Annotated in this window: 54 protein-coding genes (2 of these 54 cut by a window edge); 24 read left to right on the top strand and 30 right to left on the bottom strand. The window is 64.7% G+C overall.

Annotation, left to right across the window (positions count from 1 at the left end):
• The 5 genes from hisA to ACYCVF_RS17200 all read left to right on the top strand — a co-directional run.
• Nucleotides 1–91: the 3' portion of a 1-(5-phosphoribosyl)-5-[(5-phosphoribosylamino)methylideneamino]imidazole-4-carboxamide isomerase gene (gene hisA / locus ACYCVF_RS17220; protein ID WP_459598221.1), read on the top strand. The gene continues 644 nt to the left of window position 1, outside the view; the window shows 91 of its 735 coding nt (coding positions 645–735); its start codon lies beyond the left edge, outside the window; the stop codon is at nt 89–91.
• Between the two features lie 10 nt (nt 92–101).
• A complete protein-coding gene (gene hisF / locus ACYCVF_RS17215) occupies nt 102–875 on the top strand; it encodes an imidazole glycerol phosphate synthase subunit HisF (protein ID WP_459598219.1) in 774 nt (257 codons plus the stop codon).
• A gap of 71 nt (nt 876–946) precedes the next feature.
• Nucleotides 947–1,273, top strand: coding sequence for a phosphoribosyl-ATP diphosphatase (locus tag ACYCVF_RS17210; protein WP_459598217.1), 327 nt, complete (start codon nt 947–949; stop codon nt 1,271–1,273).
• A gap of 36 nt (nt 1,274–1,309) precedes the next feature.
• The gene (gene coaA, locus ACYCVF_RS17205) at nt 1,310–2,266 is read left to right on the top strand and encodes a type I pantothenate kinase (protein ID WP_459598215.1); all 957 of its coding nucleotides are present in this window, start codon (nt 1,310–1,312) and stop codon (nt 2,264–2,266) included.
• 105 nt (nt 2,267–2,371) lie between these two features.
• On the top strand, nt 2,372–2,611 hold the full coding sequence (locus tag ACYCVF_RS17200) for a hypothetical protein (protein WP_459598213.1): 240 nt from the start codon (nt 2,372–2,374) through the stop codon (nt 2,609–2,611).
• Nucleotides 2,612–2,797: 186 nt separating this feature from the next.
• Here the strand turns inward: ACYCVF_RS17200 and ACYCVF_RS17195 are convergent, their stop codons facing one another.
• The 5 genes from ACYCVF_RS17195 to ACYCVF_RS17175 all read right to left on the bottom strand — a co-directional run bounded on the left by ACYCVF_RS17195 (nt 2,798) and on the right by ACYCVF_RS17175 (nt 9,335).
• Nucleotides 2,798–3,856: an AI-2E family transporter gene (locus ACYCVF_RS17195; RefSeq protein WP_459598211.1), complete on the bottom strand. Its 1,059-nt coding sequence runs from the start codon at nt 3,854–3,856 to the stop codon at nt 2,798–2,800.
• A gap of 275 nt (nt 3,857–4,131) precedes the next feature.
• Nucleotides 4,132–4,761, bottom strand: coding sequence for a histidine phosphatase family protein (locus ACYCVF_RS17190; RefSeq protein WP_459598209.1), 630 nt, complete (start codon nt 4,759–4,761; stop codon nt 4,132–4,134).
• A gap of 104 nt (nt 4,762–4,865) precedes the next feature.
• A complete protein-coding gene (locus ACYCVF_RS17185) occupies nt 4,866–7,094 on the bottom strand; it encodes an ATP-binding protein (protein WP_459598207.1) in 2,229 nt (742 codons plus the stop codon).
• A 126-nt stretch (nt 7,095–7,220) separates the two neighbouring features.
• Entirely contained in the window at nt 7,221–7,688 is a 468-nt protein-coding gene (locus ACYCVF_RS17180) for a hypothetical protein (RefSeq protein WP_459598205.1), read from the bottom strand.
• Between the two features lie 108 nt (nt 7,689–7,796).
• Nucleotides 7,797–9,335: a YifB family Mg chelatase-like AAA ATPase gene (locus ACYCVF_RS17175; protein WP_459598203.1), complete on the bottom strand. Its 1,539-nt coding sequence runs from the start codon at nt 9,333–9,335 to the stop codon at nt 7,797–7,799.
• A gap of 228 nt (nt 9,336–9,563) precedes the next feature.
• Here ACYCVF_RS17175 and ACYCVF_RS17170 point away from each other — a divergent pair, with 228 nt between their 5' ends.
• Nucleotides 9,564–9,809 carry a PilZ domain-containing protein gene (locus ACYCVF_RS17170; RefSeq protein WP_018644993.1) on the top strand — a complete coding sequence of 82 codons (246 nt, stop codon included), beginning with the start codon at nt 9,564–9,566 and terminating at the stop codon, nt 9,807–9,809.
• A 132-nt stretch (nt 9,810–9,941) separates the two neighbouring features.
• The gene (locus ACYCVF_RS17165) at nt 9,942–10,724 is read left to right on the top strand and encodes a tetratricopeptide repeat protein (RefSeq protein ID WP_459598200.1); all 783 of its coding nucleotides are present in this window, start codon (nt 9,942–9,944) and stop codon (nt 10,722–10,724) included.
• 82 nt (nt 10,725–10,806) lie between these two features.
• Here the strand turns inward: ACYCVF_RS17165 and ACYCVF_RS17160 are convergent, their stop codons facing one another.
• The 7 genes from ACYCVF_RS17160 to rsmI all read right to left on the bottom strand — a co-directional run bounded on the left by ACYCVF_RS17160 (nt 10,807) and on the right by rsmI (nt 17,880).
• The gene (locus ACYCVF_RS17160) at nt 10,807–12,096 is read right to left on the bottom strand and encodes an AAA family ATPase (RefSeq protein WP_459598198.1); all 1,290 of its coding nucleotides are present in this window, start codon (nt 12,094–12,096) and stop codon (nt 10,807–10,809) included.
• Nucleotides 12,093–12,824, bottom strand: coding sequence for a CpaD family pilus assembly protein (locus ACYCVF_RS17155; RefSeq protein ID WP_061023621.1), 732 nt, complete (start codon nt 12,822–12,824; stop codon nt 12,093–12,095). The genes ACYCVF_RS17160 and ACYCVF_RS17155 overlap by 4 nt, the downstream gene beginning before the upstream one ends.
• A 52-nt stretch (nt 12,825–12,876) precedes the next feature.
• A complete protein-coding gene (locus ACYCVF_RS17150) occupies nt 12,877–14,394 on the bottom strand; it encodes a type II and III secretion system protein family protein (protein ID WP_459598196.1) in 1,518 nt (505 codons plus the stop codon).
• Between the two features lie 10 nt (nt 14,395–14,404).
• Entirely contained in the window at nt 14,405–15,223 is an 819-nt protein-coding gene (gene cpaB, locus ACYCVF_RS17145; protein WP_459598194.1) for a Flp pilus assembly protein CpaB, read from the bottom strand.
• Between the two features lie 363 nt (nt 15,224–15,586).
• Nucleotides 15,587–16,531 carry a glutathione synthase gene (gene gshB / locus ACYCVF_RS17140; protein WP_459598192.1) on the bottom strand — a complete coding sequence of 315 codons (945 nt, stop codon included), beginning with the start codon at nt 16,529–16,531 and terminating at the stop codon, nt 15,587–15,589.
• A 10-nt stretch (nt 16,532–16,541) separates the two neighbouring features.
• Nucleotides 16,542–16,943 (bottom strand): YraN family protein, encoded by a 402-nt coding sequence (locus ACYCVF_RS17135; protein WP_459598190.1) that lies wholly within the window; start codon nt 16,941–16,943, stop codon nt 16,542–16,544.
• Nucleotides 16,930–17,880 (bottom strand): 16S rRNA (cytidine(1402)-2'-O)-methyltransferase, encoded by a 951-nt coding sequence (gene rsmI, locus ACYCVF_RS17130; RefSeq protein WP_459598188.1) that lies wholly within the window; start codon nt 17,878–17,880, stop codon nt 16,930–16,932. Before rsmI ends, ACYCVF_RS17135 begins: the two co-directional genes overlap by 14 nt.
• A 339-nt stretch (nt 17,881–18,219) precedes the next feature.
• Here rsmI and ACYCVF_RS17125 point away from each other — a divergent pair, with 339 nt between their 5' ends.
• The 5 genes from ACYCVF_RS17125 (at nt 18,220) to ACYCVF_RS17105 (ending at nt 23,380) form a co-directional block, all read left to right on the top strand.
• Nucleotides 18,220–19,452 carry a penicillin-binding protein activator gene (locus ACYCVF_RS17125; protein WP_459598186.1) on the top strand — a complete coding sequence of 411 codons (1,233 nt, stop codon included), beginning with the start codon at nt 18,220–18,222 and terminating at the stop codon, nt 19,450–19,452.
• Between the two features lie 334 nt (nt 19,453–19,786).
• Nucleotides 19,787–20,260, top strand: a complete 474-nt coding sequence (locus tag ACYCVF_RS17120; protein ID WP_459598184.1) for a GNAT family N-acetyltransferase — start codon at nt 19,787–19,789, stop codon at nt 20,258–20,260.
• Nucleotides 20,257–20,874 carry a DUF2585 domain-containing protein gene (locus ACYCVF_RS17115; protein ID WP_459598182.1) on the top strand — a complete coding sequence of 206 codons (618 nt, stop codon included), beginning with the start codon at nt 20,257–20,259 and terminating at the stop codon, nt 20,872–20,874. The genes ACYCVF_RS17120 and ACYCVF_RS17115 overlap by 4 nt, the downstream gene beginning before the upstream one ends.
• Nucleotides 20,875–20,923: 49 nt before the next feature.
• Nucleotides 20,924–22,228: an ATP-dependent protease ATPase subunit HslU gene (gene hslU, locus ACYCVF_RS17110; protein WP_459598180.1), complete on the top strand. Its 1,305-nt coding sequence runs from the start codon at nt 20,924–20,926 to the stop codon at nt 22,226–22,228.
• A 27-nt stretch (nt 22,229–22,255) separates the two neighbouring features.
• Complete coding sequence (locus ACYCVF_RS17105; RefSeq protein ID WP_459598178.1) at nt 22,256–23,380, top strand: hypothetical protein; 1,125 nt, start codon at nt 22,256–22,258, stop codon at nt 23,378–23,380.
• 174 nt (nt 23,381–23,554) lie between these two features.
• On the opposite strand, the gene ACYCVF_RS17100 is transcribed toward ACYCVF_RS17105, so the two are convergent.
• Genes ACYCVF_RS17100 through ACYCVF_RS17090 form a run of 3 tightly spaced genes read right to left on the bottom strand, consistent with a single transcriptional unit; the run spans nt 23,555 to nt 26,368 of the window.
• Nucleotides 23,555–24,145 carry a Smr/MutS family protein gene (locus tag ACYCVF_RS17100; protein WP_459598176.1) on the bottom strand — a complete coding sequence of 197 codons (591 nt, stop codon included), beginning with the start codon at nt 24,143–24,145 and terminating at the stop codon, nt 23,555–23,557.
• Complete coding sequence (mltA, locus tag ACYCVF_RS17095) at nt 24,142–25,683, bottom strand: murein transglycosylase A (RefSeq protein WP_459598174.1); 1,542 nt, start codon at nt 25,681–25,683, stop codon at nt 24,142–24,144. Before mltA ends, ACYCVF_RS17100 begins: the two co-directional genes overlap by 4 nt.
• On the bottom strand, nt 25,661–26,368 hold the full coding sequence (locus tag ACYCVF_RS17090; RefSeq protein ID WP_459598172.1) for a Tim44/TimA family putative adaptor protein: 708 nt from the start codon (nt 26,366–26,368) through the stop codon (nt 25,661–25,663). Before ACYCVF_RS17090 ends, mltA begins: the two co-directional genes overlap by 23 nt.
• A gap of 412 nt (nt 26,369–26,780) precedes the next feature.
• On the opposite strand from ACYCVF_RS17090, the gene secB reads away from it, so the two are divergent.
• A complete protein-coding gene (secB, locus tag ACYCVF_RS17085) occupies nt 26,781–27,266 on the top strand; it encodes a protein-export chaperone SecB (RefSeq protein WP_459598170.1) in 486 nt (161 codons plus the stop codon).
• Here the strand turns inward: secB and dnaQ are convergent.
• The 4 genes from dnaQ to ACYCVF_RS17065 are packed head-to-tail and all read right to left on the bottom strand — an operon-like array spanning nt 27,257 to nt 30,087.
• Nucleotides 27,257–27,982, bottom strand: coding sequence for a DNA polymerase III subunit epsilon (gene dnaQ, locus ACYCVF_RS17080; protein WP_459598169.1), 726 nt, complete (start codon nt 27,980–27,982; stop codon nt 27,257–27,259). The two genes, secB and dnaQ, sit on opposite strands and share 10 nt — an antisense overlap.
• A 27-nt stretch (nt 27,983–28,009) precedes the next feature.
• Nucleotides 28,010–28,609, bottom strand: coding sequence for a dephospho-CoA kinase (gene coaE, locus ACYCVF_RS17075; protein WP_459606565.1), 600 nt, complete (start codon nt 28,607–28,609; stop codon nt 28,010–28,012).
• 22 nt (nt 28,610–28,631) lie between these two features.
• Entirely contained in the window at nt 28,632–29,240 is a 609-nt protein-coding gene (locus tag ACYCVF_RS17070; protein WP_459598166.1) for a Maf family nucleotide pyrophosphatase, read from the bottom strand.
• A gap of 7 nt (nt 29,241–29,247) precedes the next feature.
• Nucleotides 29,248–30,087 (bottom strand): pyruvate, water dikinase regulatory protein, encoded by an 840-nt coding sequence (locus tag ACYCVF_RS17065; protein ID WP_459598164.1) that lies wholly within the window; start codon nt 30,085–30,087, stop codon nt 29,248–29,250.
• A 514-nt stretch (nt 30,088–30,601) separates the two neighbouring features.
• Between ACYCVF_RS17065 and hemJ the strand changes: the two genes are divergently transcribed.
• The 7 genes from hemJ (at nt 30,602) to ACYCVF_RS17030 (ending at nt 39,273) form a co-directional block, all read left to right on the top strand.
• Nucleotides 30,602–31,024, top strand: coding sequence for a protoporphyrinogen oxidase HemJ (hemJ, locus tag ACYCVF_RS17060; RefSeq protein WP_459598162.1), 423 nt, complete (start codon nt 30,602–30,604; stop codon nt 31,022–31,024).
• 251 nt (nt 31,025–31,275) lie between these two features.
• Nucleotides 31,276–32,541, top strand: a complete 1,266-nt coding sequence (gene rho / locus ACYCVF_RS17055; RefSeq protein ID WP_135165699.1) for a transcription termination factor Rho — start codon at nt 31,276–31,278, stop codon at nt 32,539–32,541.
• 324 nt (nt 32,542–32,865) lie between these two features.
• On the top strand, nt 32,866–34,221 hold the full coding sequence (gene mnmE / locus ACYCVF_RS17050) for a tRNA uridine-5-carboxymethylaminomethyl(34) synthesis GTPase MnmE (RefSeq protein WP_459598159.1): 1,356 nt from the start codon (nt 32,866–32,868) through the stop codon (nt 34,219–34,221).
• A 467-nt stretch (nt 34,222–34,688) separates the two neighbouring features.
• Nucleotides 34,689–36,569, top strand: a complete 1,881-nt coding sequence (gene mnmG / locus ACYCVF_RS17045; RefSeq protein ID WP_459598157.1) for a tRNA uridine-5-carboxymethylaminomethyl(34) synthesis enzyme MnmG — start codon at nt 34,689–34,691, stop codon at nt 36,567–36,569.
• Between the two features lie 138 nt (nt 36,570–36,707).
• Nucleotides 36,708–37,349, top strand: a complete 642-nt coding sequence (gene rsmG / locus ACYCVF_RS17040; protein WP_459599648.1) for a 16S rRNA (guanine(527)-N(7))-methyltransferase RsmG — start codon at nt 36,708–36,710, stop codon at nt 37,347–37,349.
• A 29-nt stretch (nt 37,350–37,378) separates the two neighbouring features.
• A complete protein-coding gene (locus tag ACYCVF_RS17035; protein ID WP_459598155.1) occupies nt 37,379–38,248 on the top strand; it encodes a ParA family protein in 870 nt (289 codons plus the stop codon).
• Nucleotides 38,249–38,385: 137 nt separating this feature from the next.
• Nucleotides 38,386–39,273 carry a ParB/RepB/Spo0J family partition protein gene (locus ACYCVF_RS17030; RefSeq protein ID WP_459598153.1) on the top strand — a complete coding sequence of 296 codons (888 nt, stop codon included), beginning with the start codon at nt 38,386–38,388 and terminating at the stop codon, nt 39,271–39,273.
• Between the two features lie 51 nt (nt 39,274–39,324).
• Here ACYCVF_RS17030 and holA read toward each other — a convergent pair whose 3' ends face one another.
• The 3 genes from holA to leuS form a co-directional block, all read right to left on the bottom strand.
• Nucleotides 39,325–40,353, bottom strand: a complete 1,029-nt coding sequence (gene holA / locus ACYCVF_RS17025; RefSeq protein ID WP_459599646.1) for a DNA polymerase III subunit delta — start codon at nt 40,351–40,353, stop codon at nt 39,325–39,327.
• A gap of 110 nt (nt 40,354–40,463) precedes the next feature.
• Nucleotides 40,464–41,015 (bottom strand): LPS assembly lipoprotein LptE, encoded by a 552-nt coding sequence (gene lptE / locus ACYCVF_RS17020; protein WP_459598151.1) that lies wholly within the window; start codon nt 41,013–41,015, stop codon nt 40,464–40,466.
• A complete protein-coding gene (gene leuS / locus ACYCVF_RS17015) occupies nt 41,002–43,638 on the bottom strand; it encodes a leucine--tRNA ligase (RefSeq protein WP_459598149.1) in 2,637 nt (878 codons plus the stop codon). The genes lptE and leuS overlap by 14 nt, the downstream gene beginning before the upstream one ends.
• A gap of 190 nt (nt 43,639–43,828) precedes the next feature.
• Between leuS and ACYCVF_RS17010 the strand changes: the two genes are divergently transcribed.
• The gene (locus ACYCVF_RS17010) at nt 43,829–44,875 is read left to right on the top strand and encodes a GGDEF domain-containing protein (protein ID WP_459599644.1); all 1,047 of its coding nucleotides are present in this window, start codon (nt 43,829–43,831) and stop codon (nt 44,873–44,875) included.
• A gap of 96 nt (nt 44,876–44,971) precedes the next feature.
• Here the strand turns inward: ACYCVF_RS17010 and ACYCVF_RS17005 are convergent, their stop codons facing one another.
• Nucleotides 44,972–46,675 (bottom strand): diguanylate cyclase domain-containing protein, encoded by a 1,704-nt coding sequence (locus ACYCVF_RS17005; RefSeq protein WP_459598146.1) that lies wholly within the window; start codon nt 46,673–46,675, stop codon nt 44,972–44,974.
• Nucleotides 46,676–46,784: 109 nt separating this feature from the next.
• Here ACYCVF_RS17005 and ACYCVF_RS17000 point away from each other — a divergent pair, with 109 nt between their 5' ends.
• Complete coding sequence (locus tag ACYCVF_RS17000; RefSeq protein WP_459598144.1) at nt 46,785–47,474, top strand: YggS family pyridoxal phosphate-dependent enzyme; 690 nt, start codon at nt 46,785–46,787, stop codon at nt 47,472–47,474.
• Nucleotides 47,475–47,599: 125 nt separating this feature from the next.
• On the opposite strand, the gene ACYCVF_RS16995 is transcribed toward ACYCVF_RS17000, so the two are convergent.
• Entirely contained in the window at nt 47,600–48,385 is a 786-nt protein-coding gene (locus tag ACYCVF_RS16995; protein WP_459598142.1) for a 2-keto-4-pentenoate hydratase, read from the bottom strand.
• A 6-nt stretch (nt 48,386–48,391) separates the two neighbouring features.
• Complete coding sequence (locus tag ACYCVF_RS16990) at nt 48,392–48,961, bottom strand: L,D-transpeptidase family protein (RefSeq protein WP_459599642.1); 570 nt, start codon at nt 48,959–48,961, stop codon at nt 48,392–48,394.
• Nucleotides 48,962–49,164: 203 nt separating this feature from the next.
• On the opposite strand from ACYCVF_RS16990, the gene ACYCVF_RS16985 reads away from it, so the two are divergent.
• Together ACYCVF_RS16985 and ACYCVF_RS16980 are read left to right on the top strand one after the other, a co-directional pair.
• On the top strand, nt 49,165–49,851 hold the full coding sequence (locus ACYCVF_RS16985) for a response regulator transcription factor (RefSeq protein WP_008142830.1): 687 nt from the start codon (nt 49,165–49,167) through the stop codon (nt 49,849–49,851).
• A gap of 60 nt (nt 49,852–49,911) precedes the next feature.
• On the top strand, nt 49,912–50,355 hold the full coding sequence (locus tag ACYCVF_RS16980; protein WP_061023694.1) for a Crp/Fnr family transcriptional regulator: 444 nt from the start codon (nt 49,912–49,914) through the stop codon (nt 50,353–50,355).
• A 57-nt stretch (nt 50,356–50,412) separates the two neighbouring features.
• On the opposite strand, the gene xth is transcribed toward ACYCVF_RS16980, so the two are convergent.
• From xth to ACYCVF_RS16955, 5 genes are all read right to left on the bottom strand, one after another.
• Nucleotides 50,413–51,228, bottom strand: a complete 816-nt coding sequence (gene xth, locus ACYCVF_RS16975; protein ID WP_459598139.1) for an exodeoxyribonuclease III — start codon at nt 51,226–51,228, stop codon at nt 50,413–50,415.
• Between the two features lie 132 nt (nt 51,229–51,360).
• Nucleotides 51,361–52,119 carry an outer membrane lipoprotein carrier protein LolA gene (locus tag ACYCVF_RS16970; protein WP_459599640.1) on the bottom strand — a complete coding sequence of 253 codons (759 nt, stop codon included), beginning with the start codon at nt 52,117–52,119 and terminating at the stop codon, nt 51,361–51,363.
• 153 nt (nt 52,120–52,272) lie between these two features.
• The gene (locus tag ACYCVF_RS16965; RefSeq protein WP_459598137.1) at nt 52,273–54,750 is read right to left on the bottom strand and encodes a DNA translocase FtsK; all 2,478 of its coding nucleotides are present in this window, start codon (nt 54,748–54,750) and stop codon (nt 52,273–52,275) included.
• Between the two features lie 9 nt (nt 54,751–54,759).
• Nucleotides 54,760–55,974, bottom strand: a complete 1,215-nt coding sequence (locus ACYCVF_RS16960; RefSeq protein ID WP_459598135.1) for an aminotransferase class I/II-fold pyridoxal phosphate-dependent enzyme — start codon at nt 55,972–55,974, stop codon at nt 54,760–54,762.
• A gap of 289 nt (nt 55,975–56,263) precedes the next feature.
• On the bottom strand, nt 56,264–56,350 hold the end of the coding sequence (locus tag ACYCVF_RS16955) for an ammonium transporter (RefSeq protein WP_459598133.1). It continues 1,362 nt past the right edge of the window; 87 of the gene's 1,449 nt are visible here — the last part of the coding sequence; its start codon lies beyond the right edge, outside the window — the gene reads right to left on this strand; it ends in the stop codon at nt 56,264–56,266.

Here is a 56,350-nt window from a genome sequence, read left to right as displayed (position 1 = left end):
GCTCGCCGGTGCGATCGCCGGCCGCGCGCTCTACGACGGCCGGCTCGATCCCGCCGCCGCCCTCACCTTGATCCGCAACGCGCGCGCCTAGGAGACATCGGATGTTCAAGGTGCGCGTGATCCCCTGTCTCGACGTCAAGGACGGCCGCGTCGTCAAGGGCGTCAATTTCGTCGATCTGCGCGATGCCGGCGATCCCGTCGAAGCGGCGATCGCCTATGACGCCGCCGGCGCCGACGAACTCACCTTCCTCGACATCACCGCGACCCATGAGAACCGCGGCATCATGCTGGACGTCGTCCGGCGCACGGCGGAAGCCTGCTTCATGCCCGTCACCGTCGGTGGCGGCGTGCGCGAGGTCAACGACATCAAGACGCTGCTGCGCGCCGGCGCCGACAAGGTCTCGATCAACAGCGCTGCGGTATCGCGGCGCGAGTTCGTCAAGGAAGCTGCCGAAAAATTCGGCGAGCAGTGCGTGGTGGTGGCGATCGACGCCAAGCGGGTCAAGCGCCCGGGCGGCGACCGGTGGGAGATCTTCACCCATGGCGGCCGCAACTCGACCGGCATCGATGCGATCGAGTATGCCCAGGAAGTGGTCTCGCTCGGTGCCGGTGAAATCCTGCTCACCTCGATGGATCGCGACGGCACCAGGCAGGGATTCGACATTCCGCTGACCCGTGCGATCGCCGACAGTATTCCCGTTCCCGTGATCGCCTCGGGTGGCGTCGGCAATCTCGACCATCTCGTCGACGGTATCCGCGACGGGCACGCCACGGCCGTGCTGGCCGCCTCGATCTTCCATTTCGGGGAATTCACCATCCGCGAAGCCAAGGAGCACATGGCGCGCCGCGGGCTGCCGATGCGCCTCGATGCCTGACGACTTCGGTTCATAAGAATGCTAGATTGGCGGATGGCCGCCGTGGCCCCGTGTGTTTCCGAGTAAGTCCGATGCCGCGTTTCACGATCCACGACCTGGCCGAGACCATCGATGCCCGCGCGGCCTCCGGCGGCGAAGCGTCCTATACCCGCAAGCTCCTCGACAAGGGCGCCGAGCATTGCGCCAAGAAGTTCGGCGAGGAAGCAGTCGAAACCGTAATCGCTGCAGTCGAAAACGATCGCGCGCATCTGATCGCTGAAAGTGCCGATCTGCTCTATCATTTCCTTGTGCTGCTGAAGGCTCGCGGCATAAAGCTGGAAGAGGTCGAAGCCGTGCTGGACAAGCGGACTTCGATGTCGGGGCTGGAAGAAAAGGCGTCGCGCAAGGGCGGCGGCTAGGCAAGAGCGAACAGATCGCAACGGAAAGGCGGCGTCATGGATATCCGCGCACCCGAGCAGCAGTATAATCCATATCGCGTCTATACGCGCGAGCAGTGGGCGCGCCTCCGCGACGATACGCCGATGACTCTCGAGCCGGGCGAGTTCGACCGGCTGCGCTCATTGCACGACCGCCTCGATCTCCAGGAAGTCGAGGACATCTATCTTCCGCTGTCGCGACTGTTGTCGATCTATGTCGACGCCATGCAGCGCCTGTATTACGCAGAGCGTCAGTTCCTCAACATCCGCGACCGCAAGGTGCCCTACATCATCGGCGTCGCCGGCTCGGTTGCAGTCGGGAAATCCACCACAGCACGTGTGCTTCAGGCGCTGCTGGCGCGCTGGTCGCCTCGGCCGAAGGTCGAGCTGATCACGACCGACGGATTCCTCTATCCCAACGCGGTGCTCGAACGGCACGGCATGATGCAGAAGAAAGGTTTTCCGGAGAGCTACGATCTGCCGCTGCTGCTCAGCTTCCTCTCCGACATCAAGGCGGGCCGTGGGCATGTGCGCGCGCCGGTTTATTCGCACCTGACCTATGACATCGTGCCGAACCAGTGGGCCGAGATCGACCAGCCCGACATCCTGATCGTCGAGGGGGTCAACGTGCTGCAAACCGGCAAGCTGCCGCGTGACGGCAAGGCAGTGCCCGTGGTCTCCGACTTCTTCGATTTCTCGGTCTACATCGATGCCGACGAAGTGGCACTGCGGCAATGGTACATCAAGCGCTTCCTGGCGCTGCGCGACACCGCCTTCACCAATCCAAAATCCTATTTCAACCGCTATGCGCTGCTGTCCGACGAGGAAGCCACCGCCACCGCGATCGCGATCTGGGAACGCACCAACCTCGCCAATCTCGAGGACAACATCCTGCCGACCCGTCCCCGCGCGACGCTCATCCTGAAGAAGGGCGCCGACCACACGGTGGAGAGCGTGGCGCTCAGGCGGCTATGATCGCCGCCGTGAACGCGGCGTTGGCTGGTTCGAGCACGGTATCTTTTGTTGCAGACCTACGATGGCTATTCCGCTATTCCTTTGGGAAACGGCAGGAAAGGCACCATGGTTGATCGTCTCAGAAGCGCTGCGGAGCAACTCGAAGCGCCGACCTGCCCCGACTGCCATATCGAGATGAAGTGGTTCCGCTCCGAACTGCTCGCGGACGAGCCGACCCCGATCATCGCGCATCTCTTCGTGTGCCCGCACTGCAAGCGCGCGGCCCAGGCGGACACCATCTTCCGGGGAGCCCAAGTGCCGCCCGAGAAGCTCTCTGCGCCGCGCTTTGTCGGCTATGCCGCGTAAGAGACCCTTCCGGGCCGGCCAGATTCGAACTCCGGCTGGCGCTCCCGCCCGCTAGAGCGTTTTCGAGCGACGTGGACACCGGTTCGCGTCACGAAAGAGCGTCAGAACAAGAATCTAGAGCCGCGTTCCGATTCCATCGGAACGGAACGGCTCTGGAGACTCACCGTCTGGAGCCGTAAATGATGGTCATTTCCGGGCTTCCTGTCGCGCTTTCGAGCCCATGTAAATCTGCCACGCCGTCAGAAACATCGCGGCGACGAGCGGGCCAATTACGAAGCCGTTCGCGCCAAAGGCCGCAAGGCCGCCCAGGGTGGCGATCAGCACGACATAGCTCGGCATCTGGATCGACTGGCCGACCAGGATCGGGCGAAGAAAATTGTCCGCCAGGCCGATCACGAATGTCCCGAAGGCGAGCAGGATGATGCCCTTCGTCACGGCGCCTGCCATGAGCAAATAGAGTGCGACCGGAACCCAGACCAGCGCGGAGCCGAGCACGGGCAGGAGTGAAAGCAGCGCCATGAGGGCGCCCGCCAGCAGGGGCGCAGTCAAGCCGAGCAGCCAGAAAATCAGGCCGCCAAGCGCCCCCTGAATCAGGGCGACGAGCACGATCCCCTTGATCGTCCCGCGAACGGCGAGAATGAACGCATTCAAGATCTCGGCGGTGTGGCTCGGGCGCAGCGGGAGCGCATCGCGGATGCGTGCGTTGAGCTCGTCACCGTCGCGCAGCAGGAAAAACAGCAGGTAGAGCATCACGAGCAGGCTCGCGACGAACTCCAGCGTCAACTGACCGATGTTGAGCGCATGCCCGGCGATCTGTTGGCCGGCCGGGACGACCAGACCCGACAGGCGCTCCTTCAGGGCCGAAAGATCGATACTGGCCAGGCGATCCGAAATGGAAGCAGCCCAGCCGGGCAGCGCCAATTTCAGCTGCTGCAGGGGATGCGCGAAACTGATCTCCCCGTTCTGAACGCGCTGATAAAGCTCGCCACCCTGGTCAATGAGCGAAGCGATGACGATCGCCACGGGGATCAGCACCATGACGATCACGACGACGACAGTGAACAATGCGGCAAGGTTGTGCCTTCCCGGGAGGGTTTCCAGGGCGCGCCGATAGAGGGGGGCGAAGATGATGGCCAGCAGGATGGCCCACAACAATGCGCCAAAGAACGGCCAAAGCACCCATGCGAACGCAACGGAGATCGCGGCAAGCAAAATGAGGAATGAGCGGTCTTCTGATGTTCTCACGTGTTCGCCAGCTTTCAGTTACTACTCGGAAGGTTGGTATCACAGGACTGCGGCGGGGCGGCAAGTCGGGCCGGGCCAATCGTCCGGCAACGACGCGCTCGCGCTCGGCAATGCTGGTTTGCCGAGACGTCGCCGCAACATGCGTTCCGCGCCCACCTGATGCTGATCTTGCAGTCGGGCCCTTTTGTCAGTCCGCTCGGAACGCGGTTCCCCCGTGTGATGGATTGAGAAAGTCTGCTCTTGCCCGTCGGCAGTCCGGGCCGGGCGCCGGTCCCTCACTTGCCTGCGTTCGCGTTCCAGTCGGCAAGCTTGATCCGCCCTGCAAAGGTCGCGGGACCCGAGCTGCTTGCCTTGTAGACGAAGGCTTCGCCTTCCTGCACGTCGCCGGCTTCCTTGCCGAAGGCATCGGCAATGTTGGTCTTGTGGGTCACCAGGAAGGTGTTGGTGCCGGCCTTCGGCGGCGCATCGACGAGCTGCCGCACGGCCTGCCCGGCCTTTGCATTGGCACCGGTCGGGTTTGCCATGCCCGACGCGCTGGCATTGCTGCTGTCGGTGAGCGCATCGACCGGCTTGACGTCGCGGCCGGAGATCAGCTTGCCAGCCTCGATCGCGCGGTTCAGCCGGCTGGCGAAGACCTCGCCGATCGGGATCGCGAGATCCTTGATCGCCGTTCCGATCTGGCGCGCCATGTCCCTGCCCTTTTCGCTGAGCTGACGCTGGGCGCTCATGTCGTCGAACTTGAAGGGGTAGACGTCCTTCTGGCTGTCGTCGGTGGCGGTGTGCCGGAAGATCAGGACGTAACCGCCCTGCTTCAGGGAGGTGATGAGTTCCGCCGTATCGGCCGCAGCGTGTTGAGAAAATCCGGCGAGAAAAACAACGAGTGCGAGGCGGCAAAGCACGTTCATGCGCAAATCCTCTACTGCAAAATGCCCCCCGGAGGATGGTGACGCGCAACGCGCTGGATTTCAATTGTTGATTGCTGCCGAGCCAGAGTTCCCTCGATCTCTGGTCAGGCTGCCGGGTGCCGTGACGCGGCCAGCCCGGCCAGCGCCTCGTCCAGCTTATCCCGGTCGAGCGGCTTGATCAGGAAGCCGTTCATTCCCGCTTCGAAGCAGGCGTAGCGGTCTTCGACCAGCGTATTGGCGGTGAGCGCCAGGATCGGCGTGGACTGGCGACTCATGGATGCCTCATGTGCGCGGATGCGTTTCGTCGTCTCGATGCCGTCGAGCTGCGGCATCTGGATGTCCATCAGTACGAGGTCATAGGGCGTGCCGCCCGATGACGCCGCGAGCCAGGATTCCAGCGCCGCTTCGCCATGGACGGCGATGACGACGCGGTGGCCGAGCTTCGTCAGCAGCGAGCGCATCAGGAGCGCATTGATCTCGTTATCTTCGGCCACGAGGATCGACAGGCCTTTCGTTGGCGCTCCTCGTGCCGAGGATTCAGCCAGCCGTTCGGGTGCGAGATCGGGTGAAGGCACCTCCGGCGTCAGCGCCAGGCGTGCGGCGAGCGAGGCGGCGCGCAGCGGCTTCATCAGAAATCCGGTGAAGGCCGGCGAAAATGCCTCGTGACGCGAGCTCGACGTCAGCAGCACCAGGCGCTGTAGCGCATGCGACAGCGCCGCCTCGCCCAGATGGTCGGCGACGGCAGCACCGATCGCCCGATCGATGAGGACCGCGTGCCACGAGCGTTCCGGCAGAAGCGCTTCGGCGACCGCCGCATCCGCAACCATGCAGATCTGGCCACCCCAGCGCTCGAGTCGGCGCGCGATCAACGAGGCCTCGATGCCGGCGGCGACGATGAGCATCGACTTGCCGGTGAGATCGGGGCTCGGAAAAGCCGTCTGTCCGGCGCCGGCCTGCGAAGGCGGAAGCGGCACCGCGACCTCGAATGTCGAGCCCCTGCCCGGTTCGCTGGTGAGCGTGACCCGGCCGCCCATGCGCTTGACGATGCGCTCGCTGATGGCAAGGCCGAGCCCGGTGCCGCCATAGGTACGGGCGACGCGCTCGTCGGCCTGCTCGAACTCGCGGAAGATGCGCTGCTGTGCTTCGGCTGCGATCCCGATGCCGGTATCGCGGACCAGGAAACTGATCTCGTTCGGCCAGATGCCGGGCTCGACGATCAGCGCAACGCCGCCGCTCCCGGTGAACTTGATGGCGTTGCCGGCGAGGTTGAGCAGCACCTGGCGCAGCCGCGCGGCGTCGCCGACCACCTCGAGCGGCAGGCGCTCGTCGACATAGGCGGCGATCTCGAGCGTCTTCGCCTGAGCGCGCGGCGCGAGCAGCTCGGTGATCTCCTCGACCAGGGCCGAAAGCGCGAAGGGACGCTGATCGAGGTCGAGCTTGCCGGCCTCGATCTTGGAATAGTCGAGCAATTCCTCGATCAGCGCCATCAAGGCTTCACCGGACGTCTTCACCGCCCTCGCATAGGTCGCCTGCTCGGGCGTCAGCGTGGTATCGAGCAGGAGTCCGCCCATCCCGATGATGCCGTTCAGGGGGGTGCGGATTTCGTGCGAGGCCATCGCGAGGAAACGCGACTTCGCGCGGTTGGCGGCGTCGGCCTGGTCGCGGGCGTCGGCCAGTGCGCGTTCGGTCTCGGTCCGGTCGGTGACGTCGCGTCCCACGCTCTGCAATTCTGCGGGCTGGCCGGCATCGAGCCGGACATAGCCCTCGCGCCAGGCGATCCAGCGCGCGCCGAGCGAGGTTGCGATCTTCTGGTCGTGGACGCGGGTGCCGCTGCTCTCGCGGGCGCTGTCGCCCTGCTCCAGCACGTCGAAATCGAAGCGCGTGCCGACCAGCGCGCCGCGCGCCTGTCCTGCGAGTGCGCAATAGGCCTCGTTGGCAAAGGTGATGCGGCCCTCGTTGTCGCGCAGCACGATCAGGTCGCCCTGCTGCTCGTACAGACTGCGGGCGCGCTCTTCGGCTTCCTTCAGCTCCCAATTGCGGTCGATCAGCGCCTCGTTGTGGGCGGCAAGCGTCCGCAGTCGCTTGTTGACGAAGCGCAGCCGCATGCTCAGCGTCGCAAGGCCGAGACAGGCGAGCGCGAACAGGAAGCTCGCACCGATCGCAAACGCATTCGGATCGTAGCCGGAATTCTCGGAACGGCTGCCGGAGACGAAACCATAGGCGGCGCCGAACGTCGCCGAGAAGATCATGAAGGAGCGGATCGCGAAGGCCAGCCTGGGATGCTGCCGCCTGAAGCGACGCATGCGCACCTTGATCCGGAACGTCCGACCCATCGCCACCGATCCCGACCTCTTGCTGCAAAACCTGTGATCGCCGCGTCCGACGATGTCGCGTCGACCTTGCGAACAGTTTGCGACTTGGAGGTCGCCTCCAAACAGGGTTGACGGGATGTTAACGGCTCAGAGCGAGGCGGCCTGGAGATGACGGTGGCCGCCGCGGGCGCCGACGATCAGCGCCGCCGCCTCGCGCTGCGAGAACGTCTTCGAGCGCACATAGATGCGGTAATCCGCCGGTCCCTCGCTGGAGAGATAGATCACCTGGCCGCCATCGACGGGCTCAGCCGCAATCGAGACAAGACGCCGCGACGGATTGGCCTGGCAGGAGTCCGCCTCGGAGCCGAGGCCGTCGTCCACCACGGTGAAGTCCGCTGTATCTGCGTTGTCGGTGATCTGGACCCGCACCGTGGCCTGCGCGGGATCGTCGGTGAAGGCGACATGCACGCCCGCGGTCCAGAACAGGGATGTGAGTTCGACGGATGTCTCGCCCAGCGCGATGCAGGGCTGTGAGACCGATCCGATCTCGGCGCGGGCAAACACCGCAGCCGCCAACAGGGGAACAGCCGAGGCCAAGATATTCAAACGCAACATGACGCTCTACTCGCCGGGCCCTTGGGAACTCACAACCGAAACTCGCGGGCCTTATGGTTTGCAGAGCGTAAAGGAAACTCGTTACCGCCAGGTTGATGCGCGGAATGATCAGGCCATCTGGCGCACATCCTCCGCGAGCGCGCGGTAGGACAGGGCTTCTGCGAGATGCAGGCGACCGATCTTGCCGGCGTGATCGAGGTCGGCCAGGGTGCGCGCCACCCGCAGCACGCGGTGATAGCCGCGCGCCGACAGCCGCATGGTCTCGGCGGCATCCCGCAGCAGCTTTTGGCCTTGCGCATCCGGCTTTGCGATCTCCTCCAGCACCGAGGCGGGCGCCTCCGCATTGGTGCGAATGTGGGGCAAGCCTGCATCAGCATAGCGCGCGAGCTGGATGTCGCGCGCCGCGGCCACGCGTGCGGCGACCTCGGCCGAGCCCTCGGCGGGCGGCGGCAGGATCAGGTCCGCCGCGGTCACGGCCGGTACCTCAATGCGCAGATCGATGCGGTCCATCAGGGGACCGGAAATGCGCGCCTGGTAGTCGCCGGTGCAGCGATCGATGCGGCCGCGTTTGCAGGCATAGCCGGGCTCGAACGCATTGCCGCAGCGGCAGGGATTCATGGCGGCGACCAGCATGAAGCGGGCAGGATAGGTGACGCGGTGATTGGCGCGCGACACCGCCACCTCGCCGTTTTCCAGGGGCTGACGCAGCGAATCCAGCACGCGCGGATCGAACTCCGGCAGCTCGTCGAGGAACAGCACGCCTTGATGCGCCAGCGAAATCTCGCCGGGCTTGGCGCGCATGCCGCCACCCGTCAGCGCGGCCATGCTGGCGGAATGATGCGGCGAGCGGAACGGCCGCCGCGCCGTCAGCGCGCCGCCTTCGATCTCGCCCGCCACCGACGCGATCATCGAGACCTCGAGCAGCTCGCCCGGCGACAGCGGCGGCAGGATCGAGGGCAGCCGTGCCGCCAGCATCGACTTGCCGGCGCCGGGCGCGCCGATCATCAGGAGGTGATGGCCGCCGGCGGCCGCGATCTCCAGCGCGCGCTTGGCGCTTTCCTGGCCTTTGATGTCGCGCAGGTCGAGCGTGGAGGCGGCGGCCTCATGCACCTTCGGCGAGGGCCGCGACAGCACCTGCGTGCCCTTGAAATGGTTGGCGATCTGGATCAGCGAACTCGCGGCGATGATCTGGATGTCCGGGCTCGCCCACGCCGCCTCGGAGCCGCAAGAGGCCGGGCAGATCAGCCCTTCCTCGCGCGCATTGGCGCCGATCGCGGCGGGAAGAACGCCGGCCACCGGAGCGATTGAGCCGTCTAGGCCGAGCTCGCCGAGAACGGTGAAGCCGGCCAGCGCATCCGGCGGGATCGCGCCGATCGCCGCCATCAGCCCGAGCGCGATCGGCAGGTCGTAATGGCTGCCTTCCTTCGGCAGGTCGGCCGGTGCCAGATTGACGATGATCCGCCGCGCCGGCAGGGCCAGTCCCGAGGCGATCAGCGCCGAGCGCACCCGCTCGCGCGCCTCGGATACTGCCTTGTCCGGCAGGCCGACGATGGCGAAGGCCGGCAGGCCAGGGGCGACCTGCACCTGCACGTCGACCGCGCGGGCCTCGATCCCCTCAAAGGCGACGGTAGAAACCCGCTGAACCATGCTCAAACCAGCCTGCCCCTTTCGCGCAATTAGGGGTAGCAGAGCGCGGTCGCTTGCGCAAGAACAATACGGGAACATTCCCCGGCACCGGCGCAAGTCCTAACCAGTCGTAAACGTGACGCGAAGACTACGTCTCGAATGCCGGCTTCTGTCCTCAGCACATTCCAACGAATGTTCGCTACTCCTGAGGCTGCGGGATGGGCCGTAGTCTAACAGTGAAGTAACAAGATGCTTGCAAATCGCCGGAGAAGCGAACGTCGGGTGTGCAGCCGGCTCGCCAAGATACATTTTGGCGCGGGGTCGCTGCCGCGGGATTGCACGATCACGGATATTTCGGACGGAGGCGTGAAGGTGGTCGCCGAATTCCTGGAAGTGCCGCCGCAATTCACCATCATCTTCGCGCCGGACTATTCCCGCCAATGCCGCCTGCGCTGGCGCATCGGCTGCGAGTTCGGCGCCGAATTCGTCGATTAGAACATGATCCGGAAAGCCTGGAGCGGCTTCCCCGGCGGGATCATGCTCAAACGGTAGAGCGACCCCCGCTGCTTAACGGGACTTTAGCGTTAATCGGTAAGCATCGCTGATCAGTTGCCGAGTGATCAGAGTATGTCCAAGCGTTCGCCCCTCGCCTTGCCGGCGAGATTCCTGCTTCCCGCACTTCTGGTGCTTGGCCTTGGCGGCTGCCAGACCGCCGGCATCGACGATGTGACCGGCGCGCTTGGCATCAAGTCGGAACCGGCCGGCAGGGCCGATACCAGGGCCGATACCAGGCCTGACATGGACGCGCTTCGCGAGCGCTATCGCGCCAAGCCCGGCGATCCCGGCGTTGTGCTGGCCTATGGCAAGGCGCTGCGCGAGACCGGTCAGCGCGCCCAGGCGGTCGCGGTGATGGAGCAGGCCGTGCTCGCCCATCCCAGCAACAAGGCGCTGCTCGCCGGCTATGGCCGCGCGCTCGCCGACAACGGCAATTTCCAGCAGGCCTTCGACGTCCTCAGCCGCGCGCATTCGCCGGAAGATCCGGATTGGCGCATCCTGTCGGCGCAGGGCGCGGCGCTCGACCAGCTCGGCCGCAACGAGGAAGCACAGCAATATTACGCCGCGGCGTTGAAGATCGCGCCCGACGAGCCGCAGGTGCTGTCCAATCTCGGCCTGTCCTACATGCTCCAGAACAATCTGCCGCGCGCCGAGGAAACCCTGCGCCGCGCGCATGAGCGCAATCAAGCCGATTCCCGCGTGCGCGCCAATCTCGCGCTCGTGCTCGGCCTGGAGGGAAAGCAGACCGAAGCCGAGGCCATCGTGAGGGCCGATCTGCCGCCTGATCAGGCGGCGGCAAAGGTCACGGCGCTGCGGCAGTTGGTGTCGAAAAAGCAGCAACGCGCGGACAAGTAGCCCGACCGTGTTCGATTGATTCCTGTTTGACGCGTTCTCCGGAGTCGAGCCGGATCCACTCAGCTCGAAAACGCCGTCAGCCCTACGACGCCTTGCGATGCGGGGCCGAGCTGCGCCCCGATCTGCCCTTCAGCTTCTTCAGCAGCGGCTCGAGCAGCGAACGCTTCGGCTTCTTCACCTCGCCGCGGCCGGCGAGGCGGTTCGCCATGCTCTGGAACAGAAGGGTGGTGCGGTGGGTCCTGGAGACCTCCGCGATCATCTGGCCGTTGTTGGCGGCGGTCGAGAACAGCTTCGAATCGAACGGGATCACCGCGATCGGCTGGCTCTCCATGGTCTTGGCGAACGACTTGACGTCAATCTCCGCGCGCTTGTGCATGCCGACCTGGTTGATGCAGTACAGCGGCGGGCGATCATTGGGGCGTGCCGCTTTCAGCACGGTCAGCATGTTCTTGGTGTTGCGCAAGTTCGCGAGATCGGGCTCGGCCACGATCACGATGTCGTCGGCGTTGACCAGCGCGCGCCGCGTCCAGCCGGACCATTGATGGGGAACGTCGAGCACGATGCAGGGCGTGGTCATGCGCAGCGTGTCGAACACCGCGTCGAAGGCTTCGGCGCCGAAATCGTAGACGCGGTCGAGCGTGGCGGGCGCCGCCAGCAGGCTGAGGCGCTCGGTGCATTTTGCGAGCAGGCGCTCCATCAGCGCCGTGTCCGGCCTGTCCTGCGACAACACCGCATTCGCGATTCCCTGCACCGGATCCTGGTTGTAGTCGAGGCCCGCCGTGCCGAAGGCGAGGTCGAGATCGATCACGACGGAGTCGAGTGCGAGGTCGCGGGCGATGGTCCATGCTAGATTGTGCGCGACGGTGGATGCACCGACGCCGCCCTTGGCGCCGACCACCGCGATGACGCGGCCGGTGATGATGGCCTCGGAGGCCGAGAACAGGCTGCAGATCGAGCGGACGACGTCGAGGGTCTCGACCGGCCCGACCACGTAGTCGTTGACGCCGCGGCGTACCAGCTCACGATAGGGTGCGGTGTCGTTGGGGCTGCCGATCACGACCACGCGGGTGCCGGGATCACAGACGCCGGCGAGATCGTCGAGGCCTTCGAGAAGGTCGCGCGTGCCGTCGGACTCGATGACGATCACGTTCGGCGTCGGCATCGTTTCATAGACCTCGATCGCCGCGGCGAGGCCGCCTTCCTTGGCGGTGAGGTGGGCCTTGGCGAGCCGGCGATCCTGGCCCGCCGCGGTCATCGCGGCAAGCGTCTGCTCGGTCTCGCAAAAGGCTTGCACCGAAATGCGAGGGACAGGCGCAATGTGTTCCTCGGGGTGCCGCGGATCGTCCGCGTCTTCGTCGTGGAGAGCTGTCATCTGCCGGTGTCGCTGAGTTTGGCCTTGTCGGATTCGGGAGAGGGCGTCGCGACCGGCGTGCCCTTGCGGTAACGGTCGAACGCGATATTGCGCCGGGCGGTGTAGGAGGGCGTCTCGGCGCGTGGCTGCTCGAGGTCGGCCGGGTTGTCGATCATCGCCGCGAGATTGCGCTGGCTGGCGCAGCCCAGATTGAAATAAGGCCGGTTCTCGCTGTAGCCGGGGTCCAGGATGGAGGGGCCGACGTCTTCCGGCCAGAGCCCGCAGGGACCGGCGACTGCCGCGATCTTCGAATAACTGACGCGGATGGTGGGGAGCAGCCCGGGATCCTCGGGGCGATAGGGATGCTGGACGATGGCACGCGACGGCACGCCGCCGGACGTGAGCACCGACCGGATCTCCTGATAGGTCGCAGCAGCCGCGCGCGAATTGGCGGTGTCGACGGGCACGTCGACGACGACGGAGCCGGTGCCCTCGTGCCCCCAGTCCCGTGCGATGCCCGCGACGTCAGAATGCTGTGCGGCCGAGAGGCCGCCTCTCGCTTTGCCGACGAAGATGACGATCGACTTCTTGCCTTCCTGCACCGCGATCGGGTGGCGCTGGCGATAGTCGGTCGGCACCGTCTGGGTGACGATCTCCGTGGTGTTGCAGGCGCCGAGCATGACGGACAGGCCCGTCAGTGCCAGCGCGATCCGCAGCTTGCGACGTCGATCGGCCGATGTGTTCGTCATCGCCTGGTCCCCTCTTGCCCCGTTTCTTGCTCCGGTCCCCAAACCGTTCGTCTCAGTCGATGATGAAGCCGAAATCACCGGGCGTGCCGCTGATCGGATCGACGCGGCGCGCGATGCCGTAGAGGCGGTTCATGCGCCCAAGCAGCGCGGTCTGCGCATCCGAGGCCGGCGCGAAGCCGTCGTCGGGCCGCGACAATTCCTTCTGGGCCACCGCGCGCACCACATAGGGCGTCACGATCACCATCAGCTCGGTCTCGTTGTTGACGAAGTCGCGGCTGCGGAACAGCGCACCGATGATCGGCACCTGGTCAACGCCGGGCAGGCCGTTGATCGCCTGCTTGGTCTGCTGCTGGATCAGGCCGGCCATTGCCATCGAACCGCCCGAAGGGATTTCCAGCGTCGTCTCGGCGCGGCGGGTCTGGATCGAGGGGATGGTGATCGAGTTGTTCGTTGTCGCGGACACCGCCTGCGTCAACGTGATCGAGTTCGTGTTCGACAGCTCCGACACCTCGGTCATCACGCGCAGGCTGATGCGGCCCTCGCTGAGCACGACCGGGGTGAAGTTCAGGGAGATGCCGAACTTCTTGTAGGTGACCTGGGTGGCACAGGAGCGGGTGACCGGATCGCAGGTATAGCCTGCGGGGATCGGGAACTCGCCGCCGGCAACGAACGTGGCGGATTCGCCGGAGATCGCGGTCAGGCTGGGCTCGGCCAGCGTGCGCATGACACCGGCACTTTCCATCGCCCGCATCGTGGCGCTGACGGTGGCGACGCCATTGGAGAGGCCGGCGACGCCGAGTCCGTTGCTGCCGACGATTGGCCCGCCAGAGACCGAGAACGGGTTGGAGTTGTTGAAATTCACCACAGCCGTGCCGGCGTTCAGGCTGGCGCTGAGATCGACGCCCAGCTGCTTGACGATGTCGCGGCGGACTTCGCCGACCACGACCTTGAGCATCACCTGGTCGCGGCCGCGCACCACGATGTTGTTGACGACCTTGTCCGAGCCGCCGACGAGCTTTGCGGCGACGTCGCCGGCCTGCTGCGCTTCGACCGGGCTCGATACCGAGCCGGTCAGCATCACGCTGTCGCCGACGCCTTCGATCTGCACGCCCGGCAAGGACTGGCGCAGCGCCGCGCGCATGCCGTTGAGATCGCGCTTCACGGCGATGTCGTAGGAGGCAACCTGCTGGCCGTCGGCGGTGAAGAACACGACGTTGGTCTGGCCGACTTGGCCGCCGATGATATAGGCACGCTGGGACGAGCGGATCACCGCGTTGGCGATCTTGGGATCGGCCACGAGCACGTCCTTGACCTCGCGCGGCAGGTCGATCACGACGGACTTGCCGACGCCGAGCGACAGGAAGCGCGTCCTCGCCGGTGCGATCGTCGCGACCGGCGACACGCCGAGGTCCGGCGCCTGTATCGGCGCCTGGTCGCCGACCGGCGCGTCCGCAGCGCTGACGACGTCGGAGGCCGCGAGCAGCCCCAGCATCGACAGCGTCCCCGCCAAGAACGAGCGCGCGCGCTTCCCCCGAATGCGCAGGCCCGTCCGATCACCCCCGTAGTTCATGCTGTCCCCATCACTTCTGTGACGTCAGTTGCCGTGCCTGCACGCCATAACGGATCACGTTCACGCCGCCCGAACGCTTGATCGCCTGTTCCTCGGGCGTGCCGTCGACCGCGTTGGCATCGACGATGCTGCGCAGCGCGAGCGTCAGTGTGCCGCCCTGACGCGCGGCCGAGAGCGTGGCGACCTGATCGGGTCTGAGCTCGAGCGTGACGGTCTTGCCGACGACGGCGTTCTGGCCGTCCTTTTCCTTCGGCGCCTGGTCGATCGCTAGCACGCGGATGTTGGTGAGAATGACCTCGGACAGGACGAGGTCGTTGCCGCCGGTCGGACCGTTATTGTCGCCGTCGGGATTCTTCAGGCGGCGCGTCAGGACGATGTCGACGCGGTCATTCGGAAGGATGAAGCCGCCGGCGCCGGTCTCCGCTGAAATCTCGGTGGAGACGGCGCGCATCCCGGACGGCAGGATCGCGGCCATGAAGCCGGAGCCTTCGGCCCTGACCAGTTTCTGCTCGCGGATCGGCTCGCCCTGCATCAACGGCACGCGCGCGATCGAGCCGGCGATCTGGGTTTGCGCCTCGGGTCTGCTGTCGCGGCGGATGAAGGCGCTGCTTGCGGTCGCCGCAGGCCAGGCCTGCCATAGCAGGTCGTCGGGCTTCACCGCCTGGCCGAGCTGGATGTCGTTCTTGGCGACGAGGACCTCGACCGTCGGCAATTTCTCGGCGACGGATTGGGCAGGGGCGGGCGCATTCTGGTAGCCGCTCGCCAGATATGCAGCGACGCCGCCGGCGCCCAATGCGATGACGAGAACGACAATGCGTGCGGTGTTCATACGCCTGTACTCTTACGCGGGGCACTCGAACCGCACGTGGCGTGTTCCCCCGTGTCGATGAGTAGGGAGCAAAAGTATAAGGGGTGTTGCGAGGCCGGATGCGATGGCCGGCGGCGATGCCGGATTTCGGCAGATGGTGAACGCGGCGTTATTCGATCGGCCAGCGGCTCCGTAGTTTCACGCAGACCGGCGCGCGCGCTCGAATGCGGCACGTGGCCGTCATGGTGAACGGGTGGTTAGTGACGGCGCGGCTCGAAGCCTCGTGTCATCGCAATGTGTGTGCGACGCGCAGGTGCTCGTCCTGCCGTGTAGGACGAGCACCTCAGGACGACGATGATTGGAATGACGCCAGCGTCGCCGGCGCTACTTCGCCCGCTTCTGCTCGATCACGTCCCAGATCTTCGCCGCGACGTCAGGGCCGCCGAGCCGCGAGATGGCGCGGATGCCGGTCGGAGAGGTGACGTTGATCTCGGTGAGGTTGCCGTTGATGACGTCGATGCCGACGAACAGGAGGCCGCGCTCGCGCAGCGCCGGGCCGACGGTGGCGCAGATCTCGCGCTCCCGCGGGGTGAGGTCGGTCTCCTGTGCCGCGCCGCCGCGCACCATGTTGGAGCGGAGGTCGTCGGCGGCCGGCACGCGGTTCACCGCGCCGGCGAACTCGCCGTCGACCAGGATGATGCGCTTGTCGCCGTGCTTCACCTCGGGGATGAATTGCTGGATCACCCAGGGCTCCCTGAACGTCACCGAGAACATGTCGAACAGCGAGCCGAAATTCATGTCCTGCGGCATCACCCGGAACACCGCCGCGCCGCCATGGCCGTGCAGCGGCTTCATGACGACGGCGCCGTGCCTGTCGCGAAACGCGTTGATCTCGTCAAGGTCGCGCGAGATCAGCGTCGGCGGCATCAGCTGCGGAAAGTTCATCACGAACAGCTTTTCCGGCGCGTTGCGCACGGAGGCGGGATCGTTGACGACCAGCGTCTTCGGATGGATGCGCTCCAGGAAATGCGTCGAGGTGATGTAGGCGAGGTCGAACGGCGGGTCCTGGCGGAGCAGCACCACGTCGAAGCCGTCCAGCGCTTCGCGCCTGGGCTCGCCGAGCGTGAAGTGGTCGCCGGGCTCGTCGCGCACGGTCAGGAGCTGAACCGGCGCGACCAGCTCTTCACCGACCATCGAGAGCTTGTCGGGCGTGTAATAGGACAGGCCATGGCCGCGCTTCTGCGCTTCGAGAAGCAGCGCAAAGGTGGAATCGCCCTTGATGTTGATGCGGGCGATGGGGTCCATCTGGACGGCGACGTTCAGTTTCATGGTCTGCCTTTCAGGTCGAGGCGTCGAATGCCGCCAACACATGGCGCGGAAGTGATCGCGGCGCAATCAGCATGGCGTCGAATCGCAATTCGAATTCGGCATGCTCGGGATGCGCTGCGAGCCAGCCTTGCGCGGCGTCGATGATGCGCTGCTGCTGGCGCGGCGTCACGGCGAAGGCGGCGTCATCCAGCGTCGCCCGCGCCTTGACCTCGACGAAGGCGATCAGATTGCGGCGTCTCGCCACGATGTCGATCTCGCCATGCGGGGTGCGGTAGCGCTTGGCGAGGATGCGGTAGCCCTTGGCCATCAGATAGGCCGCGGCGCGGCTCTCGGCGGAAATCCCGGTGTGGAACGCGGCGACGCGTTCGGGCGAGGCGACCTTCGGTTCCCCGGGGATCTCAGACTTCGCCATCGCCGCCTCGAAGATCCTTTGCGAGCTCGAGCGCACGGGCATAGACCTCGCGGCGCGGCCGGCCCGACAGCGCGACCGCATGGGCCACGGCGTCCTTGACGCTGTTTGCGGCAAGCTGCTCGCGCAAGAGCCCATCGAGCGCATCCGATGCCAGCACGTCGGCGCCCGCTGCGGGCGGGCCGATCACCAGAACGAACTCACCACGCGTCTCCGGCGCATCGGCTTGACGCGCGAACTCGGCGAGGGGCGCGCGCCTGACCTCCTCGTGCAACTTCGTCAGTTCGCGGCAGACCGCGGCCTCGCGTTCGCCCATGATCTCGGCGAGATCGGTCAAGGTGGCCTGCATCCGGTTGCCCGATTCGAACATCACCAGCGTTGCGTCGATGCGCGCAAGCTCGGCCAGGCGTGCGCGGCGGGCCGCGGATTTCGCCGGCAAGAAACCTTCGAAGAAGAAGCGGTCGGTCGGAAGAGCGGCGACCGACAGCGCCGCCAGCACCGAGGATGGGCCGGGCAGCGCATACACGGAATGACCGGCGGCGCAGACCTCGCGGACCAGCTTGAAGCCGGGATCGGAGATCAGCGGCGTGCCGGCGTCCGAGACCAGCGCGACCGAGCCGCCTTGCGCCAGTGCCTCCAGAAGCTTCGGGCGCGCCGCTTCCGCATTGTGCTCGTGATATTGCCTGAGCGTTGCTGCGATGGCGTAGCGTTCGGTCAGGCGGCGCGTGATGCGGGTGTCCTCGCAGGCGATGACGTCGACGCCGGCGAGCGTCTGAAGCGCCCGCAGGGTGATGTCGCCGAGGTTTCCGATGGGTGTCGCGACCAGATAGAGGCCCGGCGCGGCCTTCGGCGCCGCGAGCCGATGGGCGTCGATCGAGAAACCCCGCGAGGCGGCGTCTTGAGCTTCAGACGTATTTATCGGAGCCGGCTTTGCGCGCATAATGAAGTCAACTTAGGCACGATCCGCAGGGCTGGGAACCGGCTGGTCGAAAAAGATCGTGCCGAGGTGAAGGGGTGAGGAACGGACGGGAATGTGATCGATCCAGGTCACGTCGGGAGGGAATGAGGGCCCTCGCGCCATATTCACGACGGAAACGCCGCCTTGATGCTGGACGAGTGACGGCGAACAGCTGCCGGGACGGGAAAGCAGTCGCGTTAAGCGGTTGTTATCCTTTTGTTTTGGTTAACTGTTTGCCGACAATATGCCTGAATCCGCGGCTTGTGTCGCGGAAGGAATGTCGTGACCGGCGGGCGATGGCCGGTGAGAAGAGAAGCTGCCATGGTGGGCCCGCGTCATCCAAAATCTCCCGTTCCGGGCTCCCGATTGTCGGGGGCGACCCGGCGCAGTGCGCTCGGCCTGTTGCTCGGCGCGCCCGTGCTGTCGGCCTGCGCAGGCGTGCAACAGAGTCTCAGCCAGTTCTCCAACCCGTTCTCGAGCTCCGCGCCGCCGGCCCAGCCGGCAGGTCCTCCGCAGCAGGCGACGACCGCCGGCACCGGCGGGGTGAAGGTCGCGGTGATCCTGCCGCTCTCCGCCGCCGGCAACGCCGGCCTCGCGGCGCAATCGATGCGTAACGCCGCCGAGATGGCGCTGGCCGAGTTCCAGAACCCGAACATCCAGCTCCTGATCAAGGACGACAATGGCAGCCCGCAAGGCGCACAAGCCGGCGCGCAGCAGGCGGTCGACGAGGGCGCCGAGATCATCCTGGGACCGCTGTTCGCGCAGTCGGTGCCCGCGGTGGCACAGGTCGCGCGCACGCGCGGCATTTCCGTCATCGCGTTCTCGACCGATTCCAGCATCGCCGGACGCGGCGTCTATCTGCTCAGCTTCCTGCCGGAGTCCGACGTCAACCGCATCGTCGAATATTCGGGCAGCATCGGAAAGCGCTCCGTCGCCGTGCTCGTGCCCGACAACGCCTATGGCAATGTCGTCGAGGCCGCGGTGAAGGCGGCGGTGCCGCGGCGTGGCGGGCGCATCGTCGCCTTCGAGAAATACGGCGCCGATCGCGCCACCCCGGCGCGCACCGTCGCGCAGCAGCTGGGCAGCGCCGACGCGCTGTTCATTGCCGATGACGGCGATGCCGTCGTCTCGGTGGCGGATGCGATGACGGCGGCGGGTGCGAACCTGCGCAACATCCAGCTGCTTGGCACCGGCCTGTGGGACAATCCGCGCGTCTATGCCAGCGCCGCGCTCCAGGGCGGCCTCTACGCCGCGCCCGACCCGGCCGGCTTCCGCGCCTTCTCCGGTCGCTACCGCACCAAATATGGCGGCGAACCGGTGCGTACCGCGACACTCGCCTACGACGCGGTCGCGCTCGTCGCCGCACTCGCGCGCACGCAAGGCACCACGCGCTTCTCGCCCGACGTGCTCACCAACCCTTCGGGCTTTGCCGGCATCGACGGCCTGTTCCGCTTCCGCGCGGATGGCACCAATGAACGTGGGCTCGCGGTGATGAAGGTGACGCAGGGTGGCGGCGTTGCGGTGGCGGGCTCGCCGAAGAGCTTTGGGGCGTAGTCTTCATCCGCATATTTCTTACTTGGTCTCTCATCCCCTTTTGGGAATAGGAGAAAGCGTCTGCTAGGAAGTAGCAGGAAGCTAGATTCGCCGGCCGTCGCGCTTGGTCGAGAAGCTAGTCGATAGGGATTGCCTCTTCTCGAATCTGGAATCTGCAGGCTTGGAAAGCGATGAGAGAACAGAGACAGGGTTGACTTGCTGCGGTCTGTTTTCGAAATACGTCTATATCGCGGTTGTGCCATGACCATCGTTCCTTCGTCCAAGCGATACCGCCTGTATTTCGATGAGACAGGTACTGGCGATATCAAGGCACATGAAAAGGACGCCAATCAGCATGCCCACCTTCCGCCCGATGGTCAGGTCCGACATGCCGCTGATCCGGCGGTGGCTGGACGCGCCGCATGTCGCCGAATGGTGGCATGATCCAGAGACACTCGAATTCATCGGCGGTGATCTCGATCATCCTGACCTGGCGCAGTTCATCGTCAGCAAGGACGGTCGGCCCCTGGCCTATCTGCAGTGCTACCAGCTCGGCGAATGGCACCTCAGCTTCGGTCCACAGCCGGTAGGAACACGCGGCCTCGACCAGTTCATCGGCGAGGCCGACATGCTCGGATGCGGCCACGGCTCCGCTTTCATCCGCGCGTTCATCGACGAGCTCTTCGCGCGCGGTGTGCCGCGCATCGCGATCGATCCGAATCCCGCCAACAAGCGTGCGATCCGTGCCTATGAGAAAGCCGGATTTGTGCCGCAGCATGTCATTGTCACCCCCGACGGTCCCGCACTCCTGATGATCCGAGACCCATGACGCTCGCCGCGACCCCCGCCGCCAAGACCACATTTCCGCCGCTCGCCTGGGTCGGCATCGCGCTGCTACTGCTGGCGCTGCAGGCCTCGATCCTGCTCGCGATGGGGCGCGTGCCGATCTGCACCTGCGGCACCATCAAGCTCTGGCATGGCCTGGTGAACAGCTCGGAAAACTCCCAGCAGATCGCCGACTGGTACACATTCTCGCACGTCCTGCACGGCTTCCTGTTCTACGGCCTCACCTGGCTGCTGTTCGCACGGCTGCCGTTCCTGCCTTTGTCCTGGCCGGCCCGGCTGATCGTCGCCATGCTGATCGAGGGCGCCTGGGAGATCGTCGAGAACTCACCTCTCATCATCGAGCGATACCGCGCCGGCACGATCTCGCTGGATTATTACGGCGACAGCATCATCAATTCGGTCTCGGACAATCTGGCCATGATCCTGGGGTTCCTCGTCGCGCGCGTACTGCCAGTCACAGCGACCGTCCTGCTCGGGCTTGCCTTCGAGATCATGCTGGCGCTCCACATTCGCGACAATCTGACGCTCAACATCCTGATGCTGATCCATCCGATCGAGGCCGTGAAACAATGGCAATCGGGGCCGCCGATCATCTGACCTAAAATGCAGCTTGTCCTTGGCCGCCTCCCGCCCTAGCTAAACAGACATGACAGACTTCTCTCCCCGCGAAATCGTTTCCGAACTCGACCGCTTCATCGTCGGCCAGGGCGACGCCAAGCGCGCCGTCTCGATCGCGCTGCGCAATCGTTGGCGGCGGCAGCAGCTCACCGGCTCCTTGCGCGAAGAGGTGCTGCCGAAGAACATCCTGATGATCGGCCCCACAGGCGTCGGCAAGACCGAGATCGCACGGCGATTGGCAAGGCTCGCAAACGCGCCGTTCCTGAAGGTGGAAGCCACCAAGTTCACCGAGGTCGGCTATGTCGGCCGGGACGTCGAGCAGATCGTCCGCGACCTCGTCGAGGTCGCGATCGCCCAGGTGCGCGAGAAGAAGCGCAAGGACGTGCAGGCGCGGGCGCAACTCGCGGCCGAGGAGCGCGTGCTCGATGCCTTGGTCGGCGCCAATGCGAGCTCCGCGACGCGGGAGTCGTTCCGCAAGAAGCTGCGCGCCGGCGAGCTCAACGACAAGGAGATCGAGGTCGAGACGCAGTCGTCCGGCGGCGGCATGCCGATGTTCGAGATCCCCGGCATGCCCGGCGCGCAGATGGGCGCGATCTCGATCGGCGACATCTTCGGCAAGCTCGGCGGCCGCAGCAAGACACGACGGCTCACGGTGGAGAGCTCGCACGAGATTCTCGTCAACGAGGAATCCGACAAGCTCCTGGACACCGAGCAGCTGACGCTCGAGGCGATCAGCGCGGTCGAGAACAACGGTATCGTGTTCCTCGACGAGATCGACAAGATCTGTGCGCGTGACGGACGCGTCGGCGGCGACGTCTCGCGCGAGGGCGTGCAGCGCGATCTGCTGCCGCTGATCGAGGGCACCACCGTCTCGACCAAGCACGGCGCGGTCAAGACCGACCACATCCTGTTCATTGCCTCCGGCGCCTTCCACGTCGCAAAGCCGTCCGACCTGCTGCCCGAATTGCAGGGCCGCCTGCCGATCCGCGTCGAGTTGCAGGCACTGACCCGCGACGACATGCGCCGCATCCTGACCGAACCCGAGGCCTCGCTCATCAAGCAATACGTCGCCTTGATGCAGACCGAGGGCGTGACGCTCGACATCACCGACGGCGCCATCGACGCGCTCGCCGACGTCGCGGTTGCCGTCAACTCCACCGTCGAGAACATCGGCGCGCGGCGGCTCCAGACCGTGATGGAGCGGGTGCTGGACGAGATCTCCTTCACCGCTCCCGACCGCAGCGGCGAGACCGTCACGGTGGATGCCGATTTCGTGCAGAGGCACGTCGGCGACCTCGCCAGGAACGCGGATCTCAGCCGGTTCATTTTGTAATTCGGGCGGTCACGCTATTGATGCGGCGTGACCGTACGCATCCTGCAAAATCCCTGGCGGCTTCTGCTCGCGATCAACGTCGCCGTCCTCGTCGGCGTCTTCATCCACAAGATCCAGCTGCCGCCTTACGTCCCCTACATCCACCTTCTCGTCGACTACCATTTCGGTTTCATCAAGCGCGCGTTGATGGGAGCTATCGTCGCGCTGTTCACGGACAAGGTACCGGTCTGGCTGGTATTCGCGCTCGGCGGAGCGACGTGGCTGCTGACATCAGCTCTCTATGCAAGGCTGTTTCAGAAGACCTTCGGCTTCACCGCACGAACGCTGCCGCTGTTCGTCTTCACCGCGGGCTCGCCGTTCTTCCTGAAGAACTTCATGCACACGCTCGGCCATTTCGACATCTACGGCTGCGCGCTCGCGCTCATCCTGCTGCTGATGCCGGCGAGCTCGCTGCTGTTCGTTGCCACGGCCGCACTGTTCTCGATCATTCTCGTGCTGATCCATCACATCCATCTCCTGATGTACGTGCCGACGATCATCATCATCGTCATGATCAGGCACTACCTGACCCATGGCTTTGGCCGCAGCAACGTCGGCTTTGGTGTGGTCGCTCTCGTCGTCGTCTCCGCGCTGTTCTTCGCCGCGCAATTTCTGGGAACGATGCCGATCCCGGAAGTGGATTTTGTCGGCTATCTGAAGGGCCGGATGGCCGATCCATCGCGGACCGACCTGCTGCAATTCGCCTACATCTGGTATCAGCCCCTGGCGAAGGAGATATCGGACACCTGGGGCCGCCTGCCCCACAACATCCTCGGCGTGCCTGTGTTCGCGCTTCTGATCTGGCTGCATGCGCCGCTGTGGCGCTATCTTGCGCGCCTGATCGGCGAGCTCGCGAACGAGGCGCACCATCGCCTCATCATTGCGGCGCTGATCGGAATCAGCCTCGCCTATCTCGTGATGTTCGCGATGGTGTTCGATTATTCGCGCTGGATCTCGAACTTGGCGGTCTGCATGTTCCTGATCCTGCATGCAGTGAAGATGCTGCCGGCAAAGCAGCAAGCTGCGCTGATTCCGGCGGAGGATCGCAACACGAACATCTTCGGCCTGATCGTCACGCTGATCCCACGCGTCGGAATCAACCGGCCGTTCTGATGGCGCAAACTCGGAGAAGGTGCGCTCCCTCTCCCGCCTGAGAGGGTTGGGGAGAGGGCTTTCTCCGCGAGCGAGAACCCCCAAGAGGAGAGAACCCTCACCCGCCGCGCTTCGCGCGTCGACCTCTCCCGCAAACGGGAGAGGCAAGAGGAGTCCGGGGCTGGCTTGATTCCGCTAAAACCTCGCCCGTCGGATTCGCACGTACAGCGCACCCTCGCCGCCGTGGCCGATATGGGCGGTCTCGAAGCCGACGACGAAGGCGCGGAATTCCGGCAGGCTCAGCCATTCCGGCACCTGGCGGCGGAGCACGCCGCTCTCGCCGCCGCTGCGTCCCTTGCCGGTGATGACGAGCACGAAGGTCAAGCCGTCGTGATGGGCGCGGTGGAGGAACCCGGCCAACGCGCGATGGGCGCGCGTCTGGGTCATGCCATGCAAATCGAGCCGGGCCTCGATCTCGCTGCGGCCGCGCGAGAGCTTTGTCCGCTCGCGCTTGCCAAGCGGCGCCAGGGGCGGGACGGACGGCTTCGTCACGCGCGGTGCCGGCGCGGCGGCGATGGGCCGCGGCGATGACGCGGGTCGCACGGCCGGACCGGTGGATGATGGCTCAGGGCGCGGCGTGGACGGCGCCTTTGCCGCGCGCCGCTTCCTGAGCGGCTTGACCTGCTTCGAAACGAGATCCCACAGCTCGCGCTCTTCCTCGCTCAGCGCACGGCGGCGCGGCGAGGGGCGAGGCTCCAGCACGGGCGGGCGGGACGATCGCTTCATTGTTGCCGATGAGGACGATTCTTCACCGGCCGCCGGGGCTCTGACTCGGGCTCGATCGCGGGACGCGGCACCGGCAGCGGAACGGGACCGGCGATGGCAACCGTATCGTTCTTGCCTTGCGCCGCGGCGGCGGGCGTGCCCGCCTTTGCCGGATCGGTTTGCGGATAAAGCTTTGCGATCTTCTCCGAGGGCCTGGGATCCGGGACCGGCAGCCGCGCGCCGCGCGCGCCGGGATCGAGGCTCTTCGGCACCAGCATCACGAAACGCATGGGATGGCGCAGCCGCCCGGAGACACGGCCGGCCTCCTGGCCAGCTCCGAAAAAGAGATCCGCGCGCGCGGGACCGATGATGGCCGAACCGGTGTCCTGCGCGATCATCAGCCGGCGGAACGGCGTCTTGGCACGTTCGGAGTCGATCGGCAGCTCGCCCTCGATGAAGAACGGCGTACCGTAGACATGCAGCGATTTGTCGACGGCGATCGAGCGGCCGGCCGTCAACGGAATGCCCTGCGCCCCCACCGCCTCCTCCTTGTCGGAGAGGTTGACCTCGCGGAAGAAGATGTAGGCACGATTGGCGCGGCGCAGCTCCTTGGCGCCGTCGGGGTTCTGCGCCATCCATTCCCTGATCTTCTGCATCGACATCTCCTCTTTCGGGATGATGCCGCGCTCGATCAGGATCCGTCCGACGGCGGTATAGGGGTAGCCGTTATAGGCGTCGTAATTGAGCCGGACCGTGCTGCCGTCCTCGAACTTGATCCGCGCCGAGCCCTGGATCTGGGCGAACAGGAGATCGGTCGGGTCCTTCAGCCAGGCAATCTCGAGCCCGCGGCCGGCGATCTTGCCGTCCTCGATCTCGCCGCGGTCGTAATAGGGCACCAGCTTGCGACGCCCGATCTTGCGATAGACCGGGCCCTTGTTGGGCAGGCTGAGCGAATCCTGCTTGTAGCCGCGCACGAACAGGTTCGAGGGACGGCGATAGACCGGCACGTTGTAGACATCGGTCTGCGTGCGCGATCCCTCCAGCACCGGCTCGTAATACCCGGTGACGAAGCCGTCGGGCTCGCCGAGGCGTGAGATGCGCAGCGGCGCAAAATTTTCCTCGAAGAAGGCCTTGGCCTTGGCGTCGTCGGTGAGATCGAGCGTTTTGGCGGCCCGGCAAGGCTCGCTCAGCGAGGCGCCCAGGGCCTTGGGTTCGAAGGCCTTGGGTTCGGCCGCGCCGTTCTGCGCATTGATCGGCCGGCAGCTGGCGCGGAACGTCTTGTAGGCGGCAAGATGATTGTCCTCGTCCCAGCCCTTCACGTCCGACCAGGCCAGCGGCAGATATTGAGCGCCGGGAATTTCGAACGGCAGGGAGAGCTGCGGATAGGGCAAGGCCCGCGGCGGAGCGGCAGGCGTTCGCGGAAGGTGATGGTGATGGCTGCGATGGTGGCGCCGTGCCGCCTCGGCGCCGAGCGAAAACGATGACAGCGCGACGGCACCCGCGCAGAGCGCCGTCGCGCCGGCCTTCAGAAAGACCTTAATTCGCGCTTCCGGTGCCAACCAGCTTCCAGTTCGGATCGCGAGAGGTGATGTCGCGGGCGAAAGTCCAGATATCGGTGATGTCGGCGACAGTGTCGGCGCTGCCGTCGACGATGTTGCCGGCCTTGTCGCGGGTGGCAGAGATCATCTGCGAAACGAAGCGCACGGTGAGCTGGGCGCTCCGGTCGCGCAACTCGGCGCCGACGAGCTCGGCCTTGTCGATCGAGACGAAGCGCGTCTCGGTCTTCTGTTCGTTCTTCTCGCGTTCCTTGATCGCGGCGTCGAAGCTTTCATAGACGTCGGACGACAACAGGTCGCGCAGCGCGCGGCGGTCGCCGTTGGCGAAGGCCAGCACGATCATCTCGTAGGCGCCGCGGGCGCCCGAGATGAAGTGGCGCGGGTCGAAGGTGGAATCCTTCTCGAGGATGGCATCGAGGCCCTGCGCAAGCGCAGTGCCCGGCTCGGCCAGCCCCTTCCAGCGGTCGGTCGGCGGGACAGGCTCGGCCGTGGGTGCCAGCGGGGCCTGGTCGATCACCTTGCCCGGCATGGTCACGACGTTGTTGTCCTGGGCACCGCCCAGCGCATTGCGGGCGGCGGTTCGATCGAACGGCGGCCGCTCATTGCCGGTGCGCTGCCCGAGCACGCTGCGCAGCCGCAGAAAGATGAAGACCGCGAGCGCCAGGAAGATGATGGTATAGATGTCCACGTCGTATTCGCTTTCTGGTCTGTGCTCTGGGTCTTCGCTTTGGGGTCGTTGCCGGGAAAATCAATCCGGCCAGTAGACCGTTCCCTACGGAAACGGCAAGTCTACATCGCCATTTGGGTCCACGTCTGGTCCGGGGGATGTAGGCACGAAATCTTGCCGGGCCAATGGCGCCTTTTGGCACAGTAGCAAGTGTAGCGCGTTTTATGTTTAAGGGGAAACCCGATCGTGCCCGGAAATCGCGCATCTTCAAGCGTTTAAGGCCGGATATCGCGTAAAGGGCAGGATGAACGTCCAAGGTGCAGGGCGCAGGCCGGATTCTCGCTCCGGAACCGTTCGTCCTTGTAGAACGAGGCGGCCTTATGTTAGCCAACCGCCGCGAAATTCAGCCCCAATCGGGTAAGGAGAGACTTTCATGACCAACGGTAACGGCACCCCTCCCGAGGCGGCCCAGGCTCCCCAGCTCAACGTGCTGGCGCAATATACCAAGGACCTTTCGTTCGAAAATCCCAACGCGCCGGGCTCGCTCCAGCAGCAGAGCCAGCCGCCGCAGATCAACATCCAGATCAATGTGAGCGCCAACAACCTCAGCGAACAGGAGTTCGAGGTGACGTTGTCCGTCGAGGGCAAGGCCGAAGCCGCGGGCAAGGTGATGTTCTCGTTCGAACTCGCCTATGCCGGCGTGTTCCGGATCGCCAACGTGCCGAAGGAGAACCTGCATCCGCTGGTCATGATCGAGTGCCCGCGTCTGCTCTTCCCGTTCGCCCGAGAGATCATCGCGACCGCCGTGCGCGACGGCGGGTTCCCCCCGCTGATGCTGGATCCGGTCGATTTCGTCGGTCTCTACCGCCAGAACATGGAGCGGCAAATGGCCGCTCAGGGCCAAGCCGGTCAGGCCTGACCGGCCGCCAAGGCAGCAACTGGAGCGGGCAGGTACTCGTTCCAGATCGCCTTGTCGCCGAGCGTTGCGATGAAGGCCCGGTGGGCTTCGCGCTCTGTATCCGAAATCCGCGGCGCGAGCGGCACCGAACGCTGCCGCCGCGGCGCATCGCCGGCGGCATTGACGCGGATCTCCTCGGATTCCGAAGCCAGCAGGAGCTGGGACTGCCGCGCCCCGACCAGGTCGACATAGACTTCAGCCAGCAGCTCGGCGTCCAGCAGCGCGCCGTGCTTGGTGCGGTGTGAATTGTCGATCGCGTAGCGTGAGCAGAGATCGTCGAGCCGGTTGGACACGCCGGGATGCTTGCGCCGGGCCAGCAGCAGGGTATCGACCAGCCGCTCGCGCGGGATCGCGGCGCGTTTGATCCGATCGAGCTCGGCATTGATGAAGCTGATGTCGAACGAGGCGTTGTGGATCACCAGCGGCGCGTCGCCGATGAACTCCAGAAATTCGTCGACGACTTCGTGGAACAGCGGCTTCGTCGACAGAAATTCGCTCGACAGGCCGTGCACTGCAAAGGCTTCCGCCGGCATGTCCCGTTCCGGATTGATGTAGACGTGAAAGCTCTGCCCCGTCGGCATGCGGTTGAACATCTCGACACAGCCGATTTCGACCAAGCGGTCGCCGCGAAGCGGATCGAGGCCGGTCGTTTCGGTGTCGAGGACGATTTCGCGCATGTCTTGATAGCCGTGTGAGCCGGCGAATCAGGCTCGCCGCTGCGGCATCTTAACGACCTCGGCCAGGATGTGCGCGATTTGCGCCCGCACCGGGTCAAGTCCGTGTGACGTATCCACTACGAAATCTGCGCGTTTGCGCTTCTCGGCATCGGGCATCTGCTTGGCGATGATGGCGTCGAGTTTTGCCTCGTCCATCGTGCCCCGCGCCAGCACCCGCTCGCGCTGCAGTTCCGGGCTGGTCGAGACCACGACCACGGCATCGACCCGCTTCTCGCCGCCGGTCTCGAACAGCAGTGGAATGTCGAGCACAACGACCGGCGCGTTGGCGGCCTCGGCGTCGGCAAAGAACTTCTGCCGGGAGACACCGAGCATCGGATGGACGATCTGCTCGAGCTGCTTGATCGCCGCAGAATCGTGCACCACGCGCGCGGACAATTTCTGCCGATCGACCTTGCCGTTCGCGGTCGTGCCGGGAAAGGCAGCCTCGATCGCAGGAGCCGCATCGCCTTCATAGAGTTGATGAACAGCGGCATCGGCGTCGTAGACGGGAACGCCGGCCTCCGCGAACAGTTTCGCGGTGGTGGATTTGCCCATCCCGATCGAGCCGGTCAGTCCGAGAATCCGCATCGAGCCATCGCCATGTCTGTCGTCACACCGCAACTAGCCGCTCGCGGCGCAGGAACGCAAGCAGCGGCAGCAGCGGCAGACCGAGAATGGTGAAATGATCGCCCTCGATGCGCTCGAACAGATGGATGCCGAGGCCCTCGAGCTGATAGGCACCGACGCTGGTCGTGACGGCGTCGCCGGCGGCATCGAGATAGGCTGACAGCTCCGCCTCGGTCATCTGCCGCATGGTCATGCGGGCAATCGAAACATCCTCGAATACAATCTTTCCGTCACGCGCCACTGCCACCGCCGAATTCAGCTCGTGGCGGTTGCCGGCGAGCTCGCGCAGCTGTGCCATCGCCTGGGGACGGCCGGCGGGCTTGTTGAAGAGACGATCTCCCAAAGCCAGCGTCTGGTCGGCGCCGATCACGTGGCTTCCAGGATGAAGGACCGATACGGCCTTGGCCTTCTCGCGCGCCAGCAGCAGCGCGATCTCGCGCGGGTTCGAAAGCCTGGACGTGGACTGGATGCCACGCTCGTCGATATCGGCCGTGATGGCCTTGAATTCGAGCCCGGCATTGGCCAGCAGCATTTTTCGCGCACTGCTCTGCGAGGCCAGGATCAACGGAGACGTGCCGAGCCACAGACCCATCGCCGGATCATTCCGAGGGCCGGTTGCGCTGGCGATCGCTGTAGAGCTTCATGATCGCCGCCGCGGTCTCCTCGATCGAACGTCGCGTGACGTCCAGCAGCGGCCAATCATGCTTGGCACTCAGCTTGCGTGCGAACGCGACCTCCTCGGTGACCGACTGCTTGTCAGTGTAGTTTTCGCTGCCGGACTCGGCGCCCATGGAGAGCAGGCGGTTCTGCCGGATCTGGATCAGGCGCTCTGGCGTCGCGTGCAGGCTCACCACCAGCGGGCGCGTCAGTGTCTCCAATTGCGAGGGCACCGGAATGCCGGGAACCAGCGGCACGTTGGCAGTGCGTATGCCGCGATTGGCAAGATAGATCGATGTCGGCGTCTTCGATGTCCGGGACACACCGACCAGAACCACGTCGGCATCGTCGAGGCCTTCGACATGTTGGCCGTCGTCGTGAATCATCGTGTAGTTCAGCGCGTCGATACGCTTGAAATATTCGGCATTGAGCACGTGCTGGGCGCCGACGCGGCCCGTGGTCGCGGCGCCGAGATAGGCTTCGAACAGCTGCATCACCGGCCCGATGATCGACAGGCTGGGAACATTGATCTGCTTGCACTTGTCCTCGAGCCTGGCGACCAAATCCTTCTCGAGCAGCGTGAACAGCACGATTCCCGGCGCCTCCTCGATCTCGTCGAGCACGCGGTCGAGCTGCTTCTGGCTGCGCACCAGCGGATAGACGTGCTCGACCGGCGTCACGTTGGCGTATTGGGCCGCGACCGCGCGCGCCACGGTGATGAGCGTCTCACCGGTGGAGTCGGAGACCAGGTGCAGATGGAAATAATTGTTCGAGGTCGGCACAGAAACTCTTTGTATGAGGGCGGGGCGGTTTGTGGATTTCTGTGGAGCTTAACCCCTTGGAAAGGGATGTGCGACACCAGGGGCGGGACAACGGCCGATTTTCTTCACAGCGCTGCCCTTGAGAACAAGTTCGGCGCCTGGCGATGAGAAAAGCGGGATTGCGCGGATAACCGTATTGATAAGCTGCCGATGGACAAGCGCAAGCCCTTGAGTCCGGACGGCTTATCCAAGCGGTCCGAACCCGCGCCGGATATGTTGATGAATGTGAACAATCGGGCGTGAAGCGGCGGACGGAATTGTGTGAGTCCAATCCACGGTCACACAGACTCAAACCTTAAGATTCTAGAATTTTAAGGTTTAGAAGAGCCAAGCACGCGGATATGTGTGTGCACTCAAATCTATGAATGAATTCTTACCGGACTCGTTCCATCCACTGTTCGGTGAAACAGGGCGCTTTCGATCGACATCTCGGTTCAGGTCGAAGGCGCAAAGCAAGACACGGGAGGCTGCCGGCATGTACGAGTGGATCAAGGCGCTGCACGTGATCGCGGTCATCTCCTGGATGGCTGGCATGCTCTATCTGCCGCGGCTGTTCGTCTACCATTGCGAGGCCGATATCGGGTCGAAGCAGTCGGAAACGTTCAAGATCATGGAACGCCGATTGCTCAAGGCGATCATCAATCCGGCCATGATCGTGACCTGGGTAGCCGGCCTCTATCTCGCCTGGTCCGGCCATTGGTTTTCATCCGGCTGGCTGCACGTAAAACTGGCATTGGTCCTGGCGATGTCTGCGGTCCACGGCTTTTTCTCCCGCTGGCTGAAGGATTTCGCTGCCGACAGGCGCCCGCGAACCCAGAAATTCTATCGAATAATCAATGAGGTACCGACCGTTCTGATGATCGTCATCGTCGTGATGGTAATCGTGAAGCCGTTCTAGGCAGGGCGCGCGACGATTAGCTCAGCGCTTCGGCTTGCGGAGCAGGGAGCGATTTTCTATATTGTCGACATCCCACCCAACGCAGGCGGATGTGGTCGTGTCCGAGCCTTCCAGAGGCCGGACACCGCATCAGGTTTGAAGCCTCAACCGGCACTCACCTTGCCAGACCTGCGGACCTTACCTTCTCACGTCCGCATTTCAGAGCCTCCTCGCACCCCCCTCTTTTCAGGTTACCCCACAGGACCACCCCAATGCGGGAAATTAAACTTCAGGACCTCAAGTCGAAGACCCCGGCTGAGCTCGTCTCGTTCGCGGAAGAGCACGGGGTCGAGAACGCCAGCACCATGCGCAAGCAGGAGCTGCTGTTTGCCATTCTCAAGCAACTTGCGCTCGCGGAAACCGACATCGTCGGCGAGGGCGTTGTCGAGGTGCTTTCCGATGGCTTCGGCTTCCTCCGTTCGCCCGATGCGAATTATCTTCCGGGGCCGGACGACATCTACGTTTCGCCGTCGCAGATTCGCCGTTTCGGCCTGCGCACAGGCGATACCATCGAAGGCCATATTCGCAGTCCGAAAGAGGGCGAACGCTACTTTGCGCTGCTGAAGGTCAACACGCTCAATTTCGAGGATCCGGAAAAGGCCAAGCACAAGGTCAATTTCGACAACCTCACGCCGCTCTTCCCGAATCAGCGTTTCCGCATGGAGATCGACGATCCGACGCGGAAAGACCTGTCTGCACGCGTGATCGATATCGTCGCGCCGATCGGCAAGGGCCAGCGCGCGTTGATCGTCGCGCCGCCGCGAACCGGTAAAACAGTGCTGATGCAGAACATCGCACATTCGATCACGCACAATCATCCCGAATGCTATCTGATCGTGCTGCTGATCGACGAACGTCCCGAGGAAGTCACGGACATGCAGCGTTCGGTGAAGGGCGAGGTCGTGTCCTCGACCTTCGACGAGCCGGCGGTGCGTCACGTGCAGGTCGCCGAGATGGTCATCGAGAAGGCCAAGCGCCTCGTCGAGCACGGCCGCGACGTCGTGATCCTGCTCGATTCGATCACGCGTCTGGGTCGTGCCTACAACACCGTGGTTCCGTCATCAGGCAAGGTCCTGACCGGCGGTGTCGACGCCAACGCGCTGCAACGTCCGAAGCGCTTCTTCGGTGCCGCCCGTAACATCGAGGAGGGCGGCTCGCTGACCATCATCGCGACCGCGCTGGTCGATACCGGCAGCCGCATGGACGAGGTCATCTTCGAAGAGTTCAAGGGCACCGGTAACTCCGAGCTGATCCTGGACCGCAAGGTCTCGGACAAGCGCACCTTCCCGGCGATCGACATCTCGCGCTCGGGCACCCGCAAGGAGGAGCTCATCACCGATCCGCAGGTGCTCAAAAAGATGTACGTGCTCCGCCGTATCCTGAACCCGATGGGCACGATGGACGCGATCGATTTCCTGCTCGACAAGCTGCGCTCGACCAAGAGCAATTCGGAGTTCTTCGAGTCGATGAACACCTGAGTGCAGTGCAGCAAAGGATTGAAGGGCGCCTTAGGGCGCTCTTTTCTTTTCTTTTGTATCTCTTGTGCAGGCTTGCTGCGGCGCCGGTGCAACATGACGTGCGCCTGTCACCCCATCTAGCTCCCTCGTAAGGCATTGACAAAACAACGTAATCCTGGCTTCTGCAAAGCCCAGCCCGGCTGAAGGGCTGATTCCGCAGCAAAATCCATCTTATATTGCATTGCAGCATGAAGTGTTGCTGCGTCCCAAGGTGCAGCACGGGCCGGCGCCTCACCCGCCGCAAACGGATATTTGCCTTTTCCCTGGCGGACGGACAAATAGGCGATGCATCCCCGAGAACAGACCATCTTTGCGCTGTCGTCCGGTCGTCCGCCGAGCGCGCTCGCTGTGGTGCGCGTCTCGGGCCCGCAAGCTAGGCTGGCACTGACGGCGCTGGCGGGGAAGATGCCGGCGCCGAGGCGGGCGAGCCGCCGGCTGCTCCGCGACGGGGCAGGCCAGCCCATCGACGACGCGGTCGTGCTCTGGTTTCCAGGTCCGGGCAGTGCGACCGGCGAGGACGTCGCCGAGTTCCACGTCCATGGCAGCCGCGCGGTGTTGACGGCGCTCTTCGCCGCGTTTTCGGTCGTTCCGAATATGCGGGCCGCCGAGCCCGGCGAGTTCACGCGGCGTGCGTTCGAGAACGGCAAGCTCGACCTCACCGAGGCGGAGGGCCTCGACGATCTCATTCACGCCGACACCGACCGCCAGCGTCGTCAGGCGCTGCGCCAATTGCAGGGCTTGCTTGGCAATCGCGCCCGCGACTGGCGCGAGCGCATCATTGAGGCCTCGGCCCTGATCGAGGCCGGCATCGACTTTTCCGACGAGGGGGATGTGCCTGCCGAGCTGCTGGCGCCGGCGAAGAAAGCGATCAGAGCCCTCCACGACGAAATCGAAAAAGTGCTTACGGCACAGGGACAAGCTGAACGCCTGCGCGACGGACTCGTGGTTGCCATCGCCGGCGAGCCGAACGTCGGCAAGTCGACGCTGATCAACCAGCTTGCGCGGCGCGAGGTCGCGATCGTCTCGCCTCATGCCGGCACCACGCGCGACGCGATCGAGGTGCAGCTCGATCTCGACGGCTATCCCGTTACTGTCATCGACACCGCCGGCATTCGCGAGACCGATGATCCCGTGGAGCAGGAGGGCGTGCGTCGGGCCCGTGCGCGAGCCGGAGACGCCGACCTGGTCCTGTGGTTGGTGGAGGGTGGCCAAGCGATCGACCCGGGAGCCATGTCGCTTCGGAAATCCGGTGACGGTGCTGCCACGACGGGCGGCTCGGTCTGGATTGTCCGGAACAAGATCGATCTCGGCGGGGGCGAGGGACCCGTGATGCCCGGCGAGTTCGCGATCTCCGCGAGCCGGGGCGACGGCATTCGGGAGCTGGTCGAGGCGCTCGTGACGTTCGCCGGTAGCTTCTTCGGGATGACCGAGGGTGCATTGGTGACCCGGGCGCGGCATCGGGATTTGCTGCGCCAGGCATCGGACAGCTTGCGCCGGAGTCTGGAGCTTGTAGAAGACGGTGAAGAGCTGGCGGCCGAGGAACTGCGAGCCGCCGCCTTTGCCTTGGGCCGGCTGTTGGGCCGAGTAGACGTCGAGGACGTCCTCGGGGCGATCTTTCAGAAATTCTGCGTCGGGAAGTAGCGCTAGTTCTTCATGCTAGAACTAGAGCTTCCATTTCTTCCTGTTTCACGTGAAACAGGAAGAAGAAGGTTCTAGCCGTTTCACGTGAAACGTCACGGTAGCTTGGTCCGTGATTTGATGGAGGAGTGGAGCGAAGGGCCGTCGCCACGTGTCTCGTTATTGTGAGAAGTGACGAATCATCGCCGATCGTTCCCCGGAATCCTGGGTTCAGCGGACCTATCACTGCATGAGGCGATATTGGTCTTCATCGATTGCGCAGGATCGTAGCGCCTTCTCGGAGGCCGTTCGGTTTGGCTTTCCCATATTTGTTTCACGTGAAACAGCAATTCCTTCAACACTCTTTCTACTGTGCATGGGGTTGTTTTCGCGAAAAGCCATTGCCGCCATGGGGCTGCTGTTTCACGTGAAACAAGCCCGCCCTGAGTTTCCACTTCCGGCTTCTTCCGCCCTGGGATAGAAGTCCGCTCATGCGAACAGAGCGAGCAAGTTTCGACGTCATCGTGATTGGCGGCGGCCACGCCGGCTGTGAAGCCGCGGCTGCCGCTGCGCGAATGGGGGCGACGACCGCTCTGGTGACGCATCGTTTCTCGACGATCGGCGCGATGTCCTGCAATCCCGCCATCGGCGGTCTCGGAAAAGGTCATCTGATCCGCGAAGTCGACGCTCTCGACGGATTGATGGGCCACGTGGGCGATGCCGGCGGCATCCAGTTTCGCGTCCTGAACCGCCGCAAGGGTCCGGCAGTCCGGGGTCCTCGCGCCCAAGCGGATCGGAAGCTCTACGCGGCAGCGATGCAGACCGCGATCCGGGAGACCGAAGGCCTTGCCGTGATCGAAGGCGAGGCCGACGAGCTGATCGTGGCCGAAGGGCGGGTCACAGGTCTTCGCCTGGCTGATGGCCGGGAGCTTCGGGCAGGGGCCGTTGTGGTCACCACGGGCACCTTCCTGCGCGGTCTGATCCATCTCGGTGAGAGGAATTGGCCCGCTGGACGTGTCGGCGAAGCTCCTGCGCTGGGCCTGTCCAGCTCCTTCGAGCGTGCCGGCTTCGCCCTCGGGCGCCTCAAGACTGGCACGCCGCCCCGTTTGGACGGCACTACGATCGACTGGTCCGCAGTCGAGATGCAGCCTGGAGACGAGCCGCCGGAGCCGTTCTCCGTAATGACGGAGCGGATCACGAATCCGCAGATCCAATGCGGGATCACCCGGACCACGGCCGCCACCCATGAGGTGATCCGGGCTAATGTCCATCGCTCCCCGATGTACTCCGGCCAGATCAAGAGTTCAGGACCGCGCTATTGTCCCTCGATCGAGGACAAGATCGTCCGCTTCGGTGACCGCGACGGCCACCAGATCTTCCTGGAGCCGGAAGGGCTCGACGACAGCACTGTTTATCCCAACGGCATCTCGACCTCGCTCCCGGAGGAGGTCCAGCTTGCGATCCTCGCCAGCATCCCAGGCCTGGAGCGGGTGAAGATGGTGCGGCCGGGCTACGCGATCGAGTACGACCACATTGATCCCCGCGAGCTCGATCCGACCCTGCAAACCAAGCGGCTGCGCGGCTTATTCCTGGCCGGACAGATCAACGGCACCACAGGATACGAAGAGGCGGCCGGGCAGGGCATCGTGGCCGGGCTGAACGCCGCCTTGGCCGCCAGTGGTGCCGCGCTGACGGTGTTCGATCGGGCAGATGGCTATCTCGGTGTGATGATCGACGATCTCGTCACCCGGGGAATCAGCGAGCCCTATCGGATGTTCACCTCCCGGGCCGAGTACCGGCTGACACTGCGGGCCGACAATGCGGACCAGCGTCTGACCGAGAAGGGAATCGCCTTGGGATGCGTTGGCAGCGCCCGAGCGCAGCATCACCGCGCCAAGATGGATGCCCTGAACGCGGCCCGGATGCTGTCGAAGTCACTGGCCATCACTCCGAACGAGGCGAGCAAGCACGGCCTGTCCCTGAACCGGGACGGCCAACGCCGGTCGGCCTTCGAGTTGATGGCCTATCCAGAGATCGGCTGGAGCCAGGTCCGCGCGATCTGGCCGGAGTTGGCGGCGATCGATCCAGTGATCGCCACCCATCTTGAGATCGACGCGAAATACGACGTCTATCTGGAGCGTCAGAGCGCCGACGTCGAAGCGTTTAGGCGCGACGAGGGGATGGCGCTGTCTGAGGTTGACTACCAGCTCGTCCCGGGCCTTTCCAATGAGGTCCGGGCCAAGCTGGAGAAGGCGCGGCCTTTCACCGTCGGCCAAGCCGGCCGCATCGACGGCATGACGCCGGCGGCGCTGGGTATTCTCGCCGCTTATCTCCGACGCGAAGCACGGAAGACTTCCAAAGCAATTGCATAGGCGTTTCACGTGAAACAGCGCGGATCGGGCGGGGACAGACCGCTATCGCGACGACCCGGGGGAGGCGCCGCCGCGCGCCCACCCGAATCGACACCGGTCCGAGCGAGGATCGACAAGGCGAGCGCCAACGATCGGTCGCTGGACGCTATCATCGCCGACGACAAGGCCGCGGCGCTCAAGCTCGCGCCCGTTTCACATGAAACCGAGGCCAGGCTCGATCTCTATATCGCCCTGCTGCGCGAATGGCAGGCGAAGACCAATCTGGTCGCGCCTTCGACCTTGCCGCATCTGTGGACGCGGCACATCGCGGATTCGCTTCAGCTGATTGATCTTGCGCCGGCGGCAAAACGCTGGGCCGACCTCGGCAGCGGTGGCGGCTTCCCCGGCGTCGTCCTGGCCTGCGCCTTGGCGGGGAGGCCGGGCGCGAGCGTCCACTTGGTCGAGCGAATCGCAAAGAAGGCGGCTTTCCTGCGCGAAGCGATTCGCGTCACCACATCTCCGGGAGTCGTACATCTCGCTGAGATCGGGGATAATGTGGATAGAATCACCGGCCCTGTCGATTGCGTCACCGCGCGCGCATTGGCTCCGCTACATCAACTTATCGGCTTCGCGGAGCCGCTGATGCGCCTAGGCGCAAAGGCGCTATTTCCGAAGGGTCAAGATGTAGAGGCCGAATTGACCGAAGCCGCTAAATATTGGAATATTAAGCCGCAGCTCCACCCTAGCCGTACAGGCGACGGCTGGATCGTGGAGCTGACGTCCGTCGAACGGCGCGGGTGAGGCGTTCAGGGGTGAGTGGGGAAATTTCGATGAGCGTGATTGACGAGCCGCAGCAAGAACAGACCACCCAGGAACAGACCGCCGAGGTCCCGCACGGCCACCCGCGCATTCTCGCGCTCGCGAATCAGAAGGGCGGCGTGGGAAAAACAACCACAGCGATCAATCTCGGAACGGCGCTCGCGGCGATTGGCGAGCGCGTCCTCATTGTCGATCTCGATCCGCAGGGCAATGCCTCGACCGGGCTCGGCATCGATCGCCGCAACCGCTCCTGCTCGACCTACGACGTGCTGATCGGCGAAGCCCCCTTGCGCGAAGCGGTGGTCTCGACCGCAGTGCCCCGGCTGCACATCGCGCCCTCGACCATGGATCTCTCCGGCCTTGAGCTCGAGCTCGGCACCACGCCCGGACGTGCCTTCAAGCTGCGCGACGCCATCGGCGCGCTCAACAACAACGTCTCGCCGGACGCCGACTACACCTATGTGCTGATCGACTGCCCACCCTCGCTCAACCTGCTCACGGTGAACGCGATGGCGGCGTCCGACGCGATCCTGGTGCCGTTGCAATGCGAGTTCTTCGCGCTCGAAGGTCTGTCGCAATTGCTCCAGACGGTGGAGCAGGTGCGCTCGACGCTCAATCCGAACCTGTCGATCCACGGCATCGTGCTGACCATGTTCGACTCGCGCAACAACCTCTCGAACCAGGTCGTCGCCGACGTCCGCCAGTTCATGGGTGAGAAAGTCTACAAGACCATGATCCCGCGCAACGTGCGCATTTCGGAGGCGCCGTCCTACGGCAAGCCGGTGCTGGTCTACGATCTCAAATGCGTCGGCAGCGAAGCCTATTTGCGGCTCGCCACCGAAGTGATCCAGCGCGAGCGCGAGCTGCGCGTTCCGCATTAGCGATGCCGTAGGGTGGGCAAAGGCGTCTTCGCCGTGCCCACCATCTTCCGCAAAAAACTGGTGGGCTCGCTACGCTTTGCCCACCCTACGACAATTCAGTTCTGGAGTGCTGCACCGTGAATCCAAGGGAGCTGGCGATGGCCGACGAAGCGCGTTCGCGATTGGGCCGAGGTCTTGCGAGTCTGATCGGGGATGTCGGCGGCGAGGCTCAGCACGTCGATCGTCCGCGCGCGCAGCGCAAGGTGCCCATCGAATTCATCAAGCCCAACCCACGCAATCCGCGCCGCACCTTCTCGGAGACCGAGCTCAAGGAGCTCTCCGACTCCATCAAGCAGCACGGCGTGATCCAGCCGATCGTGGTGCGTCCGGTGAAGGGTGCGCAGGACCGTTACGAGATCATCGCGGGCGAGCGGCGCTGGCGCGCCTCGCAGCTCGCCGGCCTGCATGACGTGCCGATCGTTCCGGTCGACATCAGCGACAGCGACGCGCTGGAGTTCGCGATCGTCGAGAACGTGCAGCGCGAAGATCTCAACCCGATGGAAGAGGCGCAGGGCTATCACGCGCTCGCCAATGAGTTCAAACGCAGCCAAGACGATATCGCCAAAGTCGTCGGCAAGAGCCGCAGCCACGTCGCCAACATGATGCGGCTGACGAAACTGCCGGCCGAGGTGCAGGCCTACATCGCGACCGGCGAATTGACGGCCGGCCACGCTCGCGCGCTGATCGGCGTCCCCGATCCGCTTGCCGCCGCCAAGCGCATCGTCGAGGAGGGGCTCAACGTGCGCCAGGCCGAGGCCCTGGCTCACGAGGAAGGCGTGCCCGAGCGCAAGCCGCAGAAGGCGCGCAGCACCGGGGGCAGGGAAAAGGACCCTGATACGATCGACCTGGAGAAGCGTGTCAGCGACGCGCTGGGTCTCAAGGTCACCGTCAATCATCGCGATCCCGGCGGCTCCGTGCAGATCAACTACCGCAACCTCGATCAGCTCGACGAGGTGATGAAGCGGCTTGCGAAGGGCGCGCTGTAGTCTTCGCCGTCAATCCAGCTTCGCGAAGCGAAAAGATCGAGCTGGCGCAGCTCAGCTCCGCCGCTTTGCGTTCGCGGCGATCGCCATCAGTGCGCGCTGGGCGATCGCCGCGGCGAGGGTGGATTGCTTGCGGGTGTCGAGTGCGGCGGTTGCGAGCTGCTCGATGATGCCGGCGAGCCGCGCCGGGCTGAAATTGCGCAGCGCGGTTTCGACCGCTGGCTTCCGCGAGAAATGCAGGCGCGGAAAGCCGCCGTCGAGCACCGTCGAGGCCGGCGTGCCGTCGGCGATCGCGAGCGCGGATTTGTGCAGCCAGGCGGCCTGGCGCTGTGCGGCGGAGATGATCACGCCGGGATAGGTTCCGGCGATCATGGCCTTGGCGAACTCGCTCTCGACGATGTCGGGCCGCCCGGCAAAGGCGCCGTCGACGATCGGATCGAGTTTCAGCTCTGACGCATCGGCGACCACGGCCATGACGTCATCCAGCGTGACCTCGCCCTTGCCGTGGGCGTAGAGCGTCAGCTTGCGGAGCTCGTTGCGCGAGGCCTGGCGGTCGCCGCCGAGGAATGACATCAGCGCCGCGCGGGCGTCCTGCGCGATCCGCAAGTTCGCGATGCGGAGCTCGTCATCCATCAGCCTGGCAAGATCGCGCTCGGTGTCGGGATAACAGCCGATCGCCACGGCCGTCTTGGCGCGCTCGCAAGCCTTGCGCAGCGGCGATTCCGGGCGGAGCTCGCCGGCCTCGATCACGATGCGGCAATCCTTCACGTTCATCCCGGCCAGCGTGTCGATGCCGCTGGCGAAGCTGCGCGAGCCGGCGCGAACGCGGATGGCGCGGCGGCCGCCGAACAGCGGCACCGTCATGGCTTCGTCCACGAGGCGCGAGGGCTCGGCGGAGAGCTCGTCGCCGTCCAGCCTGACCAGCGAGAACGGATCGTTGGGATCGTCGACGGCCGATGCGATCAGCGCATCGGCGCGCTCGCGCACGAGGCCGGCATCGGGACCGTAGAGCAGGATGATCGGACGGGCCGCATCGGGCCGGGCGAGAAAGGCGTCGATCTCTTTTCCACGCAGTGCGACCATCGGACCCAACTGTCATTCCGGGGCTCGCAACGGAGAACCCGGAATCCAGAGATTGTTGATCGAGATTCCGGGTTCACGCTGTGCGTGCCCCCGGAAAGACGGGGTGTGGGTTAAGTGCCCGCGGTGAAGAACGAGGCGAGCCGCGTCGTGATGTTCTCGGCGATCTCGTTGGCGGCACGATCCTCGGCATCCCGCACGGCCCGGGTGCGCGAGAAGCGCTGATAGGATCCCGGCATGTCATAGGACACCCGTGAGAAGGTCGAGCCGGTCATAACCGACTTGCCGGTCACGACCTCGACCAGATTGTACTGGGCGTCAATGCCAAGATTTTCGCTGGTCGGCAGTCCCGTCGTGGCGCTGACGATCAGCGAGGAGCGGGTGGTGGTGAAGCGGATGTCCAGCCGGTGGGTCGGCGGCATGCCCGTCGCGGTGCCGTAGAGCTTGAAGGCCAGCGCGTTGCGGATTTCGACGCCGACGCGGGCCTCGCGCGAAGCATTGGGCTTGTTGATCGGGGGGAGCTCGATCCCCATCAGCTTCTCGCGCAGGCCCGGGGTGCCGTCGGTACGCTCGGCATACATCGGCTGGAAGCAGCCGGCCGTCAGCGCCGCCATCGCGGCGACTGCCAGCAACCGGGCTGCGATACGGATCCTAGCCGACAACATTCACGATCCTCTTGGGAACGATGATCACCTTGCGGACGGGCTTGCCGTCCAGGGCCAGCTTTACCGCATCGAGGGCCAAAACGGCAGCCTCGATTTCCGGATTCTCGGCCGCTGTTGCAACTGTGACCTCACCCCGCTTCTTGCCGTTGACCTGCACCACCAGGGTCACGTTGTCCTCAACCAGCAAATCGCGTTCGATTTGGGGCCAATTGGCCTCTGAAACCAGACCCTTCTGGCCCAGAACCTGCCAGCACTCCTCGGCCAGATGCGGCATCATCGGCGAGAACAGCTGGACCAGGATCTGGCTGGCTTCCCGGATTGCCCAGGCCAGATCTGGCGCCAGGTCGGCTGCGGGCTGACCCGGGCGCTGGAGCACCTCCGAGAACGCATTGGTGAATTCGCGGATATGAGCGAGGCAGACGTTGAAGTGCAGTCGCTCGATGCCGGTGGTGACCTTGTCCAGCGCGCCATGGGCAGCCTTGCGCAGGGCGGTGGCGTCCGGCCCAAAGCTGGCCGGCCGGGCCGCCGGCGCAGCCTTTGCGAGTTCGGCAGAATCGTTCACGAGCCGCCATAGCCGCTGCACGAAGCGCGAGGCGCCCTGGACGCGCTCGTCGCTCCAGATCACGTCGCGGTCGGGCGGCGAATCCGACAGCATGAACCAGCGAGCGACGTCGGCGCCGTAGGTCTCGATGATGTCGTCAGGGTCGACCGTGTTCTTCTTCGACTTGGACATCTTCTCGATCGGGCCGATCTGGATCTCCTCGCCTGTTGTCAGCAGCGTCGCACGGCGCCCGTTGCCTCCAACCTCGACCTTCACCTCGGCCGGCTGCACATAGGAGCCGTCGGCCTTCTGGTAGGTCTCGTGCACCACCATTCCTTGCGTGAACATGCCGGCAAACGGCTCGTCCAGCGCGATGTGCCCGGTCGCCTTCATCGCGCGGGTGAAGAAGCGGCTGTAGAGCAGGTGCAGGATCGCGTGCTCGACGCCGCCGATATACTGGTCGACCGGCAGCATCCGGTTGGCGACCGCGGGCGTCGTCGGCGCGTTCTCGTTCCAGGGGTCGGTGAAGCGCGCAAAGTACCAGGACGAATCCACGAACGTGTCCATGGTATCGGTTTCGCGCAGGGCCTTGCCGCCGCATTTCGGGCAGCTGACGTGCTTCCAGGTCGGATGATGGTCGAGCGCGTTGCCCGGTTTATCGAATGTCGCGTCGTCCGGCAGCTTCACCGGCAGGTCGGCGTCCGGCACCGGCACCACATCGCACTTGGGGCAATGGATGACGGGAATCGGACAGCCCCAATAGCGCTGGCGCGAAATGCCCCAGTCGCGCAGGCGGAAATTCACTTGCCGCTCGCCGACCGGTGCGTTGCCGCGCAGCTCGCCTTCGAGCCGCTTCGCCACCTCTTCCTTGGCCTGCTCGATGGTCATGCCGTCGAGGAAGCGCGAATTGATCATGCGGCCGTCACCGTCATAGGCGGTGTCGGTGATCACGAAGGACTTGGGATCCTGGCCTTCCGGGCACACGACCGGCGTGTTGCCGAGATTATACTTGTTGACGAAGTCGAGGTCGCGCTGGTCGTGCGCCGGGCAGCCGAAGATGGCGCCGGTGCCGTATTCCATCAGCACGAAGTTCGCGACATAGACCGGCAGCTTCCAGTTGGAATCGAACGGGTGCACCGCGCGGATGCCGGTGTCGAAGCCCTGCTTCTCCGCGGTGTCGATGATCTCCTGTGCGGTGCCGATCTTCTTGATCTCGGCGATGAACTCCGCGAGCCCGGGGTTCTTCGCGGCGGCGGCCTGCGCCAGCGGATGATCCGCCGAGATCGCCATGAATTTCGCGCCGAACAGCGTATCGGGCCGCGTCGTGAAGATCTTCAGCTCGCTCTCGCCGGCCGGCGTCGTCGCCGCATCCAGCGCGAAGCGGATCAACAGGCCTTCCGAACGCCCGATCCAGTTGCGCTGCATCAGCCGCACCTTGTCGGGCCAGCGGTCCAGCCCGTCCAGCGCGCTCAGCAGCTCCTGCGAGTACTTCGTGATCTTGAAGACCCACTGATTCATCTCGCGCTGCTCGACGACGGCACCCGAACGCCAGCCGCGACCGTCGATGACTTGCTCGTTGGCGAGCACGGTCATGTCGACGGGGTCCCAGTTCACCTTGCGCTTCTCGCGCTCGGCAAGCCCTGCGCGCAGGAAGTCCAGGAACATCTTCTGCTGGTGCTTGTAATAGCTGGGATCGCAGGTCGCGATCTCGCGGCTCCAGTCCAGCGACAGCCCGATCGAGCGGAGCTGCTTCTTCATCGCGGCGATGTTGTCGTAGGTCCAGGCCTTGGGGGCGACCTTGCGCTCGATGGCGGCGTTCTCGGCTGGCAGGCCGAAGGCGTCCCATCCCATCGGATGCAGCACGTTGAACCCCTTGGCGCGCATGAAGCGGGCCAGCACGTCACCGAGCGTGTAATTCCGGACATGGCCGATATGGATGCGCCCGGACGGGTAGGGGAACATCTCGAGCACATAGTATTTCGGCCGCGGATCATCGTTCCGGGAGACGAAGATCGCCTGCTGGTCCCAGAGGCGTTGCCAGCGCGGTTCGGCGTCGCGGGCGTTATAGCGTTCGGAGGTCATGGAATCGTTGGGTTTTCGTGGGTTCGGCCGTCACAAGACGGCGGACTAGGCCATAGAAGACCTCGGGGGGTCAATGGGTTGCCGCGTTCTGGAACTTTGGCGGCGCCTCCGCATAACTACGAGGGCCCGCGTTGGGGTGTGATTAAGGGGTCGATGCCAAGTTGCGCCCGACAAGGACCGCATGAGCGCGATGGATTCCAGCTTCGACGATCCCGATCACGACTATGCCGCGTCCATTGCCGGACGGGCGATGCGGAGCATGGCCGAGCAGCGGATTGCGCCCACGCCGGCCAATTTCGCCGTCTGGTTCCAGTATTTCGCAGGCAGTCATGACGATCTGCGCAACGCAATCGATCTCCTGATCGACCACAATCGCCCTTTCGACGCCCGAACCAATCAGGACCTGTTCGAGACCTACGTTGCGCCCCAGGTGAGTGCCGCGGTGGTCGACACGTCCGAGCGGCTGCAGGCACTCATGGGGGCCGCGAAGGAATTTCTGGCGACCGCGATCGCCGACAATCATTCGCAGATGCAGGTCATCAGTGAGGTGGCGGACCAGGGCAGGGCCGGTGTCGATCCAAAACTGCTGGTCGCCCAGCTCATGAACGAGCTGGCGCGGGCCGCCACGAGGGCGACACAGCTCGAGGCAGGCTTTGCCGAAAAGACCCGCGAGCTCGACGTGATCCGCGATTCGCTGTCGCGCTCAGAGCAGCGCGCCCGGACCGACATGCTGACGGGGCTTGCGAACCGGCGGGCGCTCGACGAATTCCTGCGCAAGGCGCAGGCGATCGCGGAATGGGGCGAGCCGCTCAGCGTGCTGTTGCTCGACATCGACCACTTCAAGACCTTCAACGACAATTTCGGCCATGGCGTCGGGGACCAGGTGCTGCGCCTGATGGCGAAGGTGCTGCGCGAAAAGGTTCGCGAGCAGGATCTGCCGGCCCGCTATGGCGGCGAGGAGCTGATCGCGGTGCTGCCGGACGCCGATCTCGCCGTTTGCGCCGAGATCGCCGAGCGCATCCGGCGTGCGGTCGCCGCGTGCACGATCACGCGCCGTTCGACCGGCGAGATCCTGCCCGGCATCAGCGTGTCGGTCGGCGTGGCGCAGTACCGGACGGGCGAGGCGATCAACGATCTGATCGAGCGTTGCGACCGCGCGCTCTATCTCGCCAAGGGCGGCGGCCGCAATCGTGTGGTGACGGAGATTGATCTCGAGCGGGCCGGGGCCGCCGGTTAGAGTATGATCCGGAAAAGTGTGCAGCGGTTTCCCGAAAAGATCATGCTCAAACGATAACCTAAAGCGCGATGACCGTTCATCCTGATCGCATCGCGCTTAGGCGCTGGCCACCATCACCATGTCGGCCGCGCCGGTCCCGATCGCCTGCACGCCGTGCTCGACGACGTTGTTGCGGCCGCGATGCTTGGCGGCATAGAGCGCGGCGTCGGCGGCCTCGATGAGATCACCGGGCCGCAGGACCTCATTTGGCTTCGTCGCGGCAACGCCGATCGAGACCGTGACGATCATATGCGCAGACGTGATGTGCGGCAGGCAGAGCTGCAGCACGGCCGCGCGCACCTTCTCGCCGATCTCGACGGCCCGCGTCACGTCGGTGTTCGGCAGCAGCAGGCAGAATTCCTCGCCGCCGTAACGGGCCGCAAAGCCCATCGTGTCGGCGGCAATGCCCGAGAGCGACTCGCCGAGTCGCGTCAGGCAGGAATCGCCTTCGAGATGGCCGTAGGTGTCGTTGAAGAGCTTGAAATGGTCGACGTCGATCATCAGAAGCGAGAGGTCGCTGCCATATTGCTGTGCGCGCATCCACTCGAAGTCGAGCCGGCTCTGGAAGCCGCGGCGGTTGGCGAGACCGGACAGCATGTCGATCGAAGCCATCACCGTCAGGCGGTCGTTGCTGGCGATCAGCTCGCGCTCGCGCTGGCTCAGCTGCGCAGCCATCGCGTTGAAGGCGCGGGCCAGCGGCACGAACTCGGCCGGTAGGCGATTGCGCGCCGCGCGGGCCGATAGATCGCCCTCGCCGAGCCGCTTGGCCATGTCGGCGAGCATCTCGATCGGCCTGATCACCAGTTTCTCGGCGGCGATCAGCGCGCCGAGCAGGACGAACACGACGACGAAAGCGAGCTGCAGATATGCAGTGCGTATTTCGCGGCTGACCGCTGCGGACACCTTGTCCTCATCGATGCTGGCGATCAGTCGGGCATTGGTGCCGGCGATACGGATGTAACTGACCGCGCGGCGCGAGCCGTCGGCGGCGAGGAAAGAGAGCGAGCCCTCGTCCTGGTCGGAGCGCAGCGCCTTGTCGGCGATCGCGGACATCAGCGGCAAGTTGTCGAGCGGACGGCCGACCGCACTGTGCTGATCGGCCGGAGCCGCCAGCACGGTCCCCGCGCTGTCGACCAGCACCGCGGTGATGCCGGCGCGACCGCCCAGATTGCTCATGACCTTCGACATCCAGTCGAGGTTGACGGTGGCAAGCACGACGGCATCGGTGACCCCGCTGAAGGCGGAGACCGGATAAACCGCCATCACGGTCGGCGACGGTACCGGCCGCGACATGATGAAGTCGCTCAATACGAAGCGGCCGGTTTCCTGTGCCTGCTGGAAGTACGGCCGGTCGCTGAGATCGAGGCCGACATACATGTTGTTGGTGGCGCATTGGATGCGTCCGTCCTGGCCGGCGATCAGAAGCGTGCGGATCCAGGGCAGGCTCGACGGCAGACTCGCGCGCAGCACGTCGCAGCTCTTGCTGACGCCGCCGACCGAAGCGCGAATGAAGGCCTCCGATTTCAGGATGGTCTCGACCGACGAGATGACCTCGCGCTGCGCATCGGCGCTGTGCCTTGCCACCGTGGTGAATTCGGCCGCAGCCTGCGCGATCTGACGCGCGCGCGCGTCCTCGAGCGAACGGACGCGATCGAGCATCAAGGGGGCCACGAGAATCACCGCGAGCAACGCAAGCCGCGCCCGGATTCCGAGAACCTGCTTGAGTTTCGCTCGTTTGCGGTTGAGACTGACGCTTGCCATCTTCGCTACCCACCCCGCGGGCTAAGGTAAAGCGAAGGGTTCAAAAACTGTTTCTTGAACTCGGTAAAATTGGACTTAACTCGGGCTACGAACCCGGCCAAGAGACGTCATGACAGAAGCCAACGCCGCGCCGGTAACCGGCCATTCACCAAACGCGCTCGCCGCGGTCGAAGCCGAAATTACGCGCGCCTGCAAGGATGCGCGGCGCGATCGCGCCTCGGTGACGCTGATCGCGGTGTCCAAGACGTTCGCGGCGGATGCAATCACCCCCGTCATTGCCGCCGGACAGCGCGTATTCGGCGAGAATCGGGTGCAGGAGGCCAAAGGCAAGTGGCCCGCGCTAACGTCCGTTTACCCCGATATCGCGCTGCATCTGATTGGGCCGCTGCAATCCAACAAGGCGAAAGAGGCGGTTGCGTTGTTCGACGCCATCCATTCGGTCGACCGCCCGAGCATTTGCCAGGCGTTAGCCAAGGAAATTGAATCCCAGAACAGGCACCCGCAGCTCTTCGTCCAGATCAACACCGGTGAAGAGCCGCAGAAGGCAGGCGTCGCGCCCGGCGAGGCCGACGCCTTTCTCGCGAGCTGCCGCGATACCTATGGGCTGACGATCTCCGGACTGATGTGCATCCCCCCGGTCGACGAACCTCCGGCGGCGCACTTTGCTCTCACCGCCAAGATCGCCGCGCGCAACGGCCTGACGAATCTCTCGATGGGCATGAGCGCGGATTTCGCGACAGCCATCATGCTGGGTGCCACGCATGTGCGCGTGGGGAGCGCGATCTTCGGTCATCGGTAGTTGCTGTCGGCCCGGACAAGCGCAGTGAAGCGGAGCGCTGATCCGGGACCCGTACCGCGTGAACTCTCATGAGTGAACGGTGTTCGTATCGGCGAAACTTAGGACGACGACGGAATTTGCCGGGCCTAATCGAACCTCACCGATACCTTCCCCAGCACGCCAAAATCCACTGCGAAATGATCGCCGGCTTGAATTGGCAGCGGCGGATGGCAGGTGCCCGTCGTCACCACCTCCCCTGCCCGCAAGGTGACGCCGAGTCCGCACAGCTCGTTCGCGAGCCAAGCAAGTGCTGCGCGGGGATCGCCGAGCACGTTCCTGCCGTGGCCGGTGTAGCGCTCGCCGCGTAGCGTGATCTGCGGTCGCTCCTCGACGAGATCCATCGCGCGCCAGTTCGCCGCCGTCGCCGCGCCGAGCACGAACAGATGGGCGCAGGCGTTGTCGGCGATGAGCTGCGCCTCGCCCGCGCCGGCGAAATCGACAAAGCGCGAATCGGGAATCTCGATCGCGGGATGCAGGGTCTCGACGGCGGCGAGCACTTCGTCAGCGGTGTAGGACGTCGCGCGGGGCGGCAGGTCGCGCCCCATGCGAAAGGCGAATTCCGGTTCGCCGACCCGCATCTCGTTGCCCTTCATCGAAGCGGTGCCGCCATCGGCAATCAACGTGTCGCTCATGATGCGCCCGGCCAACGGTCCCGTGACATTGATGTGCTTTTGTCCGGCCTCGCTCGTTGCCGCGATCTTCCAGCCGAACAATGTCCCGCTCGATCGTCTTTCCAGAGCAGCCTGGATGGCATAGCCTTCCGCGCGACTCTGTGGCCGCAACCGGGCCTCCAATGCCTCAAGCTTGGTGCCATCGCGCCAGTGTTTGACCAGGACCTCTGAGGCGGCGGCGATCTGATCCTTGTCCAGCATGCAACCTCACCCGATGATGATTTTTGTTCGCGGGCCCAAGCGCCGCAGCAATTGCAGCATCGCAGACTTCGTCATGGAGACGCAGCCCGCGGTCGGGCCGAAATTGTCGCGAGCCAGGTGCAGGAACACCGCGCTGCCGCGGCCGGCGATGCGCGGTCTCTTGTTGTGGTCGATCTCGACGATGAAGTCATAGAGATGGTCGGCCCGCTTGAGCCGGTCACCGCCCTGCCCCTCGCCAAGCCGGATATTCTGATTGTAATGACGGTCCCGTGGGTCCTCGCACCAAGCGTCCTCGCCGGTGATGATCCGGGCCGGCAGGAAGGTCCGTGGGCGGCTGTGCCGATCGCCGCGCCACCACAGTCGCCTGGGACGGAAGCTGCCCCTGGGGGTGCCGCCATCGCCCTCGCGCTTATTGGCGAGAATGCCGCCCCGCCCCAGCGCAACCGGTATGGTCAGCGCTCCGGCCGTCAACCACCCCCGGCGCGGATTGCCGGCAGCAGGCTTAACGCGGATCGCGGCGAGCGGCCCGGCGCTTCGAGTCCTGGTGTAACCAGCTGAAGTTGCTTTATTTTTCATATGAACGTGCAATGTCGAATTCATTACAGGACATTCATCAAACCGCCCTGCTATTCTGAGTTAGAGTGCTTCTGGCTTGTGAATCGGTAACAGCCCACTACTTCAACACGAACAACAATAACAACGGCGACCCCTAAACTTCCCCTCGCGGCTGGGTGCGGCACGGATGCGCGCCAAGCCGGACGCTAAAAGGATGACCCCCTATGGCCAATGCCCGCAAGATCCTGATCGTGGATGACGATACCGATCTGCGCGATACGTTGGTGGAGCAATTATCGCTACACGAAGAGTTCGAGGCCTCCGCGGTCGATACCGGCGCCAAGGGCGCGAGCGCTGCCAAGGCCAACTCCCCCGATCTGGTTCTCATGGATGTCGGCCTGCCCGACACCGACGGCCGCGAAGTTGTCCGCTCCTTGCGGAAGGGCGGTTTCAAGGCCCCGATCATCATGCTGACCGGGCACGACACCGATTCCGACACGATCTTGGGCCTGGAATCCGGCGCCAACGACTATGTTGCAAAGCCCTTCCGCTTCGCCGTTTTGCTGGCCCGCATCCGCGCCCAGCTTCGCCAGCACGAGGCGAGCGAGGACGCGGTGTTCTCGGTCGGCCCCTACTCCTTCCGTCCCGGCTCGAAGATGCTGACCGCGGCCAATGCGCGCAAGGTGCGCCTGACCGAGAAGGAAACGGCGATTCTCCGCTTCCTCTACCGGGCCGGCCAGATGCCGGTGTCGCGCGAGACCCTGTTGCAGGAGGTCTGGGGCTACAATTCGGGCGTGACCACCCACACGCTGGAAACCCACATCTACCGCCTTCGCCAGAAGATCGAGAAGGACGCGGCCAACCCGGAAATCCTGGTCACGGAAGCCGGTGGCTACAAGCTGGTGCCGTGATACGTTCCGGAAACGCGCGATTCGTCGTAAATTGGCGCGTTCCTCGAGCCACGGACCGGAATGTCAATCGACGACGACGTAGCGCTTCTCGAGCGTGTCCCGACACTGCGCCTGTTGGGAGAAGCCTCGTTGCGCATGCTGGCGATCGGCTCCGAGCAGCGTGACTTCGTCCGCGGCGACGTCCTGTTCAATCTCGGCGACGATGCCGACGCCGGCTTCGTGGTCCAGCGCGGCGCTTTCAGGGTCGAGGACGGCGCCGGCGCCGAAATGATCGCCGGCCCCGGCGCGCTGATCGGCGAGCTCGCACTGGTGGTGCCGATGAAGCGGCCATCGAGTGCGATCGCGCTGGAGCATTCTTCCGTCATCCGCGTCGCGCGCAGCCTGTTCCAGCGCGTTCTCGAAAGCGATCCCGCCGCCGCCGTGCGTCTTCGCGACGAGTTCGCGGTGCGCTCCAGCCAGATCGCCAGCGATATCCTGATGGCAGGCGCGAAGCTGACGTCCTGAATCTCTCAACCTGTCATTCCGGGGGCGACGAAGTCGCGAGCCCGGAATGATGGGAGGCTATACCTCCAGCGTCACCGTGACAGGCACATGGTCCGACGGGCGCTCCCAGCTCCGCGCGTCGCGCAAAATCTTGAAATCCTGGACCGCGTCCTTCAGCGCGCGCGAGACCCAGATGTGATCGAGCCTGCGGCCGCGATCGCCGACGGTCCAGTCGGCGGAGCGGTAGCTCCACCACGTATAGACCTTCTCCGACATCGGGATGCGCTCGCGCGCGACGTCGACCCATTCCCCGGCGGCGAGCGCTGCCTTCAGCTTCTCGGTTTCGACAGGGGTGTGCGAGACGACTTTCAGCAGCTGCCTGTGCGACCAGACGTCGTTCTCGTGCGGCGCGACATTGAGATCGCCGACCAGGACGTGGCGATCGTCTCCCCGCGGATGCAGCGGCTCGCACGCCTTCAACTCGTCAAGGAAGCGGAGCTTGTGGTCGAACTTCTCGTTCAGCGCGGGATCGGGAATGTCGCCGCCGGCGGGCACGTAGAAATTATGCAGCACTAGCGGTTTTGCGATGCCGGCCTTCTCGCCGAACGACACCGAGATGTGGCGCGAATCCACCTTGTCGCAGAAGGTGCGGATGTCCTTCGAGTCGAACGGAATCTTCGAGACGATGGCGACACCGTGATAGCCCTTCTGCCCGTTCAGCGCGACATGCTCATAGCCGAGCCGCTTGAAGCGCTTCAACGGAAAGGCGTCGTCGATGCACTTGGTCTCCTGCAGGCACAACACCTCCGGCCGCGCGCTCTTGAGGAATTTCGCGACCAGATCGATACGAAGGCGCACCGAATTGATGTTCCAGGTTGTCAGGGAGAGACGCATGGGAACGATCTAACAAACTCCATCCGTCATGGCCGGGCCTGACCCGGCCATCCACGTCTTTTTGTCGGACCCAGAAACGTGGATGCCCGGGACAAGCCCGGGCATGACGGTGATTGCAGCGGCCATGCTATCTCAGCCCGGTGACGGGCCGTAATTGGTGAAATCGATCTTGAACATGTTGGGATCGAGCTTCTTGCTCGCATCCAGATTGTAGACCGCGATCGTGGTGTCGTAGCCCTGCGGATCGGTGACGGTCCACTGCTTGAGCTGGCCGTCCTTGGCGCCGAACATCAGGAGCAGCCGGCTGGTGCCGACCAGCGCCTGCTTCTCCTCGATCGTCACGCTGACATAGACGTCGTCGGCCGAGACGTTGACGACGTTGGTGTCCTTCATCAGGTCGATGCGGTCGGACAGCAGGAAGCGCAGCGGCGTCTGCGACAGCGGATAGACGTCCTGGGTCGCGAGCTTGCGGTCGCGCACCACCAGCGAGGAGCCGTCGGCAACGATGTCGATCGGGCTCGGCGCATCATATTCGAAGCGAACCTTGCCCGGCTTCTGGATGTAGAAATCGCCCTGCGTCTTGCTGCCGTCGGGACCGACCTGGACGAAATTCCCGACCAGCGTCTGAAGCGACGACAGATAGGCGCTGACCTTGGCCGCCTGCGCCTTCTGGTTGGCATCGAAGGTCTGGAAGATACTGCTCGGCACGTTGCGGCGCGGATCCGGAATCACCGGATTGGGCGGCGTCTGCGTCGCGCCGGTGACTGTGGGTCCACCGCCTCCGGCTGGAGCACCCTCACGTCCCTTCGGCGCGGGTTTCGGCACGGGCACGGTCTGCGCGAACGAGGTCGCAGTCGCAATCGCGGCGGTGACGAGAAGCACGCCGGCCACGCGCGCGCTACGCGCGGCGATGGTGGCAGCGAATCGAATGTCCGGATGTTTGATCAACGCGTCGTCCTAACGTGGCTGGGCGCCTTTTTAGCGTGAATTCGGGCAAAAGCAGATATCGATTTTGCGTGAAATCATGTCTTGAGGCCGCTCGCCTCACATATGGCTGTCTTCTTCCTCGACCAGAATCTCGCGCTTGCCGGCGTGGTTGGCGGGACCGACGATGCCCTCCAGTTCCATTCGCTCCATCAGCGATGCGGCACGGTTATAGCCGATTTGCAGGCGGCGCTGGATGTAGCTGGTCGAGGCCTTGCGATCGCGTTTGACGATCGCAACCGCCTGCTGGAACAGATCGCCGCCGCCATCCCCGCCCATGCCGGTCGCATCGAACACTGCGCCGTCCTCGTCCTCGGCCGGCTCCTCGGCGGTAACAGCTTCGAGATATTCCGGCTGTCCCTGCGTCTTGAGGTGACGCACCACCTTCTCGACCTCCTCGTCGGAGGCGAACGGTCCGTGCACGCGGCTGATGCGGCCGCCGCCGGCCATGTAGAGCATGTCGCCCTGACCGAGCAGCTGCTCGGCGCCCATCTCACCCAGAATGGTGCGGCTGTCGATCTTGGAGGTCACCTGGAAGGCGATGCGGGTCGGGAAGTTCGCCTTGATGGTGCCGGTGATGACGTCGACCGACGGACGCTGCGTCGCCAGGATCACGTGGAGGCCGGCCGCGCGCGCCATCTGCGCAAGACGCTGCACCGCGCCTTCGATGTCCTTGCCGGCGACCATCATCAGGTCGGCCATTTCGTCGACGATGATGACGATGTAGGGCAGCGGGTCGAGCGAGAGCTTCTCTTCCTCGTAGATCGCCTTGCCGGTTTCCTTGTCGAAGCCGGTATGCACCGTGCGCGTCGGTTCCTCGCCCTTGGCCTTCAGCTCGAGCAGGCGCGTATTGTAGCCGTCGATGTTGCGCACACCGAGCTTGGCCATGTTCTTGTAGCGCTCCTCCATCTCGCGCACGGCCCATTTCAGCGCGACGACCGCCTTCTTCGGGTCGGTCACGACTGGCGTGAGCAGATGGGGAATGCCGTCATAGACGGAGAGTTCGAGCATCTTCGGATCGACCATGATCAGCCGGCACTGGTCCGGGCGCAGCCGGTAGACCAGGCTGAGGATCATGGTGTTGATGGCGACCGACTTACCCGAGCCGGTGGTGCCCGCGATCAGCATGTGCGGCGTGCGCGCGAGATCGATGATGACGGGATCGCCCCCGATGGTCTTTCCGAGGCACAGCGGCAGCTTTGCCACCGTGTCGACCGTCTCCTTGGCGACCAGCAGCTCGCGCAAGTAAACCTTTTCGCGATGAGCGTTCGGCAATTCGATGCCGATGGCGTTGCGGCCCGGCACGACGGCGACGCGCGCCGACAGCGCGCTCATCGAGCGGGCGATATCGTCGGAAAGCCCGATCACGCGCGAGGATTTGATGCCAGGCGCAGGCTCCAGCTCGTACAGCGTAACAACGGGGCCCGGATTGGCCTTCACGATCTCGCCGCGCACGCCGAAATCCTGCAGCACGCCTTCGAGCGAGCGCGAATTGGCTTCCAGCTCGGCCTTGCTGAGCGGCTGTCTGTCGCCGGCCTTGGGCGCGGCCAGCACGGACACGGACGGAAGTTCGAACTTGTCGGAGGACTTCTTGGCCGCGGCCTTCGGTGCAGCCTTCTTGCGCGGCGCGCGCGCGGCGGGCTGCTCCTCTTCCTCCTCCTCGTCCTCCTCTTCCTCGTGCCCGTCCTCGTAGTCCTCGTCTTCGGACTGCGGCGAGATCGAGGGCGCGGCGCGGGCGCCGCCCAGCTTCGGCTCCTGGCGGCTGAATGCAACGGCCTTGGTTTTCGGTCCACTCGAGACCAGCGAACGGTAAGCGGCGCCAAGCAGCCAGATCAACCGCGCCTTGGTGCTCATCAATGCGTGGAACAGCCAGCCTAGCGACACCGAGCCGCGATCGCTCTCCTCGTCTTCGTCGAGCGGCTTGTCGTCGTCCTCGATCTCCGCGAACTCATCGTCATGTTCGCGCGCGCCGAGGCCGCAGGCGATCAGGAAGGTCGCCGCCATCGCGGTGAACAGGATGGTGCCCAGCACGATCCGATAGATCATGCCGGCCGGCCCGAAGATCACCGCGGGCGCGCGCACCAGCGCGTCGCCGACCACGCCGCCGAGGCCGGTCGGCAGCGGCCATGCGCCGCCATGCGGCCAGCAGCTGACGAAGCCCGCCGCAATGACGGTGCAGAGAATCCAGGAGCCGAGCCGCAGCGCTTCGCGGTCGAACGGACGATGCGTCATCATGCGCCAGCCCCACACCGCGACCGTCAGGACCAGCATGATCGCGCCGAGCCCGAATATCTGCATCGCGAGGTCGGCGCCGATGGCGCCGGCATAGCCGAGGATGTTGCGGATCGGCCGCGAGGTCGCGTGGCTGAGGCTGGGATCCTGCACCGACCAGGTCATCAGCCCCGCCGAGGCGATGCCGGCCAGCGCGATCAGGCCGAGCCCGGTGAGCTCGCGCAAGCGCCGCGCCAGACCCTCGCGGATCGAAGGCGGCAGATGGCCGACCAGTGGGATGACACGTTCGATTGCGGACATGCTCATGGGCCCCGCCTAACCCAGAGTCTCGACCAGGCGGTGCAGCGCCTGCGCCGTGGTCTCGCCATCCTGCACCAGCGCGAGGCGAATGTAGCCCGCACCGGGATTGAAGCCGTCGGGTTGCAGCCGCGCCAGATAGCTGCCGGGTACCACGCGCACGCCCGCTTCCTTGAAGAGTCTCAGCGTCACCGACACATCGTCGCCGATCGCGGACGTGTCGAGCCAGACGCAGAAGCCGCCGTCGGGCCGGCGATAGCCGTAGCGATTGCCGATGATCTGGTCGGCAAGATCGAACTTGATCCGGTAGAGCCTGCGGTTCTCCTCGACATGCGTCTCGTCACCGTAAGCGACGGTCGCGACGTGCTGGAGTGGCACCGGCACCTGTGGCGCCGCGATGTTGCGCAACTCCAGGAACATGCCGATGAATTTCTTGTCGCCGGCGGCGAAGCCGACGCGCAGGCCCGGCAGGTTCGAGCGCTTCGACAGCGATTGGAACGCGACCACACGGGTGAAATCGGGTCCGGCGCATTCAAGCGCGCTGCCCGGGGCCTCGCGGGTGTAGATCTCGGAATAGCACTCGTCGCTGAGGATCACGAAACCGTAGCGGTCGGCGAGCTGCTTCAGCCGCCTGAAATAGTCCGGCTTGGCGACCGAGCCCTGCGGATTTGCCGGCGAAGCCAGATAGAACGCCACCGTGCGCGCGAGCGTCGCCTCGTCGATCGTCTCGAGATCGGGAAGGAAGCCGTTTTCCACCGTGGTCGGAAGATAGACCGGCTCGCAAGCGGCCGCGCGGGCGCCGGCGCCATAGACCGGATAGAACGGGTTCGGCATCAGGATCGCAGGCTTGCCGGGGCGTGGCCCGACATAACGCGCCGCGGTAATCGCCGCGAAGAACAGCCCTTCGCGGCTGCCATTGAGGACGAGAATCTCGCTCTCGGGATCGAGCGGTCGCGGCAGCTGGAACCGCGCCGACAGCCAAGCGCCCGCAGCCTGGCGGAACGGGTCGGTGCCCTTGTTCGCGGGGTAGCGGCCGAAATCGGCGATGTGCTTGGCTAGGACGGGGCCGACGAAGTCGGGCACGGGATGCTGCGGCTCCCCGACCGCAAGCGAAATCAGGGGCTTGCCGGGCTGATGCGGGGCCAGCAGCTCGTTCAGCCGGACGAAGGGCGAGCGTTCGGGATCGGAGCTTCCACCGGCCTGCGGCGCACGGGATGAAGCGGTCATAGCCATTCTGGGCGCCAGCACTCTTGGAACAGCCGGTCGCACGAAAGCACCGGCGGGAAGCGGTTCAGTTCACCATAGATAGGGCGAGGTTAAGACGCGATTAACCATCGGTCGACGCCCGCGTCCAGAGCAGGAATAATGAGGCCGGACAACAGCGGGAGGCATGCGCGTCCGATCCAAAAGAAAGGGGCTCCAGCTTGCGCTGGAGCCCCTCAACGGTCAGGGCATTGCCGGGTATGTGCCCGAACCGTAGTTGTGGACGCGGCCTCGACGAGACCGCGCCCCGGGAGGAGACTTACATGTTGTAGGCGCGCTCGGTGTGCTCGGTGATGTCGAGGCCTTCACGCTCGCTCTCGACATTGGCGCGGAGGCCAACGATCAC

The sequence above is a fragment of the Bradyrhizobium cedriense genome, assembly GCF_054602315.1.
This window is presented reverse-complemented; position numbering and strand designations above follow the sequence as displayed.

Coding starts and splice junctions, on each gene's coding strand:
- mnmG (WP_459598157.1), top strand. CDS start 34,689: ATGCGAACAGAGCGAGCAAGTTTCGACGTCATCGTGATTGGCGGCGGC.
- ACYCVF_RS17125 (WP_459598186.1), top strand. CDS start 18,220: ATGGTGGGCCCGCGTCATCCAAAATCTCCCGTTCCGGGCTCCCGATTG.
- hemJ (WP_459598162.1), top strand. CDS start 30,602: ATGTACGAGTGGATCAAGGCGCTGCACGTGATCGCGGTCATCTCCTGG.
- ACYCVF_RS17115 (WP_459598182.1), top strand. CDS start 20,257: ATGACGCTCGCCGCGACCCCCGCCGCCAAGACCACATTTCCGCCGCTC.
- ACYCVF_RS17030 (WP_459598153.1), top strand. CDS start 38,386: ATGGCCGACGAAGCGCGTTCGCGATTGGGCCGAGGTCTTGCGAGTCTG.
- ACYCVF_RS17180 (WP_459598205.1), bottom strand. CDS start 7,688: ATGTTGCGTTTGAATATCTTGGCCTCGGCTGTTCCCCTGTTGGCGGCT.
- cpaB (WP_459598194.1), bottom strand. CDS start 15,223: ATGAACACCGCACGCATTGTCGTTCTCGTCATCGCATTGGGCGCCGGC.
- secB (WP_459598170.1), top strand. CDS start 26,781: ATGACCAACGGTAACGGCACCCCTCCCGAGGCGGCCCAGGCTCCCCAG.
- ACYCVF_RS16960 (WP_459598135.1), bottom strand. CDS start 55,974: ATGGCTATGACCGCTTCATCCCGTGCGCCGCAGGCCGGTGGAAGCTCC.
- ACYCVF_RS17000 (WP_459598144.1), top strand. CDS start 46,785: ATGACAGAAGCCAACGCCGCGCCGGTAACCGGCCATTCACCAAACGCG.
- leuS (WP_459598149.1), bottom strand. CDS start 43,638: ATGACCTCCGAACGCTATAACGCCCGCGACGCCGAACCGCGCTGGCAA.
- ACYCVF_RS17120 (WP_459598184.1), top strand. CDS start 19,787: ATGCCCACCTTCCGCCCGATGGTCAGGTCCGACATGCCGCTGATCCGG.
- ACYCVF_RS17190 (WP_459598209.1), bottom strand. CDS start 4,761: ATGAACGTGCTTTGCCGCCTCGCACTCGTTGTTTTTCTCGCCGGATTT.
- dnaQ (WP_459598169.1), bottom strand. CDS start 27,982: ATGCGCGAAATCGTCCTCGACACCGAAACGACCGGCCTCGATCCGCTT.
- ACYCVF_RS17175 (WP_459598203.1), bottom strand. CDS start 9,335: ATGGTTCAGCGGGTTTCTACCGTCGCCTTTGAGGGGATCGAGGCCCGC.
- holA (WP_459599646.1), bottom strand. CDS start 40,353: ATGGTCGCACTGCGTGGAAAAGAGATCGACGCCTTTCTCGCCCGGCCC.
- rho (WP_135165699.1), top strand. CDS start 31,276: ATGCGGGAAATTAAACTTCAGGACCTCAAGTCGAAGACCCCGGCTGAG.
- coaE (WP_459606565.1), bottom strand. CDS start 28,609: ATGCGGATTCTCGGACTGACCGGCTCGATCGGGATGGGCAAATCCACC.
- ACYCVF_RS17210 (WP_459598217.1), top strand. CDS start 947: ATGCCGCGTTTCACGATCCACGACCTGGCCGAGACCATCGATGCCCGC.
- ACYCVF_RS16990 (WP_459599642.1), bottom strand. CDS start 48,961: ATGAAAAATAAAGCAACTTCAGCTGGTTACACCAGGACTCGAAGCGCC.
- ACYCVF_RS17035 (WP_459598155.1), top strand. CDS start 37,379: ATGAGCGTGATTGACGAGCCGCAGCAAGAACAGACCACCCAGGAACAG.
- ACYCVF_RS16980 (WP_061023694.1), top strand. CDS start 49,912: ATGTCAATCGACGACGACGTAGCGCTTCTCGAGCGTGTCCCGACACTG.
- ACYCVF_RS17160 (WP_459598198.1), bottom strand. CDS start 12,096: ATGACAGCTCTCCACGACGAAGACGCGGACGATCCGCGGCACCCCGAG.
- xth (WP_459598139.1), bottom strand. CDS start 51,228: ATGCGTCTCTCCCTGACAACCTGGAACATCAATTCGGTGCGCCTTCGT.
- ACYCVF_RS17155 (WP_061023621.1), bottom strand. CDS start 12,824: ATGACGAACACATCGGCCGATCGACGTCGCAAGCTGCGGATCGCGCTG.
- mnmE (WP_459598159.1), top strand. CDS start 32,866: ATGCATCCCCGAGAACAGACCATCTTTGCGCTGTCGTCCGGTCGTCCG.
- ACYCVF_RS17150 (WP_459598196.1), bottom strand. CDS start 14,394: ATGAACTACGGGGGTGATCGGACGGGCCTGCGCATTCGGGGGAAGCGC.
- rsmI (WP_459598188.1), bottom strand. CDS start 17,880: ATGCGCGCAAAGCCGGCTCCGATAAATACGTCTGAAGCTCAAGACGCC.
- ACYCVF_RS17200 (WP_459598213.1), top strand. CDS start 2,372: ATGGTTGATCGTCTCAGAAGCGCTGCGGAGCAACTCGAAGCGCCGACC.
- ACYCVF_RS17010 (WP_459599644.1), top strand. CDS start 43,829: ATGGATTCCAGCTTCGACGATCCCGATCACGACTATGCCGCGTCCATT.
- ACYCVF_RS17170 (WP_018644993.1), top strand. CDS start 9,564: ATGCTTGCAAATCGCCGGAGAAGCGAACGTCGGGTGTGCAGCCGGCTC.
- ACYCVF_RS17005 (WP_459598146.1), bottom strand. CDS start 46,675: ATGGCAAGCGTCAGTCTCAACCGCAAACGAGCGAAACTCAAGCAGGTT.
- ACYCVF_RS17185 (WP_459598207.1), bottom strand. CDS start 7,094: ATGGGTCGGACGTTCCGGATCAAGGTGCGCATGCGTCGCTTCAGGCGG.
- ACYCVF_RS16965 (WP_459598137.1), bottom strand. CDS start 54,750: ATGAGCATGTCCGCAATCGAACGTGTCATCCCACTGGTCGGCCATCTG.
- lptE (WP_459598151.1), bottom strand. CDS start 41,015: ATGTTGTCGGCTAGGATCCGTATCGCAGCCCGGTTGCTGGCAGTCGCC.
- ACYCVF_RS16985 (WP_008142830.1), top strand. CDS start 49,165: ATGGCCAATGCCCGCAAGATCCTGATCGTGGATGACGATACCGATCTG.
- ACYCVF_RS17070 (WP_459598166.1), bottom strand. CDS start 29,240: ATGGGTCTGTGGCTCGGCACGTCTCCGTTGATCCTGGCCTCGCAGAGC.
- hisF (WP_459598219.1), top strand. CDS start 102: ATGTTCAAGGTGCGCGTGATCCCCTGTCTCGACGTCAAGGACGGCCGC.
- ACYCVF_RS17165 (WP_459598200.1), top strand. CDS start 9,942: ATGTCCAAGCGTTCGCCCCTCGCCTTGCCGGCGAGATTCCTGCTTCCC.
- ACYCVF_RS17135 (WP_459598190.1), bottom strand. CDS start 16,943: ATGGCGAAGTCTGAGATCCCCGGGGAACCGAAGGTCGCCTCGCCCGAA.
- gshB (WP_459598192.1), bottom strand. CDS start 16,531: ATGAAACTGAACGTCGCCGTCCAGATGGACCCCATCGCCCGCATCAAC.
- hslU (WP_459598180.1), top strand. CDS start 20,924: ATGACAGACTTCTCTCCCCGCGAAATCGTTTCCGAACTCGACCGCTTC.
- ACYCVF_RS17100 (WP_459598176.1), bottom strand. CDS start 24,145: ATGAAGCGATCGTCCCGCCCGCCCGTGCTGGAGCCTCGCCCCTCGCCG.
- coaA (WP_459598215.1), top strand. CDS start 1,310: ATGGATATCCGCGCACCCGAGCAGCAGTATAATCCATATCGCGTCTAT.
- ACYCVF_RS16995 (WP_459598142.1), bottom strand. CDS start 48,385: ATGCTGGACAAGGATCAGATCGCCGCCGCCTCAGAGGTCCTGGTCAAA.